At 60.2% G+C, this 56,092-nt stretch carries 58 protein-coding genes, 1 tRNA gene and 5 pseudogenes (2 of these 64 only partly in view); 9 read left to right on the plus strand and 55 right to left on the minus strand.

Going from position 1 to position 56,092, the window contains the following annotated elements:
• A protein-coding gene (rpiA, locus tag ACEUKI_RS02790) for a ribose-5-phosphate isomerase RpiA (protein WP_374156471.1) crosses the window boundary here: on the plus strand, positions 1-665 show its 3' portion. 34 nt of this gene lie to the left of the window's left edge; only the last 665 of its 699 coding nucleotides appear in the window; its start codon lies beyond the left edge, outside the window; its stop codon occupies positions 663-665.
• Between the two features lie 152 nt (positions 666-817).
• Here rpiA and ACEUKI_RS02795 read toward each other — a convergent pair whose 3' ends face one another.
• Entirely contained in the window at positions 818-907 is a 90-nt protein-coding gene (locus ACEUKI_RS02795; RefSeq protein ID WP_004268639.1) for a 30S ribosomal protein bS22, read from the minus strand.
• Between the two features lie 191 nt (positions 908-1,098).
• A complete protein-coding gene (locus ACEUKI_RS02800) occupies positions 1,099-1,731 on the minus strand; it encodes a hypothetical protein (RefSeq protein ID WP_181896281.1) in 633 nt (210 codons plus the stop codon).
• Positions 1,732-1,858: 127 nt separating this feature from the next.
• On the opposite strand from ACEUKI_RS02800, the gene ACEUKI_RS02805 reads away from it, so the two are divergent.
• Positions 1,859-3,397, plus strand: a complete 1,539-nt coding sequence (locus tag ACEUKI_RS02805) for a DNA repair protein RadA (protein WP_374156472.1) — start codon at positions 1,859-1,861, stop codon at positions 3,395-3,397.
• A 14-nt stretch (positions 3,398-3,411) separates the two neighbouring features.
• On the opposite strand, the gene ACEUKI_RS02810 is transcribed toward ACEUKI_RS02805, so the two are convergent.
• The 5 genes from ACEUKI_RS02810 to nusA form a co-directional block, all read right to left on the minus strand.
• The gene (locus ACEUKI_RS02810; protein ID WP_115770662.1) at positions 3,412-4,536 is read right to left on the minus strand and encodes a riboflavin kinase; all 1,125 of its coding nucleotides are present in this window, start codon (positions 4,534-4,536) and stop codon (positions 3,412-3,414) included.
• A 98-nt stretch (positions 4,537-4,634) separates the two neighbouring features.
• Positions 4,635-5,798, minus strand: coding sequence for a tRNA pseudouridine(55) synthase TruB (locus tag ACEUKI_RS02815; protein ID WP_115770663.1), 1,164 nt, complete (start codon positions 5,796-5,798; stop codon positions 4,635-4,637).
• Position 5,799: 1 nt separating this feature from the next.
• Entirely contained in the window at positions 5,800-6,276 is a 477-nt protein-coding gene (gene rbfA, locus ACEUKI_RS02820) for a 30S ribosome-binding factor RbfA (RefSeq protein WP_080785875.1), read from the minus strand.
• A gap of 150 nt (positions 6,277-6,426) precedes the next feature.
• Entirely contained in the window at positions 6,427-9,354 is a 2,928-nt protein-coding gene (gene infB / locus ACEUKI_RS02825; protein WP_374156473.1) for a translation initiation factor IF-2, read from the minus strand.
• Positions 9,355-9,623: 269 nt separating this feature from the next.
• A complete protein-coding gene (gene nusA, locus ACEUKI_RS02830) occupies positions 9,624-10,691 on the minus strand; it encodes a transcription termination factor NusA (RefSeq protein ID WP_007052305.1) in 1,068 nt (355 codons plus the stop codon).
• Between the two features lie 207 nt (positions 10,692-10,898).
• On the opposite strand from nusA, the gene ACEUKI_RS02835 reads away from it, so the two are divergent.
• Positions 10,899-11,627 (plus strand): hypothetical protein, encoded by a 729-nt coding sequence (locus ACEUKI_RS02835; protein ID WP_165506311.1) that lies wholly within the window; start codon positions 10,899-10,901, stop codon positions 11,625-11,627.
• A gap of 40 nt (positions 11,628-11,667) precedes the next feature.
• Here ACEUKI_RS02835 and ACEUKI_RS02840 read toward each other — a convergent pair.
• From ACEUKI_RS02840 to ACEUKI_RS02870, 7 genes and pseudogenes are all read right to left on the minus strand, one after another.
• A pseudogene (locus ACEUKI_RS02840) lies at positions 11,668-11,793 on the minus strand (LacI family transcriptional regulator); the annotation flags it as partial.
• Between the two features lie 129 nt (positions 11,794-11,922).
• Positions 11,923-13,287, minus strand: a complete 1,365-nt coding sequence (locus ACEUKI_RS02845) for a hypothetical protein (RefSeq protein WP_374156474.1) — start codon at positions 13,285-13,287, stop codon at positions 11,923-11,925.
• A gap of 15 nt (positions 13,288-13,302) precedes the next feature.
• Positions 13,303-14,304 (minus strand): ABC transporter permease, encoded by a 1,002-nt coding sequence (locus tag ACEUKI_RS02850; RefSeq protein WP_080785871.1) that lies wholly within the window; start codon positions 14,302-14,304, stop codon positions 13,303-13,305.
• A gap of 13 nt (positions 14,305-14,317) precedes the next feature.
• Positions 14,318-15,868 carry a sugar ABC transporter ATP-binding protein gene (locus ACEUKI_RS02855; RefSeq protein WP_131237397.1) on the minus strand — a complete coding sequence of 517 codons (1,551 nt, stop codon included), beginning with the start codon at positions 15,866-15,868 and terminating at the stop codon, positions 14,318-14,320.
• On the minus strand, positions 15,862-16,833 hold the full coding sequence (locus ACEUKI_RS02860; protein ID WP_080785869.1) for an ABC transporter substrate-binding protein: 972 nt from the start codon (positions 16,831-16,833) through the stop codon (positions 15,862-15,864). Before ACEUKI_RS02860 ends, ACEUKI_RS02855 begins: the two co-directional genes overlap by 7 nt.
• Positions 16,834-16,879: 46 nt before the next feature.
• Positions 16,880-17,959, minus strand: a complete 1,080-nt coding sequence (locus ACEUKI_RS02865) for a LacI family DNA-binding transcriptional regulator (protein ID WP_179133595.1) — start codon at positions 17,957-17,959, stop codon at positions 16,880-16,882.
• Between the two features lie 296 nt (positions 17,960-18,255).
• A pseudogene (locus ACEUKI_RS02870) lies at positions 18,256-18,591 on the minus strand (GTP-binding protein); the annotation flags it as partial.
• Between ACEUKI_RS02870 and ACEUKI_RS02875 the strand changes: the two are divergent.
• Positions 18,589-19,020: pseudogene (locus ACEUKI_RS02875) on the plus strand (IS256 family transposase); the annotation flags it as partial. The pseudogenes ACEUKI_RS02870 and ACEUKI_RS02875 sit on opposite strands and share 3 nt — an antisense overlap.
• A 94-nt stretch (positions 19,021-19,114) precedes the next feature.
• Here the strand turns inward: ACEUKI_RS02875 and ACEUKI_RS02880 are convergent.
• From ACEUKI_RS02880 to ACEUKI_RS02895, 4 genes are all read right to left on the minus strand, one after another.
• Positions 19,115-19,199: transfer RNA gene (locus ACEUKI_RS02880), tRNA-Ser, on the minus strand.
• A gap of 145 nt (positions 19,200-19,344) precedes the next feature.
• Complete coding sequence (locus ACEUKI_RS02885; RefSeq protein WP_080785867.1) at positions 19,345-20,655, minus strand: ATP-binding protein; 1,311 nt, start codon at positions 20,653-20,655, stop codon at positions 19,345-19,347.
• A gap of 367 nt (positions 20,656-21,022) precedes the next feature.
• Positions 21,023-21,823, minus strand: a complete 801-nt coding sequence (locus ACEUKI_RS02890) for a transglutaminase family protein (protein WP_080785866.1) — start codon at positions 21,821-21,823, stop codon at positions 21,023-21,025.
• A 203-nt stretch (positions 21,824-22,026) separates the two neighbouring features.
• The gene (locus ACEUKI_RS02895) at positions 22,027-24,207 is read right to left on the minus strand and encodes a circularly permuted type 2 ATP-grasp protein (protein WP_080785865.1); all 2,181 of its coding nucleotides are present in this window, start codon (positions 24,205-24,207) and stop codon (positions 22,027-22,029) included.
• A 239-nt stretch (positions 24,208-24,446) separates the two neighbouring features.
• On the opposite strand from ACEUKI_RS02895, the gene truA reads away from it, so the two are divergent.
• Positions 24,447-25,358, plus strand: a complete 912-nt coding sequence (gene truA / locus ACEUKI_RS02900) for a tRNA pseudouridine(38-40) synthase TruA (RefSeq protein ID WP_251848128.1) — start codon at positions 24,447-24,449, stop codon at positions 25,356-25,358.
• An 81-nt stretch (positions 25,359-25,439) separates the two neighbouring features.
• Here truA and rplQ read toward each other — a convergent pair whose 3' ends face one another.
• From rplQ to rpsJ, 29 genes are all read right to left on the minus strand, one after another.
• A complete protein-coding gene (gene rplQ / locus ACEUKI_RS02905) occupies positions 25,440-25,973 on the minus strand; it encodes a 50S ribosomal protein L17 (RefSeq protein WP_374156475.1) in 534 nt (177 codons plus the stop codon).
• Positions 25,974-26,072: 99 nt separating this feature from the next.
• Positions 26,073-27,068 (minus strand): DNA-directed RNA polymerase subunit alpha, encoded by a 996-nt coding sequence (locus ACEUKI_RS02910; protein WP_007053048.1) that lies wholly within the window; start codon positions 27,066-27,068, stop codon positions 26,073-26,075.
• Positions 27,069-27,148: 80 nt separating this feature from the next.
• On the minus strand, positions 27,149-27,547 hold the full coding sequence (rpsK, locus tag ACEUKI_RS02915) for a 30S ribosomal protein S11 (protein ID WP_003829907.1): 399 nt from the start codon (positions 27,545-27,547) through the stop codon (positions 27,149-27,151).
• A gap of 86 nt (positions 27,548-27,633) precedes the next feature.
• Complete coding sequence (rpsM, locus tag ACEUKI_RS02920; protein WP_007053047.1) at positions 27,634-28,011, minus strand: 30S ribosomal protein S13; 378 nt, start codon at positions 28,009-28,011, stop codon at positions 27,634-27,636.
• A gap of 148 nt (positions 28,012-28,159) precedes the next feature.
• Positions 28,160-28,273: a 50S ribosomal protein L36 gene (rpmJ, locus tag ACEUKI_RS02925; RefSeq protein WP_003808136.1), complete on the minus strand. Its 114-nt coding sequence runs from the start codon at positions 28,271-28,273 to the stop codon at positions 28,160-28,162.
• Positions 28,274-28,296: 23 nt separating this feature from the next.
• A complete protein-coding gene (gene infA, locus ACEUKI_RS02930; RefSeq protein WP_003808114.1) occupies positions 28,297-28,515 on the minus strand; it encodes a translation initiation factor IF-1 in 219 nt (72 codons plus the stop codon).
• A 176-nt stretch (positions 28,516-28,691) separates the two neighbouring features.
• The gene (locus tag ACEUKI_RS02935) at positions 28,692-29,252 is read right to left on the minus strand and encodes an adenylate kinase (protein ID WP_007053046.1); all 561 of its coding nucleotides are present in this window, start codon (positions 29,250-29,252) and stop codon (positions 28,692-28,694) included.
• 169 nt (positions 29,253-29,421) lie between these two features.
• The gene (gene secY, locus ACEUKI_RS02940; RefSeq protein WP_374156476.1) at positions 29,422-30,759 is read right to left on the minus strand and encodes a preprotein translocase subunit SecY; all 1,338 of its coding nucleotides are present in this window, start codon (positions 30,757-30,759) and stop codon (positions 29,422-29,424) included.
• A gap of 273 nt (positions 30,760-31,032) precedes the next feature.
• On the minus strand, positions 31,033-31,485 hold the full coding sequence (gene rplO / locus ACEUKI_RS02945) for a 50S ribosomal protein L15 (protein WP_008783622.1): 453 nt from the start codon (positions 31,483-31,485) through the stop codon (positions 31,033-31,035).
• Between the two features lie 2 nt (positions 31,486-31,487).
• Entirely contained in the window at positions 31,488-31,673 is a 186-nt protein-coding gene (gene rpmD, locus ACEUKI_RS02950; protein WP_007053043.1) for a 50S ribosomal protein L30, read from the minus strand.
• A 5-nt stretch (positions 31,674-31,678) separates the two neighbouring features.
• On the minus strand, positions 31,679-32,410 hold the full coding sequence (gene rpsE, locus ACEUKI_RS02955) for a 30S ribosomal protein S5 (protein ID WP_007053804.1): 732 nt from the start codon (positions 32,408-32,410) through the stop codon (positions 31,679-31,681).
• Positions 32,407-32,778 (minus strand): 50S ribosomal protein L18, encoded by a 372-nt coding sequence (rplR, locus tag ACEUKI_RS02960; protein ID WP_007053041.1) that lies wholly within the window; start codon positions 32,776-32,778, stop codon positions 32,407-32,409. Before rplR ends, rpsE begins: the two co-directional genes overlap by 4 nt.
• Before the next feature lies 1 nt (position 32,779).
• Entirely contained in the window at positions 32,780-33,319 is a 540-nt protein-coding gene (gene rplF, locus ACEUKI_RS02965) for a 50S ribosomal protein L6 (protein WP_007053040.1), read from the minus strand.
• A gap of 17 nt (positions 33,320-33,336) precedes the next feature.
• Positions 33,337-33,735 carry a 30S ribosomal protein S8 gene (gene rpsH / locus ACEUKI_RS02970; protein ID WP_003829896.1) on the minus strand — a complete coding sequence of 133 codons (399 nt, stop codon included), beginning with the start codon at positions 33,733-33,735 and terminating at the stop codon, positions 33,337-33,339.
• Between the two features lie 89 nt (positions 33,736-33,824).
• Positions 33,825-34,010 carry a type Z 30S ribosomal protein S14 gene (locus ACEUKI_RS02975; RefSeq protein WP_003814530.1) on the minus strand — a complete coding sequence of 62 codons (186 nt, stop codon included), beginning with the start codon at positions 34,008-34,010 and terminating at the stop codon, positions 33,825-33,827.
• A 1-nt stretch (position 34,011) separates the two neighbouring features.
• Positions 34,012-34,584, minus strand: coding sequence for a 50S ribosomal protein L5 (gene rplE / locus ACEUKI_RS02980; protein WP_007053039.1), 573 nt, complete (start codon positions 34,582-34,584; stop codon positions 34,012-34,014).
• On the minus strand, positions 34,581-34,916 hold the full coding sequence (rplX, locus tag ACEUKI_RS02985) for a 50S ribosomal protein L24 (RefSeq protein ID WP_007053803.1): 336 nt from the start codon (positions 34,914-34,916) through the stop codon (positions 34,581-34,583). The genes rplE and rplX overlap by 4 nt, the downstream gene beginning before the upstream one ends.
• 1 nt (position 34,917) lies before the next feature.
• Positions 34,918-35,286: a 50S ribosomal protein L14 gene (gene rplN, locus ACEUKI_RS02990; RefSeq protein ID WP_003829893.1), complete on the minus strand. Its 369-nt coding sequence runs from the start codon at positions 35,284-35,286 to the stop codon at positions 34,918-34,920.
• 94 nt (positions 35,287-35,380) lie between these two features.
• The gene (gene rpsQ, locus ACEUKI_RS02995; RefSeq protein ID WP_251848131.1) at positions 35,381-35,641 is read right to left on the minus strand and encodes a 30S ribosomal protein S17; all 261 of its coding nucleotides are present in this window, start codon (positions 35,639-35,641) and stop codon (positions 35,381-35,383) included.
• Positions 35,642-35,643: 2 nt separating this feature from the next.
• Complete coding sequence (gene rpmC, locus ACEUKI_RS03000; protein WP_003829891.1) at positions 35,644-35,895, minus strand: 50S ribosomal protein L29; 252 nt, start codon at positions 35,893-35,895, stop codon at positions 35,644-35,646.
• Positions 35,895-36,314 (minus strand): 50S ribosomal protein L16, encoded by a 420-nt coding sequence (gene rplP / locus ACEUKI_RS03005; RefSeq protein WP_012578470.1) that lies wholly within the window; start codon positions 36,312-36,314, stop codon positions 35,895-35,897. Before rplP ends, rpmC begins: the two co-directional genes overlap by 1 nt.
• A 6-nt stretch (positions 36,315-36,320) precedes the next feature.
• On the minus strand, positions 36,321-37,124 hold the full coding sequence (gene rpsC / locus ACEUKI_RS03010) for a 30S ribosomal protein S3 (RefSeq protein ID WP_007053036.1): 804 nt from the start codon (positions 37,122-37,124) through the stop codon (positions 36,321-36,323).
• Between the two features lie 2 nt (positions 37,125-37,126).
• On the minus strand, positions 37,127-37,486 hold the full coding sequence (gene rplV, locus ACEUKI_RS03015) for a 50S ribosomal protein L22 (protein WP_007053035.1): 360 nt from the start codon (positions 37,484-37,486) through the stop codon (positions 37,127-37,129).
• A 16-nt stretch (positions 37,487-37,502) separates the two neighbouring features.
• Positions 37,503-37,781: a 30S ribosomal protein S19 gene (gene rpsS, locus ACEUKI_RS03020; RefSeq protein WP_003814508.1), complete on the minus strand. Its 279-nt coding sequence runs from the start codon at positions 37,779-37,781 to the stop codon at positions 37,503-37,505.
• Positions 37,782-37,796: 15 nt separating this feature from the next.
• A complete protein-coding gene (gene rplB / locus ACEUKI_RS03025; protein WP_012578472.1) occupies positions 37,797-38,627 on the minus strand; it encodes a 50S ribosomal protein L2 in 831 nt (276 codons plus the stop codon).
• Between the two features lie 36 nt (positions 38,628-38,663).
• A complete protein-coding gene (gene rplW / locus ACEUKI_RS03030) occupies positions 38,664-38,960 on the minus strand; it encodes a 50S ribosomal protein L23 (protein ID WP_007053033.1) in 297 nt (98 codons plus the stop codon).
• Positions 38,961-38,965: 5 nt separating this feature from the next.
• Entirely contained in the window at positions 38,966-39,622 is a 657-nt protein-coding gene (gene rplD, locus ACEUKI_RS03035; RefSeq protein WP_115770011.1) for a 50S ribosomal protein L4, read from the minus strand.
• Between the two features lie 6 nt (positions 39,623-39,628).
• Positions 39,629-40,270: a 50S ribosomal protein L3 gene (gene rplC, locus ACEUKI_RS03040; protein WP_032745498.1), complete on the minus strand. Its 642-nt coding sequence runs from the start codon at positions 40,268-40,270 to the stop codon at positions 39,629-39,631.
• A 16-nt stretch (positions 40,271-40,286) separates the two neighbouring features.
• Positions 40,287-40,595, minus strand: a complete 309-nt coding sequence (rpsJ, locus tag ACEUKI_RS03045; RefSeq protein ID WP_003827292.1) for a 30S ribosomal protein S10 — start codon at positions 40,593-40,595, stop codon at positions 40,287-40,289.
• 380 nt (positions 40,596-40,975) lie between these two features.
• Between rpsJ and ACEUKI_RS03050 the strand changes: the two are divergent.
• Both ACEUKI_RS03050 and ACEUKI_RS03055 read left to right on the plus strand, forming a co-directional pair.
• A pseudogene (locus tag ACEUKI_RS03050) lies at positions 40,976-41,083 on the plus strand (acetolactate decarboxylase); the annotation flags it as partial.
• Positions 41,060-41,859 (plus strand): annotated as a pseudogene (locus tag ACEUKI_RS03055) (YwiC-like family protein). The pseudogenes ACEUKI_RS03050 and ACEUKI_RS03055, both read left to right, overlap by 24 nt.
• Positions 41,860-42,169: 310 nt before the next feature.
• On the opposite strand, the gene adhE reads toward ACEUKI_RS03055, so the two are convergent.
• A complete protein-coding gene (gene adhE, locus ACEUKI_RS03060) occupies positions 42,170-44,899 on the minus strand; it encodes a bifunctional acetaldehyde-CoA/alcohol dehydrogenase (protein ID WP_080785857.1) in 2,730 nt (909 codons plus the stop codon).
• Between the two features lie 513 nt (positions 44,900-45,412).
• Here adhE and ACEUKI_RS03065 point away from each other — a divergent pair.
• On the plus strand, positions 45,413-46,606 hold the full coding sequence (locus ACEUKI_RS03065) for an ROK family transcriptional regulator (RefSeq protein ID WP_374156477.1): 1,194 nt from the start codon (positions 45,413-45,415) through the stop codon (positions 46,604-46,606).
• Positions 46,603-49,143 (plus strand): glycogen debranching protein GlgX, encoded by a 2,541-nt coding sequence (glgX, locus tag ACEUKI_RS03070; protein ID WP_374156478.1) that lies wholly within the window; start codon positions 46,603-46,605, stop codon positions 49,141-49,143. Before ACEUKI_RS03065 ends, glgX begins: the two co-directional genes overlap by 4 nt.
• A gap of 92 nt (positions 49,144-49,235) precedes the next feature.
• On the opposite strand, the gene rpsI is transcribed toward glgX, so the two are convergent.
• From rpsI to ACEUKI_RS03105, 7 genes are all read right to left on the minus strand, one after another.
• Positions 49,236-49,727 (minus strand): 30S ribosomal protein S9, encoded by a 492-nt coding sequence (rpsI, locus tag ACEUKI_RS03075; protein WP_003829868.1) that lies wholly within the window; start codon positions 49,725-49,727, stop codon positions 49,236-49,238.
• Positions 49,728-49,749: 22 nt separating this feature from the next.
• On the minus strand, positions 49,750-50,199 hold the full coding sequence (rplM, locus tag ACEUKI_RS03080) for a 50S ribosomal protein L13 (protein ID WP_007053026.1): 450 nt from the start codon (positions 50,197-50,199) through the stop codon (positions 49,750-49,752).
• A 311-nt stretch (positions 50,200-50,510) separates the two neighbouring features.
• A complete protein-coding gene (gene malQ / locus ACEUKI_RS03085; RefSeq protein WP_374156479.1) occupies positions 50,511-52,676 on the minus strand; it encodes a 4-alpha-glucanotransferase in 2,166 nt (721 codons plus the stop codon).
• A 167-nt stretch (positions 52,677-52,843) separates the two neighbouring features.
• Complete coding sequence (locus tag ACEUKI_RS03090; protein WP_115770014.1) at positions 52,844-53,587, minus strand: AbrB family transcriptional regulator; 744 nt, start codon at positions 53,585-53,587, stop codon at positions 52,844-52,846.
• Positions 53,588-53,594: 7 nt separating this feature from the next.
• Positions 53,595-54,236 carry a YigZ family protein gene (locus ACEUKI_RS03095; RefSeq protein ID WP_014485321.1) on the minus strand — a complete coding sequence of 214 codons (642 nt, stop codon included), beginning with the start codon at positions 54,234-54,236 and terminating at the stop codon, positions 53,595-53,597.
• A gap of 61 nt (positions 54,237-54,297) precedes the next feature.
• Positions 54,298-55,314 (minus strand): D-2-hydroxyacid dehydrogenase family protein, encoded by a 1,017-nt coding sequence (locus tag ACEUKI_RS03100; RefSeq protein ID WP_115770015.1) that lies wholly within the window; start codon positions 55,312-55,314, stop codon positions 54,298-54,300.
• 73 nt (positions 55,315-55,387) lie between these two features.
• A protein-coding gene (locus ACEUKI_RS03105; RefSeq protein ID WP_080785850.1) for a CapA family protein crosses the window boundary here: on the minus strand, positions 55,388-56,092 show its 3' portion. The gene runs 639 nt beyond the window's last position; only the last 705 of its 1,344 coding nucleotides appear in the window; its start codon lies beyond the right edge, outside the window; it ends in the stop codon at positions 55,388-55,390.

Consider the following 56,092-nt stretch of genomic DNA (forward strand, 5'->3'; position numbering starts at 1 on the left):
CGGCCGGCATCGAAGCCGCCAAGCTCGTTGAAAACGGCATGATCGCAGGCCTCGGCACTGGTTCGACCGTGAAGTTCCTGGTGGACGAGCTCGGCCGCCGTCATCAGGAGGAAGGTCTTGAGTTCACTGGCGTGACCACGTCTCGCCGCACGCAGGCCCAGGCCGAGAGCTACGGCATCAAGATCGCGGACATCGACGACGTGGACCACATCGACGTGACCATTGACGGCGCCGACGAAGTCGACAAGAACTCCAACGGCATCAAGGGCGGCGGCGCTGCTCTGCTGTGGGAGAAGATCGTGGCCACCAACTCCAACCAGATCGTGTGGATCGTGGACGAGTCCAAGGTTGTGGACACCATCGGCAAGTTCCCGCTGCCGGTCGAGGTCATTCCGTTCGGTGCTGGCCATGTCATCAAGAAGTTCGAGGCCCGCGGCTACAAGCCGGTGCTTCGTCTTGACGCCGACGGCAAGGAAGTGCGCACCGACGAGAACAACTTCGTGGTGGACCTGCACCTGGAGCGCATCGATCACCCGCAGGAACTGGCCGAAGACCTCATCAACACGGTCGGCGTGGTGGAGCACGGCCTGTTCCTCAACATGGTCGACAAGGTCATCGTCGGCGATCCGAACGGCCCGCGCGTGATGACCAACGCCAACAAGTGATCGTCTCACATCACTAAGCTTTTCCAAGCCCGCATCTGCACATCGCAGGTGCGGGCTTTACTGTTGCCCGAACAAGGCAAAGAGCCAAGCAAAAGAGAAACCCTGCGACCATAACGATCACGGGGTTTCTAATGCCTTGATTGCAGGTAAGACTACTTACGCTGGTGGCGGGTCTTACGCAGCAGTTTGCGGTGCTTCTTCTTGCTCATCCGCTTGCGGCGCTTCTTGATGACAGAACCCATCTGAAGCCTCCATTCCGATTAATCGTAAAAGTTGCAACTCGCACTATAGTACACGTGTTGCCAGACAGAGGGAACCAGTATGTTGCCGATAGTCCGCATATGCCCTGAACGCAGTTGGGGCATCCACATCAGCAATGTGGATGCCCCAACGTTCATAAGTTTGTGCAGCAGCTGACAGCCGATACTAGATACTACATCGGGAACTTCTGGTAGAAGCGATCGACCGCTTCCTTGGTGCCGGTAGCTTGGAAGACCACGGTATCGTTCTGCCAGATGGCAACGGCGTTCTTGCTGTTGGAGGCATCGGCCTTCACCACGTACGCGCCCGTGACGTTGCCGGAAACCTTGACGTTGCCGGATGCCGACTCATCGCCGGTCTGCGCAGCGACCAACGCATCGTACTGGGTCTTGGCATTGTCCGCCGACGACCACTGCGCGGCGACCAGCGTGACATCCTTGGCGGCATCACCAGTGGAGTAGGTCAGAGTGTACTCCTCGAGCGGCGACGCGGGATTCCACGTCGTGGAGGCATCCGCCTTGGTACGCGCGTAATTCAGCACGCTGTCCGGCATGGCCTTCAACAGCTCACTGGCATCATCCGGCAAAGCTGTGGCGTCGATGGTCGGCTTGGTCGGCTCGGATGATTCGGTTTTCTGCTGGCTGTTTTGGGTGGTAGTGGAGGTGCCATCATTCTTCTGGATGGCCCAACCCGGCCACACAAAGGCCGAAAGCACTGCCAGGATAATCACAACAGCTGCGGCAACCACCACTGCAATCAACTTGCCATGGGATTGCGTGGTCGAGGAGTTCTCACTATTAGTCATGCCCCGATTCTCTCACAGCCGCGTGACGCTAGGCGGCCGTGATCTTAGTCGTTGTACGCAAGCCGCGTGAAACTCTTGTGAACGGTAAAAATTTACCGCCCGCTGGTGTTTGGGTTAGGGTGAGACCATGGCGAAATCAAGTGTGCAGTACGTATGTTCCGAATGCGGTTGGAACGGGCCGAAGTGGTACGGCCGTTGCCCCGAGTGTGGTCAGTGGGGCACGGTCGAGGAATTTCACGAGGCTCGGCCGGCGGCAGGCTCTCGCACGGCCGCTCCCGGCCGAACATCACGCACGCAGTCGGTTACGGTTGCCAACAACGCCAGATCTGCAGCCCGTCCGATTACCGAAGTGGGCACGGAAAGCGTCGAGCGGCTCGGTACCGGGTTTTCCGAATTCGACCGTGTGCTCGGCGGTGGCGTGGTGCCGGGTTCAGTGACGCTGATAGCGGGCGAACCGGGTATCGGCAAGTCGACATTGCTGTTGCAGACGGCCGGCAATATCGCGCGTGTTGTGGCGGGAGACAGTACGTTCCGAGGGGCAGGTCAGTGGTCTGCCCAACAGTCGGGCCGGGCGCAGGGCGGCACATCAAACACGGTGTCGACACAGGGCAACACAGCATCAACGCACGCCAACACCGTGCTGTACATTTCCGGCGAGGAATCACAGGCGCAGGTTCGTTTGCGCGCTTCCCGCATCAATGCGGTGGAGCCGAACTTGTTACTGGCCTCCACCACCGATCTGTCCACAGTATTGGGGCTGATCGAACAGAACAAGCCGGCCTTGGCCATTGTGGATTCGGCGCAAACCATCGTCTCGCAGGAGGTCGATGGCATTTCCGGCGGTTCGACTCAGGTGCGCGAAGTGGCAAGCGCGCTGATAGATACCGCTAAGACACTTGACATTCCCGTATTTCTGGTTGGTCATGTGACCAAGGACGGTTCGATTGCAGGCCCGCGCACATTGGAGCATCTGGTCGATGTGGTCTGCCAATTCGAAGGCGACAGCGAGACTGCGCTGAGAATGTTGCGAGTGGTGAAGAATCGTTTTGGTCCGACCGATGAAGTCGGCTGTTTCGACATGAGCGGTGAGGGCATCGAAGAGGTCACCGATCCCGCTGGATTGTTCCTGTCTGGAGACGGCCCTGATGCGGCCAACGCGGCACCCGTGGAAGGCACCTGCGTGACGTTCACATTGGATGGGCATCGCAGCCTGCCTATCGAAGTACAGGCTCTGGTCACCACGTCGGTGCTGCCCACACCCCGACGTGCGGTCAATGGCGTGGACCCCAGCCGTATCGCCATGCTGGTCGCGGTGCTCTACCGTCACAGCAAGCTCAACCTGCTGTCCAACGACCTGTATATCTCCACTATTGCCGGGGGCCAGGCCAAGGAGCCTGGTTCCGACTTGGCGATAGTGGCGGCACTGGCGAGCGCCGCCACGTCAAAACCCATTGCGCGAGCCACGTGCGCCATCGGGGAAATTTCCCTGACCGGTCAGGTGCGCCCGGTACCGCGTATGGAATATCGCCTTCGCGAGGCCGCGCGCCTTGGTTTTACGACGGCGGTCATTCCTCCTCTGCGCAAGCCGGTGCATGTCGAGGGACTTCGGCTGGTGGAGTCCAACACATTGTCCGACGCATTAGACGCCTTGGGAGTGCGTAAATAGCCCCGAGATATACCTCAGGCAGTAAGACGCTTGGTCTCTTCGACGTTGCGCTTGAGTTCGTCAACGAGTTGGTCGGGACCATCAAACTTGACCTGCGGGCGCAGGAAGCCGACGAATTCGACGCGAACCTTGTGGTCGTACAGGTCAATCCATTCGTCAGTGATGCAGTAGGCCTCCACCACGCGTTCGTTGAGTCCTGTTTTCTCGCTGAAGGTGGGTTTGGTGCCAATGGAGATGGCGGCAGGCCAACGGTTTTCACCATCTACCAGCCAACCGGCATAGACGCCGTCGACCGGAATGTAGCCTGCAATGTCGGAGCCAAGATTGGCGGTGGGGAATCCGATGGTGCGGCCGCGCTCCTCACCGTGCACCACTTCACCTTCGATGGTGTGCGGAGCGCCCAGAATGGCGTTGGCGTCCTGGATTCGGCCATGAGCCAGCAGGTAGCGCACATTGGTGGAGCTCCAGGCGCGCATTGCCTTGGCCTGGTTCTTCTTGCTCCATGCGCGGCGCTCGGCTTTGGTGGCATTGGCCAGCGGATCGACGGGCTCTCCCCATTCGCTTGGGGCTTCCGGCTTGAAATCACGCGGAATACGCACTTCGCCCGGGCCACGATCATCGACCACGTCAAGCTCGAATACACCGGTGGCGGCGGCAAGATTAGCGATATGCTTCACATCACCTTCTCGACCCTTGCCCATGGCGGCATCCTGCCCAAGGACCAACGTGCGCATACCCAGCTTGCCGGTGAGTCGGCCAAGGAAGAAAATGTATGACATGGCTGCGAAGGCCAGCGTGTAGTGCACCACCAGCACATGATCCACGCCGAACTGTTCCATGCGGTGCAGTCGATCATCCACACTGGTCAACGCTTCGGCATCCACATTCTGCGCCGCAGGTTCCTCACCATTGTGCGAGGCGGCCCAGCCGTGTACGAATGCGGGGCGCGGGTCAAACAGAATCACCACGGAAAAAGCATCATGCTGGTGCGCGAGTTCCACCACACGCTTGATCACCGCCTGATGACCCAAGTGCATGCCATCAAATGCGCCCAATGTCACCACGGCCTTCTTATCGTTACTGAACGAGGGCCATTCAATCGAACCTTCGGCGTCAGGGGTCAGGTGCGTGATATCCATCAGTGTGCTGTTCCTTTTATCCGTGCGATGTTATTCATGCAATATAGGCGTTGTTTGTGCGCGGCCTGTATCAAGCTGCACTTTTCACCGCGTCTACTTTACGCGAGGGGGAATACGGTGACCGGCTTGGCCTGATGAGCGTTTGCACGCTCGATAATCGCCGCCACATCATGCGTTTGCGGCACAATGGCGGCAGTGAGCTCGCTGATTGTACGCTCAATACGGCGGCCGAAGCGTAATTCGCTGGCCTCCTCAGGAGTGATGTCAAGCGCCGGCATCGCACCTCGAGCGGCCTGTTCCATGGTGAGGGCATGGTCAAGCAGCCAGTTGCGGCGCTCGTCACCGGCAAGACCTTCAGGAGTGTCCAATACGCACTTGTTGCGCGTGACGGTTTGTCCTTCCCGATTAGTGAACGTCTTCTGATCGGTATGTGCGGTGACGGTATGGGTTCGCGTGTCAAGCATCGCCTCAGAGGCGATAAGTCCGCTGGCATCGTCCGGCAACGCGAATCGGCCGACTCGCGTACGGCGCAAACGGGTCAGGTATCCGCCAACGCCAAGTTCGTTGCCGAGGTCGCGGGCGAGCGCGCGGATATAGGTGCCCGATGAACAGCTGATCCGCACGTCAACATCAAGTACAGGGACCACGCCCATGTTCGCGTCTTCCCGCAATGGTTCAGCGGCCTGCTCCCCTGCTACGAATCCGCTGCGGATATTCAGCACGGTGAATTCGCTGATGGTGACCGGGCGGGGTTTGAGTTCCACATCCTTGCCTTCGCGAGCCAAGTCGTAGGCACGCTGGCCGTTGATTTTGATGGCGGAAAACGTATTGGGGACTTGTTCGATATCGCCGGTGAAATTGGTGGCGATGGTGCGTATGAGCAGATCTTGCCATGAGGCAGTTGGTAGCGCCGTTGGTTCGCCGCTCTGGCCGCCCTCAGTCAGCTGCGCTGATAGCGTTTGCCAGCGGGAGCGGGCTTCATCATCAACAAGCACCTCACCTTCGGCATCGTCGGTAGTGGTACGCAGGCCGAGGCGTATGGTGGCCTCGTAGGTTTTGTCATGCGCCACGATGGCGTTGAGCAGTCGTGTGGCGTGGCCGAAGGCGATGACCAGCGTGCCAGTGGCCATGGGGTCAAGGGTGCCGGCGTGACCGACCTTCTTGATGTGCAACGCGCCGCGCACGGCGGCAACGGCGTCGAAACTGGTCACGCCTTGCGGCTTGTCGATGATGAGTAGGCCGCTGGGGGTTGTTTGAAGCACACTACTCCTCGTCGGACTCGAACTCATCGCCCTCGGCTTCGGACTCGTCGTCGTGCTTGTACGGATCGGCGTCGCCGGCGTACTGGGCGGTGGCGCGAGCACGGGCAAGTTCTTCGTCACGCTTCTTGGCCACGGCGAGAATGTCTTCGATCTCGTGAGCCTCGCCGGGCACTTCATCGAACACGAATTGGAGCTGCGGAGTCAGGCGCAGGCCAGCCTTGCGGCCCACCAGAGAACGCAGGTGGCCCTTGGCCTGATCGAGGGCCTGCTGGGCGCGCTTGCGTTCGCCTTCCTCATGGCCTTCGTGGCCGAGCTGGGTCCAGTAGACCTTGGCGATCTGCAAATCGTTGGTCACACGAACTTCGGTGACGGTGATGCTGGCGAGTCGCTTGTCATGCAGTTCGCGCTCAATGGAGGAGGCGACGACACGCTGAATCAAGGCCGCAATACGTGCGGCGCGCGGGTTGGTTCCTGCCAAAGGAATTTCCTTTTCTAGACTTGAGCCCCCTCTGACGAGGAGCTGCCGAACGCAGTGAGGCTAGGGGAGAGAAAATCATGGAACTACCATGTCTCTCCCCCAGTCAGCCTGCGGCTGACAGCCCCCTCGTCAGAGGGGGCTTAACAATGACTACTTGCGCTCGACTTCCTGCATCTCGAAGGTCTCGATGATGTCGCCGAGTTCAATGTCGTTGAAGGTGCCGAGGTTGATACCAGCCTCGTAGCCTTCCTTGACGGACTGAACGTCGTCCTTGAAACGACGCAGCGAGGAGATCTCGAGGTCGTTGACCGTGGCCACGCCGTTGCGCAGGATACGGCACTTCGTACCACGCTTGACCTCGCCGTCCTGCACCATAACGCCGGCGATGTTGCCGAACTTGGAGGAGCGGAAGATCTCGCGGATCTCGGAGTGAGAGGTGACGACCTCTTCGTATTCCGGCTTGAGCATGCCCTTGAGGGATGCCTCGATGTCTTCGATCGCACGGTAGATGACCGAGTAGTACTTGATCTCCACGCCCTCGCGCTCGGCGAGGTCCGCGACCTGACGGTTCGGGCGCACGTTGAAACCGATGATAACGGCCTTGTCGACCGTGGCCAGATTGACATCATTCTGGGTGATTGCACCGACGCCGCGGTGGATGACCTGGATGCCGACCTCGTCGGATACCTCGATCTTCATCAAGGAATCCTCGAGTGCCTCGACCGAACCGGACGAATCGCCCTTGATGACGATGTTGAGCATGTCGATCTCGGACTCGGCGAACTTCTTCTTGAAGTCCTCGAGGGAGACGACCTTGCGACGCTTGGCCAGCTGGGCGGCACGCTCGGTGGCCTGACGCTTCTCGGCAATCTGGCGAGCGGCACGATCATCGGAGGCGACCAGGAAGAGGTCACCGGCGGTGGGCACGGAGGTCAAGCCCAGCACCTGAACAGGTGTGGACGGACCGGCCGCTTCCATCGGCTGACCGTTCTCGTCGAGCATGGCACGCACGCGGCCGTACGAAGTGCCGGCCACGATGGCATCGCCCACGTGGAGCGTACCCTGCTGAACCAGCACGGTGGCCACGGCACCACGACCCTTGTCGAGTCGGGCTTCGACGGTGGCACCACGGGCGTCCATGTCGGGGTTGGCGCGAAGGTCCAGCTCAGCGTCAGCCGTGAGCAGCACGGCTTCGAGCAGCTTGTCGACGTGCAGGTTCTGCTTGGCGGAGATGTCGACGAACATGGTGTCGCCACCATACTCTTCAGGGACCAGGCCGAACTCGGTGAGCTGGCCGCGGACCTTCTCCGGGTTGGCACCGGGCACATCGATCTTGTTGACGGCCACGACGATCGGCACCTTGGCGGCCTGAGCGTGGTTGATGGCCTCAACGGTCTGGGGCATCACACCATCGTCGGCGGCGACCACGAGGATCGCGACGTCAGTGAGCTCGGCACCACGGGCACGCATGGCGGTGAACGCCTCGTGGCCAGGGGTATCGAGGAAGGTGATCTTGCGCGGTTCGCCTTCAAGGTTCACGGTGACCTGGTAGGCACCGATGCGCTGGGTAATGCCGCCGGCCTCACGTGCGATGACGTTGGTCTTGCGGATGGTATCCAGCAGTCGTGTCTTACCGTGGTCGACGTGGCCCATGACGGTGACGACCGGCGGGCGAGGCTTGAGATCCTCGTCATCCTGCAGTTCTTCCTCGTCAAGGTTGATGTCGAACTGCTGGAGCAGTTCCTTGTCTTCCTCCTCGGCGGAAACGAGCTGGATGTTCCAGCCGATCTCTTCGCCCAGAATCTGGAAGGTCTCCTCATCCAAGGACTGGGTGGCGGTAGCCATCTGACCCAAGTGGAAGAGCACGGTGACCAGCGCGGCCTGGTTGACGTTGATCTTCTCCGCCAGATCAGCCAAGGAAGCACCCTGACGCAGACGAATGGTCTGGCCGTTGCCGTTGGGGATGCGAACGCCACCGATGGTCGGTGCTTTCAGCTCCTCATACTCATGGCGCTTTGCCAGACGGTTCTTACGGGCCTTTGAGGACTTGCCGCCCTGACGTCCGAAAGCACCAGCGGTACCGCCGCGACCGCCGCGACCGCCGCCACGTGCGGGACCGTTGCTCGGGGCTCCGCCGCCCTGGAAGTTGCTGCCGCCGCCTTGGCCGCCACGGAAGCCGCCGCGTGCGCCGCCCTGACCGGCACCCTGGGAGCCGCCGCCCTGACCCGGACGGTTGTGGCCCCACTGGCCGGGACGCGGACCGCCCTGACCACCTTGGCCCGGACGACCGCCACGGAAGCCGCGGCCCTGCCCCTGGCCTTGGCCGGGACGGCCCGAACGACCGCCACGACCGCTATCAGCAGTCGGACGAGCCATCGGATGCGGACGCGGAATATCACCCGGCGTCGGGGTGTGCATACCCTGCTTGCGGGAGAACGGGTTGTTGCCCGGGCGCGGGCCCTGAGCGTGCGGGCGCGGAATCGCGTTTGAAGCGGCATTGCCGCCATTGGCACCGGCGCCGCCCTGAGCGTGCGGGCGCGGAGCCGAAGCATTGCCGCGGTTGTTCTGGTGCTGACCCGGCTGGCCATTGTTCAGACGGCCCTGGTTGTTACGACGATCGTTGTTACGGCGATCGTTCGGGCGACTCTGACGACCGTTCTCACGGCCTTCGCGATTATCGCGACCATTCTCACGGTTGTCATTCTGACCGTGGCGGCCGGGGGTCGGCATGCCGGGGCGTGCGCCGCCCTGCGGACGCGGTGTCGGTGCACCCGGAGTCGGAGCCTGCTGATGTGCCGAGGCAGGCGATGCCTGACGTGCGGGAGCGGCCGGAGTCGGTGCGGAAGATGAAGCGGAAGCCGGGGCCGAAGGTGCGGCCGGGCGGCGCTGCTGCACGGGCTTGGAATCGCCCTTGGCGTTGTCCTTGGCGAACTCTGCCTTCAGACGCCGGGCTACCGGCGGTTCAATCGTAGAAGAAGCGGACTTGACGAATTCTCCCATGTCCTTAAGCTTCTCAAGCACGGTTTTGCTATCGACATTCAAAACCTTAGCCAGTTCGTATACGCGTGGTTTCGCCACTAATTACTCCTATTCTGTGACCACGCGCGTGCATGGGCGTGGTCAGTTGGTGATGACGGCAAGCCTACCCTGTCTCATCGTGCGACCATGATCGTGTTACCTCGTCTCTGGTGTGGGCGATTTCGCGCACACTGCGCCAGCCCACATACGCCAATCAAGCATACTCATAGCGCTGGATAGCGTAGACGCAGCGAGCCGCGCCATTGCTGACGCGGCTCGTATCAGGAAATAATGCGCCCTGAAGATCATTCGCCTTCGAGCCCGGCGGCCTATTCGGCTTCCGGAGCAGCAGCCTCGGCCGCAGCCTGGGCGGCCTTTTCGGCGGCGACCTTCTTGGCATGGGCCTCGGCGGATTCGATGCCGATCTTCCAGCCGGTCAACTTGGCTGCCAGTCGTGCGTTCTGGCCTTCCTTGCCGATGGCCAGGGACAGCTGGTCGTCGTGGATGAAGGCGATGGCGGTCTTGTTCTTCTCACTGATCACCTGCACGCCGGTGGCCACAGCCGGGGACAGCGCGGCTGCCACGAACTTGGCCGGATCGTCGGAGTAGTCGACGATGTCGATCTTCTCCGGGCCAAGGTTCTCCATAACGGCACGCACGCGAGCGCCGCCAGGGCCGATCAGCGCGCCCTTCGGGTTCACGCCATCGGTGTTGGCCTTGACCGCGATCTTGGTGCGGGCGCCGGCCTCACGAGCGATGGCCATGATGGACACGGCACCGGAGACCAGTTCCGGCACTTCACGCTCGAACAGCTTGCGGACCAGCTCCGGGTGGGAGCGGGACACCACGATTTCCGGGCCCTTGATGCCACGGGCCACGTTCACCACGTACACGCGGATGCGTTCGCCGTGGCGGTAACGTTCGCCGGGCACCTGCTCACGGCGAGGCAGAATGGCTTCGACATCGCCCATCGCGACATGCACGTTGGAGGGGTCGGAAGCATCCTGCTGGATGATGCCGGTGATGAGCTTGCCCTTCTGACCGGAGAACGCGCCGAATACCTTCTCATCTTCGGCGCGGCGGAACAGCTGGGTGATGACCTGGCGTGCGGTGGCTGCGGCGAGACGGCCGAAGTCGCGCGGGGTATCATCGTATTCCTCGCCCAGCTTGGGAGCGGGGTAAGGGTTGTCTTCGGTGGGTTCGACCGGAATTTCGTCGGCGGCCCACACGGTGAAGTTGCCGGAACGTTCGTCAAGCTCCACGCGCGCGTGCTTGGCGGCGTGCGGGGTCTTGAGGTAGGCGAGGCGCAGGGCCTCTGCCAGCGCATCATCCAGGGTCTCGGGGTCGATTCCTTGCTCGGCGGCGAGCTTGTGTATTCCTGTCAGGTCCAGTTCCATCGATCCGTACCTCCTATGAAGTTATGTGGCGCATGGCCTATGAGTGGTCACAGTTAGCTATTAGTGTATGTTTCCATGCAGACACGTTTCTCTTCAGGACGGTTTACCCGGCGCTTGGCATCCGTACTATGCGCGAGCGCGATGCTGTGTTCGCTTTCGGCGTGTTCGATGCCGCGACTGGCCGGACGGGCCGAGGCGGAAGCTCAAATGAGCCCTTGCGAGAAAGCGATGACGTTGGCGGACTACGCCACCCATCCGGCTGAAGGCACGCCGTTATTAGAGCAGTATGCCACCGGTCTGGCCGCTCCCCTGGCTTGGATTGACGTTGCCGGGTATTGTTCGGGTCGTTTTGCCGAAGGAACGTTACGTGACGCGCAGACCAAGCAATGGCTGGCTTTTCTGGCCGATAAATTCGGGCAGTCCGCGCCTGAGGTGACGCCGGCGCGTCTTGATGGCGTCACGTCCGCCAACGTTGACCGATCAGTATTGGATGCGATGGCCGTGGCCGAGGATCGCGCCGGATTCGCTATCGAGGTCTTGGCCGCGCGAGGAGCGACCGCTGGGGCTACGTTGGCGTTGAGCGATATGCATAAGACCGCCGGGCAGCAGTTGGTTGCGCTGGCGAACGGCAATTTTGATGATTCCGGCGCACAATCCAGTTCTCCCGGCCAAAGCGACCCCCGCCAAAAGGTCTATGCCATCGACCAACTACTGGCCAACCCCACCACCATCGCCGACAAGGCAAGTGGCCAAACCGTACCGACCGCCGCCGCCATCGAAATGGACTGCGCCCGCGCGCAGATCAAGGCCGTGACCGAATCGAAATCTTCCACCGAGAGCGATATGCTGCCCATCCTCGCCGCACTGGCCGCCAAGCACGCCTACACCGCGTTCCAACTTGGCTACCCAGCGCCTGACGCCGCATTGTTCGAGTAGACACACACTCCTCACGAAGCCGATGCGAACTTGTTGGATGCTAGTGGGCAAGTCGAGTTGAGGCACGTTCCACCAATGTGAAACCGGTGGTGTACGTACGGGCCGGGCCTGAGTATCCTTCGATGCGGTCGATAAGCATGTCAACGGCATGCTTGGCATAATCGTCGTCGGTACATTGGATATCTTGCAGTCCGATGAGGAGCGGGAATCAGGAGCCGAATAATGACGATGCCGGTGGCCCCGACGGGAAAGAGGAGGAAACCGTCGGAACCACCGGCATACGGGTGCTCAGAGCCTATCGTTCAACGTTCACGACACCGAATCGGGACTCATCGGCGCGATCACGCCACCCGTTCCCATACGGGCCATAAATCGTCCTGATGTTGACGCCGACAGGCAATGCCGGGCATTCGTTTTCGCCGTTCGTACCCCAGTTGACCCAGCCGGATTGAGGCCTCTGCACGATCTGGAACGCTGAGGACGCCTCCGAGGTGATCCAGATCATGCACCGGTTGGTATTGGTGTCGTATTCGGCGCTGCAGGCAGACGGCCCGGGGAAGATGGTCTCCTCCTCCTGTGCCGACACATCGACCGCCCCCTCGGGGAACTGCCAAGGACGGGAGGTCTCATCAGCTGCGCGGTGGGCAAGCGCCCGCACATGCCCGAGCCTCTCATCGAGCCCCTTGGGGGTAAGGGCATTTTCCCATCGCGAGAACAAACGCCAGTAGAGATCCCAGTGAGCGTTCTCCAGATCCCTGTCAAGCAGAGTGGAGAAATAGGCGAACCTTGATGTCGTCTCCGTCCGCTCCGATAGCACGTTCCACACTTCATCCTTGAGGAAGCCGGCGTAGGGGTCCCCTCCGCGGAAAGGAACAGGCTGGTAGGTGTCGAATCGGTTGAAGACAAGGTTTCCTTCGCCGCTTTCGAACTCGTCACCGACCGTGATACGGTTCACGACGCTTCTGCCATCGACCTCCGTCACAAACGAATCCACATGGTAGACACGATCGAAGAAATCGACGTTCCAGTAGAACGTGAACTCGATGGAGAAGGTCTTGCCCTGCAGTTCAGGTCGAAGACCGTCAGGGATGCGCCCCTCAAGCAGGTAACGGCGCATGACGGGGCCGAACTCGATAAGACGGACATCGGCGATGGCATGTTCGGGCGGGTTGATCAGACCGTTTTCCGGAGTGAAGAAAGGGCCGTAGAACCCGCCAATGGCGTTGTCCCCGCTCTTGAGCAGGTCGAATCCCTCGTCCTTGGTGCGGAAATGGCGGATGCCCCATTTGGAGGCGCCCTCGCCCTTGCCGGTGCCACGACATAGTTCAATGTCGAAATATCCCGTATCAAGGTGGCAGACCGAATCGCTTTCGAGCGTGTTGTCGTCAGCGACGATGCCTCCTTCAAACGTCTCCCCCGGGTCCGGGTCATGTAGGGACAGGACCTCTCCGTCATGCGGCACCAGAATGCCGATGAACGTCGTCGAGGAACCGTCGGAATCCCCCAGCACCTTCTGGAACGGCGAAGACTGTCCCAAATCGGTGGTACCGAGAATCAGATCGGCCTCAACTTTTTCCGGCACGGTCACCGTGACCGGCTGTGGCTTTGTGGGATGGTGGTGGCTATTGGTGATGGTGAATCGTGGATATTCGTGCGTCATTGTCGTTCTCCTGTTTCAGTTCGCAGCCTTGGCTTGTGTGGCACCTATGCCTTTGAGGAACCCGAACGAGAACGAGTTCTCCTTGAGACCATCGATGAGCACGGCGATGATGATGACGATGCCCTTGACAAGCTGCTGGGTGAAGAACGGGACATTCATGAGCACGAGGCCGGTGGTGAGCACGCCGAAGATGATGGCACCGATCAGAGTGCCCGGGATCTTGCCCTTGCCACCCATCAGGGAGGTACCGCCCAGGACGGCCGCTGCGATGGCATCCATCTCATAACCGTCGCCGGCAGTCGGCTGCGCGGAGACCACACGCGCCGCGAAGATGCAGCCGGCGAGACCGGCGCACAGTCCTGCAATCACATAGACGGATAGCAGTACGCCCTTGACATTGATGCCGGCAAGCCTTGCGGCTTCGGCATTGCCGCCCACAGCGTAGACATGCGAGCCGTACTTGGTTTTGTCGAGAACGATCCACATGACTACATAAACGATTATCATCACGATGAACGGAATCGGCACATGGAACAGGTATCCGTTGCCGAGGGCACGGAAGTTCAAACCGTTGTCTACGATCGGCAGACCGCCGGTGATGGTGTATGCCAATCCTCGCATGAAGGTCATGGTGCCGAGGGTGACGATGAACGCGGCGAGATTGCAGTAGGCGATCAGGAATCCGTTGATCAAGCCGATGAGCGCACCGATCACCATGCCGAGAAGGATGGCGAGCAGGGGGTTGAGCCCCTGCTGGGCGGCCAGAACGGCGATGCAACCGCTGACGGCGATGGTCGAGCCAACGGACAGATCGATGCCGGTGGTGATGATGACGAATGTCATGCCCGCGGCAAGAATCGCGCTGATGGAGATGGACCTCGCCACGTTGAACAGGTTGCTCACCGTGCCGAAGTTCGGGGCCTTGATCAGCATGAATACGACCAGCACCAGCAATACAAACGGCATGCCGACCTTCTCCCAGGTCGCCGCCAGATTCATCTTTTTCTTTTCTTTCATTGGAAGCTCCTCTTTATCGTTGCGCTCCGTCGCGCGTTTCGGAATCCTCGGATTGCGCCTTCAGCACGCCCGTTGCGTACCCCATGACTTTCTCCTCGGTAGCTTCATCCTCGGGGATACAGGCAGCGATGGCCCCCTGCCTGACAACGAGGATTCTGTCGCTGATGCCCAGCACCTCGGGCAGATCGGAGGAGATTACGAGAATCGCCTTGCCTTGCGCTGCCTGAGAACTGATCAGCTCGTAGATCTCCTGCTTCGCGCCAACGTCGACGCCACGGGTCGGCTCGTCAAGAATCAGCACGTCGGAGTTTTTCATCATCCATCGGGCGAACACGGCCTTCTGTTGGTTGCCGCCGGACAGGTTGATGATGGAAGTGGTCAACAGACGCTGCGCGATGTTAACCAGTTTCATCGATTCCTGCACATCCTTGCGGATGCGGTGCTTCTGAAGCAGACCCAGCCTCTCGTATTCGCCCAGCGAAGAGATGGAGATGTTGTCTTCGACGCTTCTGACAGGGAAGATGCTCTGCGTTTTCCTGCTTTCGGGAAGATACGCGACCCCATGACCGATGGCGGCCTTCGGGGATTTGAACGACACCGCCTTGCCATGGAGCCGGATCTCACCGGAATCATGCTTGTCTGCTCCGATGATCGCCCTGGCGATTTCGGTTCTGCCGGCGCCCACCAGTCCGGACATGCCCAGCACCTCGCCCGCATGCACGGTGAAGGATACCGGCAGAGAGTCCGGCGAAAGCCTGAGATTCTTGATCTCGAGCACACCCTCTCCCGGATGACGCTTGCCATGGTCGTAAAGTTTCTCGACTTTGCGTCCCACCATCTTGGCAACGATGTCATTCTGGTCGGCATGCTCGATGTCGGTGGTCATCACCGTGTGCCCGTCCCTGAGCACGGTGATTCTGTCGGCGAGCCGCCACACCTCCTCCATGCGGTGGGAGATGTAAATCAGGCCCGTGCCCTTCTCCCGCAGCATGTTCACCAGCGTGAAGAGGTGCTCCGATTCGGCTCGGGACAGCGATGCCGTGGGTTCGTCGAGGATGAGGATCCTCGCGTCCTGCGCGATGGCCTTGGCGATTTCGACCATCTGCTGCTCACCGGTGCCCAGATCACCGAGGAATGCGTCCGGGTCGATGTCCGCCTTGATGACATCGAGTTTACGTACGGCGTCCTCCCGCATGCGCTTCTTGTCCAGCAGCCCCGACTTCTGCAACGGTTCGTTGCCGAGTGCGAGGTTCTGCGCCACCGTCATGGTGGGCACCACATTGAGTTCCTGATGGATGATGGCGATGCCGAGGTCGTCGGCCTGCTTCGGCGTGGAGACGTCCACCTCCTTGCCATCAATGAGAATGCGTCCGGAGTCCCTTTTCAGATTGCCCGAAAGGATGTTCATCATCGTCGATTTTCCGGCACCGTTCTCACCCATGAGGGCAAGCACCTCATGTTCATAAAGGTTTAGGTTAATGTTGTCGAGTACGACCACTCCGGAAAAGCTCTTGACAATGTTCTCGAGCTGCAATAGGGGCAGCAACTGAGGCATGCTCACCATCCCTTGTAATCGTTGACGTTCTCACGAGTGACCATGACACTCGGAATGAGAATCGTGGACTTCTTGGGGGTATCGCCCTTGGCGACCTTCTGGGCGTAGGCGACGGCCTGCTTGACCATTTCGCCGGGGTTCTGCGTGGAGGTCCCCACGAACGGGGAGCCGGCGCGCTTCAGCTCGTCGACGCCTTCGGGACTTCCGTCGATGCCGGTCACGATGATTTCATCGGTCCTGCCGGCCTGCTCGACGGCGAGCGCGGCGCCCAGAGCGGACGGATCGTTCATACCGAAGATGCCCTGCACGTCCTTATTGGCGGTGAGCATGTCGGTGGTCACGGACAGGCCGGTGGCACGATCGTTCTTGGAGGATTGCTGTCCGACGACCTTGATGCCGGGATAGTTCTTCTCCAGGGCCGCCTTGCAACCCTTGATACGGTCGGTGATGGTCTGGATCGGGGTTCCGTCCACGATAAGGATGTTGCCCTTGCCGCCGAGCTGCTCGGCCAGGTAAGAGCACGACAGTTCACCCGCCTGCACGCCATCGGTCGTTACGACCGCATCAGCGCCCTTCGCAGGAGTGTCCACGGCGACCACGATGATGCCGGCGGCCTTGGCACGCTCGATTGCGGGCTTCAAACCACTCTCATCGACGGCGGAGACGATGATCAGATCGACCTTCTGCTGAATGAACGAGGAGATCTGGTTGTCCTGGGTGGCCAAATCGAGCTGGGCGTCCTGGACATTGAGCGTTGCACCGATCTTCTTGGCCTGAACCTTGGCTTCTTTGTCCATGGCGGTGAAGAACGGGTTGGACATATCCTGCACCATCAGGCCGATGCTCTTGATTTCCGTGGGCTTGGAGACCTCGGCGGCATCGTTGTCGCCATTACTCACCGCACTGCAGCCGGACAGCAGCAGCGACGCTGCGAGCAGGGCGGAAGCGGCGGAAGCGATCTTCTTGATGTTCATGGTTGTTTCCTCCATTGGAAATAGCTGTTTTGTGTTCGGATGCGGCCTATTGCCCACCGCATCCGCATGACTCCCTGATCTTCAGGGATGTCTCGATCATGTCGTGGATGGGATTCGGCCTCATCGTCGCCCCATCCGGGTTTTTATTCACCTCCTCCTTTCCTTCCATCTGTCCAAGCAGGTAGTTCGCCGCCTTGGCGCCGATGAATCGGCTGTCTTCGGCGACAAGTGTTATCTTCGGTGATACCAGGTCCGACCAAGCGAAGTCATCGAACGCGACCAGCGCCATATCCCCGGGAATGTCGACGGATTTCCGATTAAGAGCCGACATGACGCCCAACAGGATGGGATTGTTGCCGGCGATGATCACATCCGGATAATAATCGTTCTGGTCAAGAAAACGGATGACTTCGGTGCACGCTTCCACATCGTTGTTACCGCATTCCAGCACGCGAATCTCCGCCCCACACTCCTCGGCGGCGGCCCTCAGGCCGCTCTCGCGAGCGAACCTGCTGTTCCAGGTGTCCGGATAGATGGCAAGCAGCCAACGACGAAAATGATGGAGTTTCAGATGACGCCCAAGCTTGGCGGCGGCATCCACGTTGTCGGTGGCCACATACGAGAAACCATCTTTTATTTCCTCATCATCACCGTATCCGGGAGTGGAATCGACGAATACGACGGGAATGTTCCAGTTCTTCAGCTGGTTCCTGCTGTATTCGCTGAGTCCCAAGGTGGAGATGATGCCGCCAGGACGGTTCTCCACGACCTGACGCAACAGATACGCCTCGTTCTCCTTGCTGTACCGGCCGTTGACGGCCATATCGGCAATGAACAGGCTCTCCTTCTTGTCCTGCAGGACGCTCTCGATGCCGTCGATCAGATCGAGATAATAGGAGTTCGACATTCCCGCGGTGAGCAGGGTGATGAACCGGTGCGTGCCCGTGCGCAGGTCACGCGCATTGACGTTGGGGATGTAGCCCACCTCGTTGGCTGTTTCGCGCACCGATGCACGGGTGCTCTCGGATACACCGCTGAGACCGTTAAGAGCGCGAGAAACCGTATAAACGGACAGTCCCATCCGCTTTGCGATATCGGTGATCGTAACGTCGTGTCGTTTCATCATTGAAGTCCTAAACGTTTATGTTCTGATGTATTCAGAGTACACACGCACCAAGGCGTTGTCAACACAGGACATGCAGACGGACTCAAAACGAGTTTATTCCAATGGTTCACAATGAACTCGGACGGATATCCCGAATCCGTCACTTGCCTCATTCTGTCTCATTCCGATGAGGCACGAGGTATCAGGCGTCCCTGGACACTTCGTACCCCATCGGGATGAGGTGTCGATTACAATCGACATCCACCGGCACGGTCCCGATATGCCAGACGCATATCCGCGACAGTCAGATGGCCCCCTCACGCCGTCGCGTACTCCACGTGCGCGAATTCGGGCACTTTGTACCACTTGACCGGGTAGCCGGCGCCGTGGACGCAAAACACGGAATCGGGCGTGTTCTCCAGATCGACTTCCGGGTCGTACGCGGCCTCCTCGATCACGCGCCGTTCGTCGTGGCAGGGCCGGTAGCCGCCGAACGAAGCGGAGAAGCGCCCACGGCCGTGCGTATACGCGTTCACGTCCATCGCGTAGTCGCGCATCTCGCTCACCGGTGCCCCGCCTGCGATGACGGCGTATTCGCCGTCGTCCGTAGGCGGGTCGAACGTGCCGGACATGCGTTGCACGTCGGCCATGGCGTGAACGACATGCGCCAAAGGCTCGTCAAGGCGCGGCGCATGATCCGCAGGCGCATCCGCGAGGGCCGGCCGTTCACGTTCCTCGACGAGGGGCTCGCGTCCGTCGGCCCGGTGCCGTCCGCCAACAACCTCGTCGAATCATGGAACGCGCGCCTGCGCGACATGCCGCGCCGCCACCGCGGACTGCGGCTGGTCAGACGGCTGAAGGCGATCTGCCGGTGGTGCCATCAGCACACGGAACGGCCCGAGACCGACGCGTGGCTCGCGGCCAACGCGATGACCGACGAACGGCTCGAGCGCCTCTACCGGCGGGCATGGAAGAGAAGCCCGCAAGGCATGCACGAGACGTTCGGCATTCCCATGAGATACGGCACCGGCATCGACCGGAACGAGTTCCACACACGGGTCGAATGGCAGTCGAACGACTAGACCGCCGGACACACATTTTGGTCTATAACCCCGAATACGGACGTTCGTATCAAAAAACAAAAAGGGTTCCGGGACAAACCGGGAACCCTAAAGGCGGATAAGGCGAGATTCGAACTCGCGGAGGCTTTTACCTCACACGCTTTCGAGGCGTGCTCCTTAGACCGCTCGGACACTTATCCATGCTGCCAAAATGGCAACTTGTTCATTATGCCACATTCTGCCGACCTGGCAAATCGGAGTTTCGCTGAGCAAGTCTCAAGTGTATGCCGCTTGAGACATGTCAGATCACAATCCCGGAATTCGCCCGAAGCGCTGGCATTGCGTTTACGCGCCAAGCACTCCGACAGGAATTACATACACTCCATCATCGCGTTGATACGCGAACTCGCCGACCCCCACCAACACCGCCAAGAACTCCGGTTCACGGGTTCGCGCACTCGGATTTCTCAGCAGTTTATCTTTCAGTCTGCATAGATTTGCCGCCGCCTCAGGGACTTTATCCTCACTGGACTTAATTTCGATGCCGCCCCACCGTCCATCGGACAATTCAATAATGGCATCACACTCCAGACCGGAATCGTCATGATAATACCGAACCGGTTCTATCCCAATATCGAGGAGAGATCTCGCATACACCAACAGATCGCGGATGCATAGATTCTCAAACAGAAACCCAAAAGTCTGCCAATCGCCGATAAGAGCAGCAGGACTCATGCCCAACATTGCGGCCGCAATGGAAGGATCGGCAAAATACCGACGCGCCTTGGTCTGGAGTCGCTTTGGATCCCGTGCCGGCGGAACCCAGCCCTTTATCGGATCGATGACGAACATGTTCTCGAACATGGCCGTATACCCGGATATTGTTCTCTCCGAAATGAAATCGTCAAGGTTTTCTTCAGTACCGTACATATCCTTACGTAAGGTTTTGAATGTCACAGCTTGACTGATATTGCGCGCAAGCGAATCCAGCAGACGACGAGCCACATCAGGATCCTTGCCTTGCCTGGGCACACTCTCAGTCAGCGTGAGTCGCATGTATTCCCGAATCAGAATCTGTGCGTCAGATACAGGCAGAGCCACCGCCTCCGGCCATCCACCTCGGCATACGGTATCCAACAACATTTGTGTACTTATCTCTGATTTTGCAGCGGCGAACTTATGTTCAAACAGTCCACTGAGACTTACCGCACCTGTCGAGAGTCCGGACTCATGTAAAGTCAGAGGATTCATACGGATACGTCCGATTCGTCCCGCACCACTATGGTTCGGCCGATTCTCATTGAGAGGAGTGGATGAACCGGTCAGAATCCACTGACCTTTATTCGCGGAATCATCGTCGACGTGATGACGGACTTCATCCCATATAGCTGGGGCGAGTTGCCACTCATCCACGATATGAGGTCTATCTCCCAACAGCATCAATGACGGATCCGCCTTAGCCGCAGCCAAATTGTTATTGCGATCCACATAGGTAATGCTGGCTGCATGGGCCCGCGCAGACCAAGTTTTCCCGCACCACTTGGTGCCGGTAATCTCCACCGCGCCAAAGATGCGCATATATCGTTCGATCTGTGTATCCACGATACGAGGGCGATAGGCTTTCGGCTTGATGTCGCCCGCCAGAGAATCGGCCATTCCGCGCACCTCCCGTTATTTCACGTCCGCCATCGCAATAATCCGAATTTCTCAACTACCAAAATCCGAATGTTGCAACGACGAAAATCCGAACTTTCTAACTACAATAATCCGAATTTCTCAACTACCAAAATCCGAATGTTGCAACGACGAAAATCCGAATATTGGTGGTGGTAGAAGCGGTGACGGGGCCACTCTGCATTGAGTGGTCTCTCCCTCAGTCAGCCTTACGGCTGACAGCTCGAACGCAATTAAGGACAGCTTTCCAGCTGCCATTTTATTTGCTCACTGTCGTTCGCCTTCGCCTAAAAACGCCTCCGGCGTTTTCTTCACGGCTCAGCTCATCAGAGGGGGCTTGGAATTTTGTTTACGCCACCTGTTCGTGGACGGAGGCATTGACCCATTGGGTCTGCTGGACGTTGTAGCCGGAGAAGATGCCGATGTCGAGCATGCAGTCGCGGTAATCGCGGCCGTGGGCGATGGTGATGTAGCTGTCGTCCACCAATCGGTTATGCGTGGGATCCAGTCCGACCCATCGGCCATCCTGATACACCTCGACCCAAGCGTGGGTCGCGCCCTCTCCCCCAAGCAAACCGGCAATGTAGCGCGCGGTCAATCCCACATGCCGGCACACGGACAGCATCACGTGCGCATAATCCTGGCATACGCCCTTGCGCTGGGCCAAGGCCTGTTCGGCGGTGGTGCGAATCGTGGTGGAACCGGGCGTATACACAAACGCCTTGTAGACCTCATCCATCACTTCGGCGGCCTGCTGCACCGGAGTGGCGTCGGAAGGCAGCGCAGCCAAGCGTTCGCGGCATACGGCAATCATCGCCTCCACGTTCGGGCCGGGAATGGTGAGCGCTGAATTGAACCGGTACAGCGGTTTATAGGCTTCCTTATGGATATGTGCATTGTCCACGAAGGCGATGCCGGTCACCGAGTAGCTGAATATGTCGTGCGGCTCAGGGATGAATCCGGTCATCACCATGGAGTCAAAGGAGTCGATGGTGGTTTCGAGTTCGGTTTCGGGCTGAATCTTCACTTCCACGTCAATCACCTGTTGGCGAGGGCCAGTGGCGGGAATACAGCGAAGCTGGAACCTGTGATCGGTGACCGGTGCGCTGAAGGACAGCCTCATCTCATAGTCGAACACGAGTTTTTTCACAACGTCTCCTGCACTTACACACGAGCCGGCAACCGGCATATTCTCGGGATAACAACACTACAGCCATGGCTGAGGTATGGTCCGCGCGCTCACAGCCCACGCATATATTCCGGCAATTCGCCGATACGCATCGGCCGGCACTCGGGCGCACGGTTTTTCGCCATACCACCATAGCATTTGAACCCGTCAGGGCGAACGTCGGGTTAGGGGCGCTTGGCATCCATGTTCATGGAGCTCAGTGAGCCCATGTCTTTGATGGCCAGGGCGCTGACACGGCCGGAATAATCGTCAAGGTACTTCTTCAGCAGGTCGGCGACTTCCTGATACCCGCGAGACGGCAGCTGACCGACCAGCCAGCTCAGTCCGTCGGCGAAGCAGCTGGGCAGCGGCATGCCGTCCAAGGTCATCGAATAGGCGGCGAGCTTCTTGAGCGGCGCTTCCAGTTCCTCCATCGTCAGGCCGAAGCGCGTGTACAGGTCGATGCGTTCCAGATATTTGCCGATGAAGATGAACGCCTTCAGCGTGGGGTCGACCGGCGAATTCTCGATGCCGCCCCAGAAGGCGAGCATGTCATCGGTAATATCGCGCTGCTTGTAGATGTCCTCGGCATCGGCCGCGTATTTGGCGGCATCGGTGATATTGGTCATCGCCAACTCCACGTACTGCAGCAGACGCGAGCTCAATTCCGGGCGCAGAATCACGGCGTTGTTGAATGCGGAGGTTACGGCTGACCGCACCGAATCAGGATTGGACCCGTCGTACAGGAAGCTGTTCACGAACCCGTCGAAGTCCTCGAAATCTTCGGGCAGGTCGAGTGCGTGAGCGAACGGACGGAAGGCGTCCACATCGGTGTCCATCACACGATCGTAGAACGGGAAGAACTGGTTCAGCGTGGTGAAGGCGCGCTCGGTGTACCGACCCAGCCAATACAGGTTGTCTGCCTCGGAAGCGGTGACCAGAGACAACGAGTGGCGGCGGGACTGGTTCAGCAGGTTCACCACCTGCGTTTCGGCACCGTATTCATGCTCCATGCCGGATTCGGGTGCCAGCACCCACGTATCCTTGAATCCGCCACCCTGCGACGAGTTGACAATCATCTGGCCAGGCACCGACGAGTATCGAGTCAAGCCCGAATACCACACGTGCGTATTCTTGCCGGTGACCACGAAGGCACGCAAATCGCACTTGCGCGGCGACATCTCACCGGTCTTCGGGTCCACCACATCGATATCACGGAACTGAATCACCTCTTGGGCAATGAATCGACGCGGCTCCTCCTTGATCCGGTTGGCGAGCTCCTCACGTGCGGCGGCATCCAGCGACGAACCAAACACCACGCCGTAACCGCCGGCTTCGGCCACATCCTTGATGACCAGCTCGCCCATACGATTCAGGACTTCCTTACGGTCGGCCTCGAACATCGGCATATACGTGGGCGCGTTGTTGAGAATCGGTTCCTCGCCGAGATAGTACTTGATCATCTGTGGCACGAAGTAGTAGATGGCCTTGTCATCGGCCGCGCCGTTGCCCGGCGCGTTGACGATGGCCACGTTGCCCGCGCGGTAGGCGGACAGGATACCGGGCACGCCGATCATCGAATCAGGATTGAAGGCGAACGGGTCGAGGAATTCGTCGGACAGGCGGCGGTAGACCACGCCCACACGGTGGCGTTTGCCGGCGTAGTCGAGGAAGTAGACCTTGTTGTCCACCACTTCCAGATCCTCGGGGAAGGCCAACGCCGCACCGGTTTTCTCCGCCAGATAGGCGTGTTCGAAGAACGCGGAATTGTAGCGGCCGGGGGTCAGTACCACGGCGATGCCCTCAGTGGACACAAAGTCCATGACCTTGCGCAGCAGGCGCGGGTATTCGCGATTGTCACGGATGTGCACGTCGCGGAACAGGCGCGGAGAGATGCGGCGCTCAATATCGCGCACGAACAGCGGGTAGCTGGCACCCGAGGGGATGCGCAGGTTGTCTTCCAGCACCCACCAGCGGCCGTCCTCGCCTTGGACCAGGTCTTCGCCGGCGATGTGCGCGAAAATGCCGCCGGGAGGGGTCACGCCGTTGACCTGCGGGAAGTAGCCGGCCGAGGTGTATACGTATTCTTCCGGCACGACGCCATCATGAATAATGCGCTTATCGGAATAAATGTCCTTCAGATAGGCGTTCAGGGCGTTGACGCGCTGCTTCAGGCCCTTCTCCAATTCGTCGTATTCGTCGGATTCGATAATGCGCGGCACAGGGTCGTACGGGAACAGCCGGTCATGGTATTCGCCGTTCTTGTAGATGCCGAAACGCACACCGTTGCGGGACAGCTCTCGATTGATCGCCTCGCGACGGTTTACCAGTTCATGGGCCAGTCTGCGTGCTGCGGATTCGATCATCGTGCCTGCTCCTTGCTGTGGCGGCTTCTGTGGCTTCAAGCGGTTAGGCGTTTTGAGCGCACGCTGACGCCGCAAGCCGTAACCGGGTTTGATGGTTACAACCTAAGGCGGGCCCGTTTCAACAAACGCGCGAGAATGTTACAGGCAGGTCACTTCGCCGACCGCGCGCATCTTGCAGACCGCACGCATCTCGCCGACCGCACTCGTCTCGCCGACCGCACTCGTTACAATGAATGGCTATGACACGACTGCGCATTGACTTGGCCTACGACGGCGGCGGATTCTATGGCTGGGCCAAACAGCTCAATCTGCGTACGGTGCAAGGCACCATTGAAGATGCGCTGCACAAGGTGCTGCGGGTGCCGGCCGATGATGCGGCCGAACCGTTGCGTCTGACGGTGGCTGGGCGCACCGACACCGGTGTGCACGCCTCCCACCAAGTGGCGCATCTGGATGTATCCGATGAGGTGCTGAATCGCTGCGTAGGTCACATGACCATTCCGGTCACCGAGGCGCTGACTCGCAGACTCAAGGCTGTGCTGCCTTCGGACATCGTCATTCATGGCATTGCCGTAGCTCCGGTCGGCTTCGATGCCAGGTTCTCCGCATTGGAGCGCACTTATGTGTATCGGGTCGCCGATCGTTCGTCTGAGGTCGACCCGCGCCTGCGTGGATGCGTGCTTACCGTGGATGAAGCGCTGGATCTGGAGCTTATGAACCGCGCAGCCTCATTGACCATCGGCCTGCACGATTTTGGTTCCTTCGCCACTCCGAATCCGGGAGGCACTACGATCCGTGAAGTCAAGACCGCCTATTGGCGGCGGGTGCCGATCACTCCCCTAGTACCGGATGAGATGGCATCGCATGAAGCATATCGGACTCCGTCGCTGGAGTCCGGCCTGGTAGTGTTCACGATTGTGGCGGACGCCTTTGCCCGCAATATGGTGCGCTCCCTGGTCGGCTCATGCATCAAAGTTGGTTCGGGACGCAAATCACTGGAGTGGTTTGCCGGCAAAATGGCCGAGCCAGTGCGTGAAGGCTCAAGCGGGCCGATTGCGCCGCAGGGCCTGACTTTGGAGCATATCGCATATCCCGCCGATGATCAGCTGGCCGCAAGAGCCGAGGCCATTCGGGCCGTACGTACGTTGTAGATTCTATGAAAACAACGCAAAAGGGCTGGAACCCAAACGGATTCCAGCCCTTTCAGCTAGCTTAGCGAAACGCTATTCAGCTCACTCGGCCTTCTCGGCGTCAGCGGCTTCCTCAGCGGGAGCCTCAGCCTCAACGGCGGCGGTCTCCTCGACCGGAGCCTCAGCAGCCTCAGTGGCCTCAGCCTCAACGGCCGGAGCTTCTTCTTCGGCAACCTTGGCGGCGGCTTCAGCTTCCTTCACAACAGCCTTCTCGGCAACCGGCTCGGTGACGAGCTCGATCACAGCGGCCGGAGCGGCATCGCCAACGCGCGGAGCGATCTTGACGATACGGGTGTAGCCACCTTCACGCTGCTCCATCTGCTCGGCAATCTGGGTGAACAGGATGTGCACCACGGACTTGTTGCGGATGACGCGCATCACGCGACGGCGGGAGTGCAGATCACCGCGCTTGGCGAAGGTGATCAGGCGCTCTGCCAGCGGACGAAGGCGCTTGGCCTTCGGCAGCGTGGTGGTGATGCGGCCGTTCTGGAACAGGCTGGTCGCCATGTTTGCCAGCATGAGGCGCTCGTGTGCGGGGCTGGAAGCCAGACGCGGGCCCTTCTTAGGTGTAGGCATTGGGTTTACTCCTTATATGTCCGTTCTTCAGGCAAGCAGGTGGGCATATGCCCGAACATCTGCTTGCCTAGTGAACGAACGATTGGTCAAAGAGGCAGATCACTCGTCTTCCGGCGAGAAGAACGTGCCACCTTCGAGATTATTGGTATCGAAGGCCATCGGCGAGGACTTGAGGCTCAGGCCCAAGGTCTGCAGCTTCTCCTTGACCTCATCGATTGACTTCATACCGAAATTGCGGATGTCGAGCAGGTCCTGCTCGGTGTGGGAGACAAGCTCACCGATGGTGTGGATGCCCTCGCGCTTGAGGCAGTTGTAAGAACGCTGCGTCAGGTTGAGGTCCTCGATCGGAACGGCCATCTCGGGGTTGGTCTCCTCGGCCACCGGGGCCGGACCGACCTCGACGCCTTCAGCCTGGGCGTTGAGCTCACGGCACAGGCCGAAGAGCTCCACCAAGGTGGAACCGGCGGAAGCCACCGCGTCACGCGGGGAGATGGCGGGCTTGGTCTCCACGTCCAGAATGAGCTTGTCGAAGTCCGTGCGCTGTTCCACACGGGTGGCCTCGACCTTGTAGCTCACCTTGAGCACCGGGGAGTAGATGGAATCAACCGGAATACGGCCGATCTCATCGTTGTCCTGCTTGTTCATCTGGGCAGGAACATAGCCACGGCCACGCTCGACAGTGAACTCGATCTCGAGTTCGCCATCGTCGGCGAGGGTAGCGATGTGCTGCTCCGGGTTGGCAATGGTGACGCCGGCCGGCGGGGTGATGTCCCCAGCCACGGCTTCGCCCTTTCCGCTCTTGCGCAGATACATGACCACAGGCTCGTCGTATTCGCTGGTGAGCACGATGCCCTTGATGTTCAGCAGGATCTCGGTGACGTCTTCCTGGACACCCGGCAGAGTGGTGAACTCATGCAGGGCACCGGAAATACGCACGGAGGTCACGGCAGCACCCGGGATGGAGCTCAGCAGCGTGCGACGCAGCGAGTTGCCGAGCGTGTAGCCGAAGCCAGGCTCGAGCGGCTCGATGGTGAAGCGGGAGCGCTGCGGATTCAGAGATTCCTCGGTAAGAGTCGGACGCTGTGCAATAAGCACTGTGGTTATCCTTTCAGCTTGAACTCGGTGGTGCACTCACCGGTCAGGCGGTTTTGGATGGATTTGGTATTGCTGAGTGCTCAGACGCGACGACGCTTCGGAGGACGAACGCCGTTGTGGGCTTGCGGGGTGACGTCGGTGATGGAACCAACCTCGAGGCCCGCAGACTGCAGGGAACGGATGGCGGTTTCACGACCGGAACCCGGGCCCTTGACGAACACGTCGACCTTCTTGACGCCGTGTTCCATCGCCTTGCGGGCGGCGGACTCGGCAGCCATACCAGCGGCGTACGGCGTGGACTTACGGGAGCCCTTGAAGCCGACATCGCCACCGGACGCCCAGGACACCACGGCGCCGGACGGATCGGTGATCGAAATGATCGTGTTGTTGAAAGTGGACTTGATGTGAGCCTGGCCGACCGGGACCGACTTGCGGTCGCGACGACGGGGCTTACGAGCGGCTTGCTTAGGCGCTGCCATTGACCCTCGTTTCCTAGTAACGAACTTTGCTGTTGACGTTCGGGCGATGGGATAAAATCATCTCGTGGCCCGAATCATGCCACCGACTACTTGGTGGCCTTCTTCTTTCCGGCGACCGTGCGCTTCGGGCCCTTGCGGGTACGAGCATTGGTCTTGGTGCGCTGACCGCGCACAGGAAGTCCCTTACGGTGACGCTGGCCTTGGTAGCAGTTGATCTGAATCTTGCGACGAATATCTGCATCGACTTCACGACGCAGGTCACCCTCGATCTTGTAGTTGGCTTCGAGGTAGTCACGCAGCGTAATCAGCTGCTCGTCGGTGAGATCCTTGACGCGGATGTCCGGGCTAATACCGGTCGCGGCAAGCGTTTCCTTGGCACGAGTGCGACCCACACCGAAAATGTAGGTGAGGGCGATCTCGATGCGCTTCTCATTGGGGATGTCGACTCCGGCAAGACGTGCCATTGCGATTCCTTCTTGTTGCCGTAGGTCTTGCACCCGCTCGCCCGATTACCCGGCACGGGCCTACGTACCCGTGGTTCAGTGTCGTTCCCTTGCGGGAAGCACTGTGAGAGAGTGCCTTATTTACTTAGTGCCGCTGGAGAATCTGCTCTCAGCCCTGACGCTGCTTGTGGCGCGGGTTGACGCAGATCACCATGACGCGGCCGTGACGGCGGATCACGCGGCAGTTTTCGCAGATCCTCTTCACGCTAGGGCTGACCTTCATGGTTATCCTTTTCTTGTGTACCTTTACTTGTAACGGTACGTAATGCGTCCGCGGTTCAGGTCGTAAGGGCTCATTTCGAGCACGACACGATCCTGCGGCAGAATACGAATGTAGTTCTTACGCATTTTGCCGGAAATCGTGGCGAGCACGATGTGCTTGTTTTCGAGTTCAACGCGGAACATCGCGTTAGGCAGTGCTTCCACGACCTGTCCTTCGACTTCAATCACACCGTCTTTTGCCATGTGCCTCTAGTCCTATTCCGTTGGATGATTACTATGGCATATCCGAAGACACACCAACTGTCAACTATATACGCACATACCCCTGTACGAACACTCGGCGTGTCGCACAGGGGTATGGAAACGTTGATGTGGTATTTCGGCATCACTCCGGCTTGTTGCCCGGGCTGCCGAACCTACTACTCGAGGTGGCTGATGATACGGCCGCTGATCTCGTCGATGTCGCCGACGCCGTTGACCACGACGAGCAGGCCACGGGCCTCGTAGATGTCGAGCAACGGAGCGGTTTCCTTCTCGTAGGTCTCCAGGCGCTTGGCGATGGCCTCCGGAGTGTCGTCAGCGCGGCCCTGCTCGGCGGCGCGCTTCTTCATACGCTCCAGCAGCACGTCGCGGGCGGCTTCGAGGGCCACCACGTGGTCGAGCGGAGTGTCGAGGTCGGCGAGCATCTCGTCGAGAGCGGTGACCTGGGCGGCGTTACGCGGGTAGCCGTCGAGGATCCAGCCGTTCTTGCAGTCTTCCTTGGCCAGACGATCCTTGACGATCTTGTTGGTCAGGGAGTCCGGAACCAGCTCGCCCTTGTCGGTGTAGCTCATCGCCTCAAGGCCGAGTTCGGTCTTGTTCTTGATGTTGTAGCGGAAGATGTCGCCGGTGGAGATGGTGGGGATGTTGAAGTGCTCGGCGAGCAGAGCAGCCTGGGTGCCCTTGCCCACGCCCTGGGGGCCCATGATGAGCAGACGCATGGTGGTCTCCTTTTATGTCGATTATTAATACGGTTTTGGCTCCCTTGGTTAAGGGAGCCATTGAGTTATATGCGGAAGATAGATTGCTCCGTCGTGGAACAGTCCACTGGACTGTTCCACTCCTCGCGCGGCCGCCTGCCCATTGCGGGCGGCCGCTGCCAAGCGGGCGTCAGCCTTCTTTGTGGTCCACGTTTTCGAACAGAAAGCCGGTGTACTGGAACTGTTCGGTCTGGGCCTTGGCCTGGCGCAGGGTGTCGAGGCCCACGCCCGCGATGATCAGGATCGTGGTGCCTCCGAACGGCAGCTTGGCGTTGAGGCCGAGGGCCATGATCAGCACGGTCGGGATCAGGGCCACGAACAGCAGGTAGACGGCGCCGACGGTGTTGAGTCGGTTCATCACGTAGGTCAGGTAGCGGCTGGTGGCGTTGCCGGCGCGGATGCCGGGGATGAAGCCGCCGTACTGCTTCATGTTGTCCGCGGTCTCGTCCGGGTTGAACGTGATCGAGGTGTAGAAGAAGCAGAAGAACACGATCATCAGCGCGTACAGGGCGATGTACCACACGCTGGTGGTGTTCGCCAGGTTGGCGTTGATCCACTTGACCCACGACTGGTCGGACTTGCCGAACTGGGCGATCAGGGTCGGGATGGCGAGGATCGAGGAGGCGAAGATCGGCGGGATGACGCCGGACATGTTGATCTTCAGCGGCAGGTAGGTGGAGGAGCCGCCGTACATCTTACGGCCGATCATGCGGCGCGTGTACTGGACCGGCACGCGGCGCTGGCACAGTTCGACGAAGTCGACGAATATGAGGATGACCACGAGCACGCCCACGACGATGCCGAACTTCAGCCAGTCGCCGTCGGTGCCGTTGGTGCCGTAGCCGATCTCCCACAGCTGCGGCAGGAAGCCGGAGCAGATGGACATGAAGATCAAGATGGACATGCCCTGGCCGATGCCCTTGTCGGTCACGAGCTCGGCCATCCACATGATCAGGCCGGTGCCGCCGGTCATGATGAGGACCATGACCACGAGGTTGAACACGGAGACGTCCGGGATGACCTGGTCGCACTGGTCGTGGAACAGGGCGCCGGAGCGGGCGGTGACCAGGATGGTGGTGGACTGGAGCACGGCCAGGCCGATGGTCAGGTAACGGGTGTACTGGGTGAGCTTGGCCTCGCCGGACTGGCCCTCCTTATGCAGGGCCTCGAAGCGGGGGATGACCACGCGCAGCAGCTGCACCACGATGGATGCGGTGATGTACGGCATGACGCCCAGCGCGAAGATAGACAGCTGGAGCATGGCGCCACCGGAGAAGAGGTTCACCAGTCCGATGAAGTTCTCCTGAGAGGCGCCGCCGATGGTGGCCATGCACTTGTTCACCACGTTGTAGTCCACGCCAGGGGTCGGAATGAACGAACCGATGCGGTAGACGATGATGATGAACAGGACGAAGAGAATCTTCTTCCTCAACTCTTTGGTTTTCAGGGCCTGGATTAGTGTCCTCACCTAGATTTCCTCCCAATAGCGCGCCAATCACGCGAAATACACAGACTAACGAACGAGCATAGTCTAAAGTGCCTACTTCGGCCACTTCATGTCTCGCGAATGTTACCTGAATTATGCTCCATCGTACTGGACGGGGGAAGCATACTCAAAACGATCATTGTGTTGAGACTGCTTCTCTGCGCTCGGAACAACAATTATTTTAGAAAAGGGAACCCCCGTCCACCTATTGGCGGGCGGGGGTTGTACAGCCTATTGCGCTCCCCGTAGGACTAATCAGTCCTCGGAAACGGAACCGCCGGCGGCCTCGATCTTGGACTTGGCGGAAGCCGAAGCCTTAACACCCTTGAGGGTGAAAGCCACGGTGGTCTCGCCGTCGCCCAGAACCTTCACCGGAGCGTTGTCACGAACAGCGCCCTTGGCGATCAGGTCGGCCACAGCAACCTCGCCGCCCTCGGGGAAGAGCTCCACGAGACGAGCGATGTTGATGACCTGGAACTCGACCTTGAACGGGTTCTTGAAGCCACGGAGCTTCGGCAGGCGCATGTACAGCGGCAGCTGGCCGCCTTCAAAGCCCGGACGCACGTGGTTACGCTTCGTCTGGCCCTTGGCGCCACGACCGGAGGTCTTACCCTTGGAGCCTTCACCGCGGCCCACACGGGTGCGGTCCTTCTTGGCACCCGGGGCGGGCTTCAGGTCGTGCATCTGCAGGATTTCGTTATCTGCCATAATCAGTCAACCTCCTCAACGGTGACCAAGTGACGCACGGCGTTCACCAGACCACGGTTGGCCGGGGTGTCCTCGCGGACAACGGTCTTACCGATCTTGTTGAGGCCGAGGGTCTTGACGGTGGCGCGCTGAGCCGGGGTACGGTTCACGATGCCGTGGTGCAGGGTAATCTTCAGGTTCTTAGCCATGAGTATCACTCACCATCCTTCTCTTCGGCGGCCTTAGCGGCAGCAGCCTCTTCGCGAGCCTTGCGAGCCTCGGCAATGCCGGCGGCGCGGGCGCGCAGCAGAGCATCGGGAGCAACCTCGTCGAGCGCTAGGCCACGACGGGCGGCGATCTCCTCGGGCTCTTCGAGCTGCTTGAGGGCGTCGACGGTAGCGCGCACCACGTTAACGGCGGTGGCGGAGCCCATCGACTTGGTCAGGACGTCGGTGATGCCTGCGCATTCCATGACGGCGCGCACGGAGCCACCGGCGATTACACCGGTACCCGGGGCGGCCGGACGCAGCAGGACGGTGCCAGCAGCGTCATGACCCTGAACCGGGTGGGTGATGGTGCCGCGGACGCGAGGCACAGAGAACATGTGCTTCTTGGCGTCCAGCTGGCCCTTGGCGATGGCGGCCGGGACTTCACGGGACTTGCCGTAGCCGACACCCACGGTGCCGTTGCCGTCGCCGACCACAACCAGTGCGGCGAAGCTGAAAGTACGGCCACCCTTGTGGGTCTTGGACACACGGTTGATGGTCACCACGCGATCGAGCAGCTCGTCGCCGTGGTTTTCTTCACGACGGTTACGACGCTCGCCGCGACGGCCTTCACCGCGCTGGCCACGACGACCCTTGCGGTCCTCGTTGTTGGATTCGGTCGCCACAGTGTTCTGAGTTTCTTCAGCCACTTGGGTTTCCTTCGTTTCGTTGTCGCTCACAGTGCAAGACCTCCCTCGCGGGCGCCATCAGCAACGGCTGCGACGCGACCGGTGTACTTGTTGCCACCGCGGTCGAACACGACTGCGGTGATGCCGGCAGCCTTGGCCTTCTCAGCGATCAGCTCGCCGACCTTCTTGGCGGCCTCAGTCTTGGTGCCTTCGAAGCCGGCGAAGTCGGCCTGAAGAGTGGAGGCGGACACCAGGGTAATGCCCTTGGTATCGTCGACCACCTGAGCAACCATGTGACGGTTGGAGCGGGTGACCACCAGGCGCGGACGCTCGGGGGTACCGGAGATGCGCTTGCGGATACGCGCGTGACGGCGCTTGAGAGCTACCTTCTTGCCTTTTCCGAGAATAGCAACGCTCATATCACTTACCAGCCTTTCCAGCCTTGCGCAGGATGCGTTCATCGGAATACTTGATGCCCTTGCCCTTGTAGGGTTCCGGAGCGCGCAGCTTGCGGATGTTGGCGGCAACCTGGCCCACGACCTGCTTGTCGGTGCCTTCGACAACCACGTGGTTGGCGTCGGTCACCTTCAGGGTGATGCCTTCGGGCGGGTTGACGGTGATGGTGTGGGAGTAGCCGAGGAAGAACTCGATGCCCTGGCCCTTGGCGACGGCGCGGTAACCGGTGCCGACGATCTCAAGAGTCTTGGAGTAGCCATCGTGAACACCCTTGACCATGCCGGCCATGATGGAGCGAGCCAGACCGTGCTTGGCACGGGTCGGACGCAGGTCATCAGCGGCGGTCAGGACAATCTCGTTGCCTTCAACGGCAGCGGTGATGCCTTCCGGAACCACGTAGGAGTCAGAACCCTTAGCGCCCTTGGCGGAGAAGTTCTGGCCTTCAATCTTGACTTCAACGCCAGCAGGGATGGCGATGGGGAGCTTACCAATATGCGATGCCATGTTTCAGCTCTCCTTTCTCACCACACGAAGGCGACAATTTCGCCGCCAATGCCTCGGTCGAGGCATTCCTTCTGAGTCAGCAGTCCCGAAGAAGTCGAGATGATGGCGATACCCAGGCCACCGAGCGGCATCGGCAGGGAGTCGGACTTCGCGTAACGACGAAGGCCCGGCTTGGAGATGCGCTTGATACCCTGAATGGAACGCTCACCGTTCGGACCGTACTTGAGGGTGACCTCAAGAGTCTGGCCGACCTTGGCTTCCTTAGCGGTGAAGTCCTTGATGTAGCCTTCGCGCTTCAGGATCTCGGCGATGTTCGCCTTGAACTTGGAGTACGGCATATCCACGGTTTCGTGCTTGGCCGCGCTCGCATTACGCAGACGCGTAAGCATGTCTGCGATCGGATCTGTCATTGTCATTTGGGCTTGTTGCCCTTTCTCGCTATGGTTTCCGCCGCCCTCACGCTTCTTCTAGAAGCGTTCGGGCCGCGGACCTTCAGCGTCGATGTTTACCAACTGGACTTCGTAACGCCGGGCAGTTCACCGCGGTGAGCCTTCTCACGAAGGCAGATGCGGCACAGGCCGAACTTGCGGTAGACGGAGTGGGGACGACCGCAGACCTGGCAGCGCGTGTAAGCGCGGACCTTGAACTTCGGCTTGCCGGCCGCCTTGTTCTTAAGAGCGGTTTTTGCCATATCAGTTCTCCTTGAAGGGGAAGCCGAGGTGCTTCAGCAGCGCGTAAGCTTCCTTGTCGTCCTTGGTGGAGGTCACCACAGTGATGTCCATACCGCGCACGTGATCGATCGAATCAGGATCGATCTCGTGGAACATGGACTGCTCGGTGAGACCAAAGTTGTAGTTGCCCTGGCCATCGAACTGGTGGCCGTTGATGCCGCGGAAGTCGCGGATACGGGGCAGCGCGAGGGTCAGCAGACGGTCCAGGAACTCCCACATGCGGTCGCCACGCAGGGTGACGTACGCACCGATGGCCTGGCCTTCACGCAGGTGGAACTGCGCGACGGACTTCTTGGCCTTGGTGATCTTCGGCTTCTGGCCGGTGATCAGAGTGAGGTCCTTGACGGCACCTTCGATGAGCTTGGAGTCGCGGGCAGCGGCACCAACACCCATGGAGACGACGACCTTCTGGACACGGGCAACCTGCATCGGGTTGGAGTACTTAAACTCTTTCTCGAGCTCAGGAATGATCTGCTCGTTGTACTTGACCTTCAAGCGCGGGGTGGCCGGCGCTTCGACAGTAGTATCGGTCATGCCAGCTCCTTTCCGGACTTCTTGGCGACGCGCACGCGCACGGTCTTCACCTTGCCGTCACGCGCCTCTTCCTTAACGGTGATGCCAACGCGGGTCGGCTGCTTGGTCTCCGGGTCGATGACCATCACGTTGGAGCGATGGATCGGAGCCTCAGTGGAGACGATGCCAGCCTGCTGGCCCTGCTGCGTTGCACGCACGTGCTTCTTGACGATCTGCACGCCTTCGACGATCAGTCGATCGTTGGAGAGCACCTGCTTGACGGTGCCTTCCTTGCCGCGGTCCTTGCCGCGGATGACCTTGACCAGGTCGCCGCTCTTGATCTTGGCTGCCATGTCAGATCACCTCCGGGGCGAGGGACACGATCTTCATGAACTTGTGCTCGCGCAGTTCACGACCGACCGGTCCGAAGATACGAGTGCCCTTCGGTTCACGGCCGGAACCGAGAATGACGGCGGCGTTCTCGTCGAACTTGATGTAGGAACCATCCGCACGGCGGGATTCCTTGACGGTACGGACGACAACGGCCTTAACCACGTCGCCCTTCTTGACCGACCCGCCAGGAATGGCGTCCTTGACGGAGGCGACGATCACGTCGCCGATGCCGGCATAGCGTCGCTTCGATCCGCCGAGCACGCGGATGGCGAGGAGTTCCTTCGCACCCGTGTTGTCGGCGACATGAAGCCGCGTTTCCTGCTGAATCATTGATTCTCCTTAGCCGAGCTGGTTCTCCCCATTTACCGGGGCATCGTGGTTGCACATAATGCCCCGGTAAATGGCGAGCCTTGCCGAACTTTACTTACTTGGCGCGCTCGATAATGGATTCGAGACGCCAGCGCTTGGTCTTGCTCAGAGGCCGAGTTTCCATAATACTCACGAGGTCGCCAATGTGGGCGTCGTTGTGTTCATCATGGGCCTTGACCTTGCTGGTGGAACGAACGACCTTGCCGTACAGCGGGTGGGTCGAACGCTGCTCGAGCTCGACGGTAATCGTCTTGTCCATCCTGTCGGACACGACGTAGCCGCGGCGAACCTTACGGAAGTTACGCTCTTCAGCCATAATCACTTCTCCTTGGATTCGGTAGCGGCCGGCTCCTGGCTGATGCCAAGCTCACGCTCGCGAAGCACGGTGTACATGCGGGCGATGTCGCTCTTGACAGCCTTGAGACGGGCGGTGTTCTCGAGCTGACCGGTGGCGTGCTGGAAGCGCAGGTTGAACAGCTCTTCCTTGGACTTCTTCAAGAAGCCTTCGATTTCCGCGTTGGTCTTCTCGTTGAGATTCTTGATGGAGTAATCAGCGGTACCGACTGCCATCAGATATCACCACCTTCACGTGCGATAATGCGGCACTTCATCGGAAGCTTGTCGATAGCGCGGCGGAGGGCTTCCTTAGCGACGTCCTCGGACACACCACCGATTTCGAACATCACGCGACCAGGGCGCACGTTCGCAATCCAGAACTCCGGGGCACCCTTACCGGAACCCATTCGGGCACCGAGCGGGTGCTTGGTCAGCGGACGATCCGGGAAGATCGTGATCCACACGCGGCCACCACGCTTGATGTAGCGGGTCATGGCGATACGCGCGGCTTCGATCTGACGGTTGGTCACGTAGGCCGGGGCGAGGGACTGGATGCCGAAATCACCGAAGTTGATCTCGTTGCCGCCCTTGGACATGCCAGAACGCACAGGGCGGTGCTGCTTGCGGTACTTAGTCCTCTTGGGGATAAGCATTCTTGCTCACTCCTTTGTTTCTGCAGCCGGAGCGGCCTCGGCGGGAGCCTCAGCCTTGGGGGCTTCGGCGGCCTGCGGGGCGGCGGAACGGTTGCCACGGCGCGGGCGGCGATCGCCACCACGACGGCCCGGACGGTTGTTCTGCTGAGCCTGCTGCTCTTCGAACTCGGATTCGGTCATGTCGCCCTTGTAGATCCAGACCTTGACGCCGATACGGCCGTACGTGGTCTTGGCCTCGAAGAAGCCGTAATCGATGAGGGCGCGGAGGGTCTGTAGAGGAACGCGGCCCTCACGGTAGAACTCGGAACGGCTCATTTCCGCACCGCCGAGGCGGCCGGAGAGCTTGATGCGGATACCCTTGGCACCGGCGCGCATGGCGTCCTGCTGGGCCTTGCGCATGGCACGACGGAAGGTGACGCGGTTGGTCAGCTGCTCAGCGATGCCCTGAGCGACGAGCTGGGCGTCCAGCGCGGCGTTCTTGACTTCGAAGATGTTGAGCTGGACCTGCTTGCCGGTCAGCTTCTCGAGCTTGGCACGGACGCGCTCAGCCTCGGCGCCACGACGACCGATCACGATGCCCGGACGGGCGGTGTGAATGTCGACGCGAACGCGGTCGCGGGTGCGCTCGATGACGATGCGGGACACGCCAGCGCGCTCGAGGTCCTTGCTCATCTCCTTGCGGATCTGATCATCCTCAAGCACGAAGTCGCGGTAGCGTTCGCCGGCCTTGTTGGAGTCGGAGAACCACTTGGAGCGGTGGTTCTCAGTGATGCCCAGACGGTAGCCAAACGGATTGATCTTCTGACCCATCTTTAGCGGGCTCCTTCCTTGTTAGCCACGACGACCGTGATGTGGGAGGTGCGCTTGTTGATACGAGCGGCGCGGCCTTGGGCACGAGCGCGGAAGCGCTTGAGGGTCACACCTTCGTCAACGTAGGTCTCCTTGATGTACAGGTCGTTCTCGCGGAACGGCTCGCCGGCCTTGTCGGCCTTAACGCGAGCGTTGGCGATGGCGCTCTCCAGGGTCTTGCGGACCGGCAGGGCCGCAGCCTGAGGGGCGAACTTCAAAATGGTGACGGCTTCGGTCGCCTTCTTGCCGCGGATGAGGTCGACCATGCGGCGAGCCTTGCGCGGCGTCACGCGGACGTGACGAGCGATTGCTTTAGCTTCCATGTTCTATTCCTTATCCTTAGCGACGGGCCTTCTTGTCGTCCTTCACGTGACCCTTGAAGGTCTTCGTGGGGGCGAACTCACCCAGCTTGTGACCAACCATGGCCTCGGTGACGAACACCGGGACATGCTTGCGACCATCATGAACGGCGAAGGTGTGTCCGATAAAATCAGGGGTGATCATCGAACGACGGGACCACGTCTTGATGACGTTCTTGGTGCCCTTCTCGTTCTGCTCGTCGACTTTCTTCTGCAAGTGGGCGTCGACGAAGGGGCCCTTCTTGATGCTACGAGTCATCTTCTCGATACTCCCTTACTTGCGGTTCTTGCCGGACGGACGGCGACGAACAATCATCTTGTTCGAAGCCTTCTTCGGACGACGAGTACGAACCTCGCCCTTGCCCCACGGGGAGACCGGTGGCTTACCACCGCGGGTACGACCGCCGTGCGGGTGGTCGACCGGGTTCATGGACTCACCACGGGTGATCGGACGGTGGCCGATCCAGCGGGCGCGGCCAGCCTTGCCGAGCTGAATGTTGGCGTGGTCCTCGTTGCCGACCTCGCCGACGGTAGCGCGGCAGCGCGCGTCGACGTTGCGGATTTCGCCGGACGGCATACGCAGCTGAGCGTAGGCGCCATCCTTGGCGACGAGCTGAACGGCAGCACCAGCGGAACGAGCGATCTTGGCGCCACCCAGCGGGCGGAGCTCGATGGCATGAACCACGGTACCGGTCGGGATGTTCTTCAGCGGCAGGTTGTTGCCCGGCTTGATATCAGCCTGAGCACCGGTCTCGATGACGTCGCCCTGCTTGATGCCCTTCGGCGCGATGATGTAGCGCTTCTCGCCATCTGCGAAGTGCAGGAGGGCGATACGGGCGGAGCGGTTCGGATCGTACTCGATCTCGGCAACCTTGGCGGGCACGCCGTCCTTGTCCCAACGCTTGAAATCGATGAGACGGTACTGACGCTTGTGGCCGCCGCCGCGATGACGGGAGGTGATACGGCCGTAAGAGTTACGACCGCCGGTCTTGGACTTCTTGCGAACCAGCGACTTCTCAGGCGTAGAACGAGTCAGCTCGGAGAAATCCGAGACGGACGCGTTGCGGCGGCCTGCGGTCGTCGGCTTATAAACGCGGATAGCCATAATGTAGTTCTTCCTTTAACTTTTCTCGGCTAACCTTCAGTTACCAAAGATGTCGATCGTCTGGCCCTCGGCGACGGTCACGATCGCACGCTTCTGGGAAGCACGCTGGCCGAAACCGGTGCGAGTGCGCTGCTTCTTGCCAGCGCGGTTGAGGGTGTTGACGTTCGTCACCTTGACCTTGAAGATCTCTTCGATTGCCTGCTTGATCTGCACCTTGTTCGCATCCGGAGCCACCACGAAGGTGTACTGGCCACGGTCGGAAGCGGCGTAGCTCTTCTCGGAGACGACGGGCTTAAGAATCACGTCGTGAGCGGGCTTGTGAATAGCGACCATCTAAATCAGGCCTCCTTCGGCTCGGTCTTGGCAGCCACGAAAGCCTCGAAGGCTTCCTTGGTGAAGACCACGTACTGCGAGGTAATCACGTCGTACGTGTTGAGCTGATCGACGAAAATCGGGTGAACGGTCGGGATGTTGCGCACGGAGAGCCACTCGCTGATGTTGTCGCGAGTGAAGACGACCGTGGTGAACTTGTCCGCGGTGATCGGGGCCAGGGCGGCGACAGCGGCCTTGGTGGACGGCTCGGTGATACCGAACTCCACCACGGCAACGCGACCGGCGTTGGCGCGATCGGACAGGGCGTAGCGCAGAGCTGCGGCCTTCATCTTCTTGGGGGTGCGCTGAGAGTAGTCACGCGGCTGCGGGCCGAACACGGTGCCGCCGTGGTACCACTGCGGTGCACGGATGGAGCCCTGACGAGCACGACCGGTGCCCTTCTGCTTCCACGGCTTTTTGCCGCCGCCGGAAACCATGCCACGAGTCTTGGTGGCGTGGGTGCCCTGACGAGCAGCAGCGAGCTGAGCGGTGACAACCTGGTGGATCAGCGGGATGTGAGCCTGGACATCCTCGGCAGAAACGCCGAAGAGAGCCTCAGGAGCTTCAACGGTGCCGGTGGCCTGGCCCTTGGCGTCGGTGACGTCCAGAGTAACGTTTGCCATGGTTTATCAGGCTCCCTTCACGGCCGAGCGGACGAGAACGATGCCGCCCTTGGGGCCGGGAATGGCGCCCTTGATGGCGAGGATGCCGTTCTCGACATCAGCGGAGACGATGGTCAGGTTCTGGGTAGTGGCGGTCACATGACCCATGCGGCCGGCCATACGCTTGCCCTTGAGAATACGGCTCGGAGTGGCGCATGCGCCCACAGAACCGGGACGGCGCTCGTTCTTGTGAGAACCGTGAGTACGGCGGTAGGACTTGAAGCCCCAACGCTTGATGGTACCGGCGAAGCCCTTACCCTTGGTGGTGCCGGTCACGTCGACCTCGGCACCCTCTTCGAACAGGTCAGCGGCCAGTTCCTGGCCAGCCTCGAACTGATCGACGTCGTCGGTGCGCACCTCGACGAGGTGGCGACGCGGGGTGACACCGGCCTTGGCAAAGTGGCCAGCCAGCGGCTTGGTCACCTTGGTGGGGTCGATGGCGCCGTAGCCGAGCTGGACAGCCTTGTAGCCGTCAGATTCCTCGGTCTTCACGGCGGTCACCACGTTGGTGGACACGTCGACAAGAGTGACGGGCACGAAGAAGCCGTTCTCGTCCCACACCTGGGACATGCCGAGCTTCTTGCCCAGCAGAGCCTTGCGATTAGACATAATGCTTCCTCCTCCCTTACAGCTTGATTTCGATGTTGACGTCCGCAGGCAAATCGATGTGCATCAGGGAGTCCACGGCCTTGGGGGTCGGGTCCACGATGTCGATGAGGCGCTTGTGAGTGCGCATCTCGAAGTGCTCGCGAGAATCCTTGTACTTGTGAGGAGAACGGATAACACAGAAGACGTTCTTCTCGGTCGGCAGCGGAACGGGGCCAACAACAGTTGCGCCCGCGTTCGTCACCGTTTCGACGATCTTCTTCGCCGATTGGTCGATGACCTCGTGGTCATAGGACTTAAGCCTGATGCGGATTTTCTGTCCCGCCATTGCCGTCCGCCCTTTCTAGCGATGTTCGTTGTACTGTTTACCAACCTGCTTCTAGGGCACCGGCGCGCATGGCCTCCCTTGGACATACGTCCTCTGGCGGTCATCCGACATCAGTGCGTGGTTTCCGGCTGTCACTTCACTTGAAGTGGCTCCCGGCCCGCGCTCGCTTTTTTTAATTCCAATTTGCGAGCCCAAATCAGGCAACTTGTTCATTCAAGCACTGAGGTGGGACAGTGCGGAGGAATTCGCGCGTGTCGCGCTCATGCCGTTCGTATTACCTCGCGGCATAGCCGCTCGGCGTCGCCTACCGGGAGCCCACCGGGCTCCCGCCTTCACGGCTCCGCGTGTCGCCTACCAACATCCTTCTGAGACTTACCTATATCAAGCAGCAGGCACCCTACCCCACGCTGGTAGAGGTGGCCGACCGGCAGGCCGTGTTCCTGCGCCACGACGTCAAGGGCACCATGCTCGGGTACTTCTCCCCCGTGAAACACAGGCTTCTCGCACTTCCCATGTTCGATTGTCGCAATGCAGGTCTCACATCTTTCTTATTGAGAACCATTCGCTGCGATACCATGACAGATATGACTTCCCGCCGCAAGACTCTTAAACGCGATTGGTTCGACAACCAACCTGGCGCATGGGTAATGGTTATGCTGCCCGCTGTGGCTGGCTTCTTTATCGGCGGGCCTAATCTTGATACGCTTTGGCTATTGGCGACGTGGGCCGTGTGCTATTGCGTGCAGTTCAGCGCCGCGCACTGGTTCAAAGCACACTTTTCACGCCGTTATCTGCCGCCGATGCTCACTTATGCCGTAGCGCTCATCGTCATCGGCTTGCCATTCCTGATTACGCATACCGGCATACTGCGTTGGGCTCCCTTATATATAGTGCTGGTTGCGCTGTCGATGCTGTCCTCGTGGCTGAGGAAGGAGCGCTCGCTGTGGGGCAATGCCGTGTCGGTGATTGCCGCGTCGGCCATGGCCACGGTGATCGCGTCGTTTGGCAGCACTGTTGAGACGGCATGTGTTATGCCCATCAACGCAGCACATGCCTCGTGCGCAGCCGCTGATGTCACCGCCGCACGCGCCGCGATTCGGAATATGCCAGATTTGAGCCAGATATTCGACCTTCACGCCTGGTGGCCCGCGCCGTTGCGTTGCCGGTGGTTACACGGCGCACAACCTTGAAGCCCGTGGTGACCGGCATTACCGAGGTGTTTGCCAGCTTTATTGCTTTTGGCTGCATTATTGCGGCGATTTAGCGACGCTTCAGCGATTCCATGGGGCGGTAACCCACTCATGGGGCGGTAATTGCCCCATGGGGCGGACGGTAAAATTTTACCTTCCGCAGAATAGAGCCGTTTTCGTACACCGCCCCATGGGGTTTTCACCGCCCCATGAGTGGGTTACCGCCCCATGGAAGTACCTGCCGGCTGAGGGAGCACCACATATGCAAAGGAGCCCGGCCCCTGTAATGGGGTCGGGCTCCTTGTGTCGCGCTATGCAGCCACTAAGCTGCAACACCGCGGTTGGTGGCTACTGATGGTGCCAGCAACCACCAACCGCCTGCAATCAGCGCTCGGAGGCTTCCTCAGTGGCGGCCTCACCCTCGCGCTCGATGCGCAGCTTGTGGCCTTCCGCCTGGGAGACACCGTAGTAAGCACCGACGGCGATGTCCTTCATGTCGTTGATCAGCGGGATGCGCGGGTTGGCCGGGGTGCACTGGTCCTCGTAGGCGCGCATGCCGATTTGATCGAGCACGGACCAGAAGTAGTCCTCGTCCACACCGCAATCCTGGAAGCTCTTGTTCATGCCGAGCTTGTTGTCGCGGTAGTCCTCGACGGCCTTCGCCAGGTTCTCCACGGCTTCGGCCGGGGTCTTGCCGGTATCGATGCCGAGGTTGCGGGCGATGTCCTGGTAACGCTCCGGGGCGATGTACTTGTTGTACTTCGGCCAAGAGGTGGGCTCCTCAGGAATCTGGCCGTTGTAGCGAATCACGTACGGCAGCAGGATGGAGTTGGTACGGCCGTGGGCGATGTGGCACAGGGCACCGATGGTGTGGGCCATGCTGTGGCACATGCCGAGGAACGCGGAGCCGAATGCCATGCCGGCCATGGTGGCGGCGTTGTGCATCTTCTCCTGAGCGTTGGTCTTGGCCAGGCCGGGCTCGCCATTGACGGACTCAGCCAGGTTATCCCAGATGAGCTTGGCCGCGTGCAGGGCCATGCCGTCGGTGAAGTCGTTCGCGTACACGGACACATAGGCTTCCATCGAGTGGGTCAGGGCGTCGAAGCCGGCATCGGAGGCCAGCTTGCGCGGCTGGGTGCGAGCCAGCACCGGGTCCACGATGGCCACGGACGGGGTCAGCGCGTAGTCGGTGATCGGGTACTTGTAACCGGTCTTGTGATCGGTGATCACGGCGAACGGGGTGACCTCGGAACCGGTGCCGGAGGAGGTCGGGATGCACACCAGCTTGGCCTTCTTGCCCAGCGGCGGGATCTTGAAGGCGCGCTTACGGATATCGAAGAACTTCTCGCGCACGTCGGAGAAGGCGATTTCCGGGTGCTCGTAGAGCAGCCACATAATCTTGGAGGCATCCATCGGGGAGCCGCCGCCAACCGCGATGATCGTGTCCGGCTCGAACTCCTCGCGCATCATCTCAGCGCCCTTTTCGACGGTCTCGACGGAGGGCTCCGGCTCGACGTAGTCGATGATGCGGAAGGTCACACGGTTGGAGCGGGCGCGCAGCTGGTCGATGACCTTGTCGACAATGCCGAGCTGCTCCATGACCTTATCGCACACGATGACGGCCTTCTCGATGCCGTACATGTCGCGCAGGTACTTGATGGCGTTCGGCTCGAAGTAGGTCTTAGCCGGGATCTTGAACCACTGCATGTTGTTGTTCCTCCGAGCAATGCGCTTGATATTAACGAGATTCACGGCCTGCACGTTGCCGGACACCGAGTTGCCGCCGTAGGAACCGCAGCCCAGGGTCAGCGACGGGGCGATGGAGTTGTAGATGTCGCCGATGCCGCCAAGGGAGGAAGGCTGGTTCCAGATGATGCGGCAGGCGTGCATACGGACGCCGTACTCACGCACGAGCTCCTGGTTGTTGGTGTGGATGGCGGCGGTGTGGCCGGCACCCAGCTTGAGCATCTTCTCGCACATCTCGAAGGCCTGCTCCTTGTTGTCGGCCTTGAGCACGGCCTGCACCGGAGCGAGCTTCTCGTGGGTCAGCGGCTCGTCGTCGGAGACTTCCTTGCACTCGGCGGCCAGAATGGTGGCGTCGGCCGGAATCTCGAAGCCAGCAGCCTTGGCGATGAACTGCGGGGACTTGCCCGGCACCGCGGAGTTCAGCACGGGCTTGACGCCGGAACCGGCAGTGCAGCCGAACATGTACTGTTCCAGCTTGGCCTTCTCTTCGGCGTTGACGAAGTAGGCCTTACGGACCTTGAGCTCCTTGATGAGCTGGTCGTAGACGTCCTTGTGGGCGATGATGGCCTGCTCGGTGGCGCAGATCATGCCGTAATCGAAGTGCTTGGAGAGCACCAGATCGTTGGCGGCACGCACGATGTCCACATCGGAATCAACATAGGCCGGGGCGTTGCCGGCACCCACGCCGAGGGCGGGCTTGCCGGAGGAGTAAGCGGCCTTGACCATGCCCGGACCACCGGTGGCGAGGATCGTGGCCACGCCCGGGTGCTGCATCAGCGCGCCGGTGGCCTGGATGGACGGGTGCTCGATCCACTGGATACAGTTCTCGGGAGCACCGGCCTCGATGGCGGCGTCGCGCACAATCTTGGCGGCCTCGACGGAGCACTTCTGAGCGCCGGGGTGGAAGCCGAAGACGATCGGGCAGCGTGTCTTCAGGGCGATGAGGGACTTGAAGATGGCGGTGGAGGTCGGGTTGGTAACCGGGGTGACACCGGCGACCACGCCGACAGGCTCGGCGACCTCATCGATGCCCATCACGTCGTCTTCACGGATGATGCCGGCGGTCTTCTGGCCGGCCAAGTAGTTGGTGACGTGCTCACAGGCGAAGATGTTCTTGGTAGCCTTGTCCTCCACGAGACCACGGCCGGTCTCGTCGACAGCAATCTTGGCGAGAACGAGGTGCTTGTTCAGAGCGGCGATGGAGGCCTTGGCGACGATACGATCAACTTGCTTCTGGTCGAGGTTCTCGAATTCGACGAGAGCCTTCTTGGCGCGGGCAACCAGCGCGTCAACTTCGGCCTCAGCTGCGGCCTGCTTCTCTTCTGGAGTCGGCTTGGTAGCTTCGACCTTCTTCTTTGCTTCTGCCACTTGGGGTCCTCCTCGATCTTCTTGGGGTATATGGCAAAGTTCTGGGCCACCGCCTCGTCACCTCAGTTGCACCAGCGGGATACCGCCTCAGTAACCGAAAATGACCGGTGATGCGTTGTCACATTGCATATGTGACCTGAGGCACAATATACTGAACGGTCTAGCGCGATGCATACGCACAAAATCGACGGCGTTTCACGTGCGATATTGAATAGTTTTTGTTAAGAGTTGTGCGAAATATCAAACAAATCCTCACTCTATTCGGCGATTTGATACTTTTTGTTCACTTTTACCGAAAATCACATGCCTGCAAACAACACGATCCGAGAACTTTTTTAAAGTAAGTTTTCAAAAGCAATCATTTTCTCCACATTTCTAGAAAATTGGTTTAAAAAAGTACCCAAAATCGCCTACAAATATACGATTGTTGCCTCATAACCTTCGCGTCGAGGCACATGAAAGCCACTTTCATAAAGTATACTTGCATATATCTCATCGCACAAAGGGGTAAATATGAGGGCAATGCCATCGACCGCAGTGAAAGCGCACAACCGCAGTGCCATGACCCAGTATCTGTATGGCCATAGCCATGTCACCAAGCAGGAACTGGAACGCGAACTCGGCCTCAGCCTGCCCACCATCACCCAAAATCTGCGCGCCCTAGAAGATGACGGACTCATCCGCAAAGGCGAACTGCAGGATTCCACTGGCGGGCGCAAGGCGCAAAATTATGAGTTCAATCCCGATCATCGCACTGCCATCGGGGTAGTGATGCGGTCCAACGAACTGCGCCTGTGCGCGATTAACCTGTACGGCAACGTCATCGAAAAACGCAACGATGCCCTGCCTTACCGCAACACCAACGTTTACTACCAGCGTATCGGCGGCATCATCAACAACTTCGCCGCCGACGTCGAAAAGAAGCACGGCAAGGTGCTCGGCGTCTCGTTCGCCATCCAAGGCATCCTCTCCCCCGACGCCACCACCATCACCTTCGGCACCATTATGGGCAACACTGGGCTCACGCTCGAAACCATCAGCCAATCGGTCCATTACCCGTGCATGATGATCCACGATTCCGATGCCTCAGCCATGGCCGAACTCTGGTTCGACTCCACGCTCACCGATGCGGTGTGCGTCTATCTGGAGCGACGCCCGGGCGGCGCGGTGATCGCGGGGGGCAAGCTGTATCAAGGCCCGAACCAGTGCAACGGCACCATCGAACACATGATGCTGGTGCCGGGCGGCCGCGAATGCTACTGCGGCCAGCGCGGTTGCATGGACACCTACTGCTCGCCGGAGACCTTGCCCGAGGATTACGAAAGCATTCCCGGCTTCTTCAGCGTGCTTGAGCAGGGCGAACGGCATCATCACGAGCGCATGGATGAGTGGCTGGATTACGTGGCGCAGGCCATCGTCAACGCGCGATCCATCATCGCGGGCGACGTGATTGTCGGCGGTGAAGCAGCCCAGCATCTTGAAGACAGCGACATCGAGGATCTGAAGGCGCGCGTCATCAATCGTAGCCCGTTCGGCACCGACCATTTCAATCTGCGCAAAAGCTACGGCGCCGAAGATCAGAACATCATCGGTGCCGCGTTGCGGTTCGCCGAGAATTATCTCGACGATATCTGTGGTGCTGCGGAACGCGGCAGAAAATCAAGGGCTTCCACCAAAAGTGACAACACGTCTACAATGGAGTTATGAGAAATCCACCGTTGCATCGTTACGCCACTCGCCCAGGGCTGTACTTCACTGACGACGGTGGGGCTGACGCCGTTGTTCGTTCCGAAACCGCCGACCAGGTTTGGCTATGCGTACTGGAGCCCATTGATGAGCCCAGCGCTTTCTTCCAAGACGCCATCCGCCTGTTCGAGGACCCGAATATCTCCTTTATCCAGCAGATTCATGAGTTCCCGGTATGCACGCGCATTATCGAACATCTGTATCTGCGCGAGACCCTGTTCCGCATGACCGGGCCGAACTACGGCCTGTGGTACGTGCACCTGCCCAAAGCATGGGACGGCATGCGTTATGGCTACCGCGTGGACGGCGCATGGGACCCGAAACACGGCGTGCGCTTCAATCCATACAAATTCCTGCTTGACCCGTATGGCAAGGGCATCGACGGCTCCATGGAGCTCACCCCCACCGCCTTCTCCTATGAATGCGATGTCGTGGACCGCAAGGTAATCGGCTCGGCATACGGTGCCATGAGCACCGTAGACTCGCTCGGCCATATGCCGGTGTCCGTGGCCATCGACGATCGCGATACCCATAAGCATGAGGGCGACCCGCAGCACCCGCATGTGCCGTGGCGCAAAACCGTCATCTATGAGATGCACGTCAAAGGCTTCACCGCCAACGCACCGTGGCTGCCCGAATCATTGCGCGGCACGTACGCCGGACTCGCACACCCCACCACGCTCGCCTATCTGCAGGGTCTAGGCATCACATCCATCGAACTGCTGCCGATTATGGCCAAGCAGGACGAGCTCTTCTTGCAAGAACACGGCCGCAAGAACTACTGGGGCTACTCCACTCTCAGCTACTTCGCCCCCGAACCCTCCTACGCCACTAAAGCCGCCCAGGAGAAGGGCGCGGCCGCCGTGCGCCAAGAAGTCATAGACATGGTGCGCGCACTGCACGAGGCCGGCTTCGAAGTCATCATGGACGTGGTCTACAACCACACATGCGAAGGCGGCGTCGAAGGCCCGACGGTCTGCTGGCGCGGCCTCGACGACCTGGCCTACTATCGCCATCAAAAATCCAATACCGGTCGACTCGAAGACACCACCGGTTGCGGCAATACGCTGGACTTCACCAACACGCATGTGGTCACCTTTGCCATCGACTCATTACGATACTGGGCCAAGCGTATCGGCATAGACGGTTTCCGCTTCGACCTTGGCGTCACGCTGGCCCGCCTGGAAGGCGAATTCACCCATCATCACCCGTTCCTCTACGCCCTGCGTTCCGACCTGCTGCTCGGCAACCTGAAGCTCATTATGGAGCCGTGGGATCTGGGCAACCTCGGCTGGCGCACCGGCCAATTCTCCGTGCCGTTCGCCGAATGGAATGACCGCTTCCGCGACACGGCTCGCACCTTCTGGCTTGAGGATGTGGACGGCGGCTCCGATTTCGGGCGTATCAGTTTGCAGGAGATGTCCACGCGACTCTGCGGCTCGGCCGATCTGTTCGCCACCGAACCAGGGCGTGGCGCTCCGGCCTCCATCAATTTCGTGTCCTGCCACGACGGTTTCACGCTGACGGACCTCACCAGATACCGCTCCAAGCACAATGAAGCCAACGACGAAAACAATAATGATGGATCGTCGGTGAACCATTCCGCCAATTTCGGCGTCGAAGGCGTCACCGATGATCCAGACGTCATCACGGCACGCGAACAGGCGGCCATGAACATGATCGGCATGCTGCTGCTCTCGCTGGGTACGCCGATGATGCTCGCCGGCGACGAATTCCGCAACACGCAGGACGGCAACAACAATGCCTACTGCCAAGACAACGACATCACGTGGCTGAAGTGGGATTGGATGTATTCCACCAACAAGACACGCGAAATGCGCCGCTTGGAAACCGTGTCTCGACTGGTGGCGCTGCGTAAATCACTGGACCTGTATCACCACGAGGATTTCTTCACCCGACTGACCCAGCTCGGCCTACTCAAGCCCTCAAGCCGCGTGCAGTGGTTCCTGCCCGACGGCACCACGCCGATGGAGCGTGACTGGTTCGATCTGGGCATACGTAGCTTCACCATGCGATTGCTGTCCAACAGTGAGGTGGACGTGTGCATTGTGGTCAACGGCACCGCTGACGACCGCACATTCCGTCTGCCGCCAGACACTCACTGGACGCCTAAATGGTGCTCGGCCGAAATCAACGGCCGCCGAGCCGGGCATGGCACTCAGGTCGAGGAATGCGATTTGAACGGTGACACCACCATCTGGACGCAGCATGTACCGGACGCCAGCGAGACAGTACTCAAGATGGTCGAAGAAGTGGCCATGCAGCGTACGGAATCCTCGACTGAGAATGAAGCGGATACCATCAAATTCGCGATGCCAGTAACAGATCACGCCGCAAACGGTACCTCGTCCGCGCCTCGGGATGAGGTATCAGCTGATATGCCCGATGCCCCTGTGGATGATACACCGGACACTCCCGTCGACGACAATGTCTGGACCATGCCGGCGCTGAGCATCACGCTGATGAAGCAGGTGTGAGTCACACTCAAGACAGCGCGACACAAACACAAAGGCTCTCCCCGCGGAATTCCGCGGAGAGCCTTTGTATGCTCGGTACAGGACAAGCGAAATTAACGCTTGGAGAACTGCGGGGCGCGACGTGCCTTGTGCAGACCAGCCTTCTTGCGCTCCACGACGCGAGCGTCGCGGGTCAGGAAGCCAGCCTTCTTCAGGGCGGCGCGGTTGGCATCACGATCGATGGCGTTCAGAGCGCGGGCAACGCCGAGGCGGATGGCGCCGGCCTGGCCGGTGGTGCCGCCGCCGTCAACGAGGACGATAGCGTCGAACTTGCCTTCGAGCTTGAGCAGAACGATCGGGGAGTTGACCTCACGCTGCAGCAGCTTGGAGGGGAAGTACTCCTCCAGAGTGCGGCCGTTGATGGTCCACTTGCCGTCACCCGGAACCAGACGGACACGGGCGACAGCCTCCTTGCGGCGACCGGTGCCGTAGCCCGGCTCAATCGCGGAGGTGCCGGTGCCAGCGCCAGCGTTGGTCTCGGTGGTGTAGTTGGTGAGCTCCTCTTCGGTCTCGACAACCTGGGAGTCGTTGGTGTTTTCAGCCATGATTCTTATCTCCTCTCAGGTTTCACTTGGCCTGCTGCGAGACCTGGGCGATCTCGAAGACCTGGGGCTTCTGCGGGGTGTGCGGGTGCTCGGCGCCACGGAAGATACGCAGGCGGTCGAGCTGCACCTTGGCCAGACGATTCTTCGGCAGCATGCCCTTGACAGCGTTCTTGATGATGCGCTCGGGGTTCTTCTCGAGCAGCTCGGCGTAGGAGTCACGACGCAGACCACCAGGACGGCCGGAGTGCGAGTAGAGTTCCTTGCCCATCTTGTTGCCAGTCAGAGCAATCTTGTCGGCATTGATGATGATCACGTGGTTGCCGGAATCGGCGTGCGGAGCGTAGGTCGGCTTGTTCTTGCCGCGCAGCAGGATTGCAGCCTGGGTGGCGAGACGGCCGAGCACCACGTCGGTGGCGTCGATGACGTACCAGTCATGAGTCAGATCAGCTGGCTTCGGAGTGAAAGTTTTCACTGGATTACCTTTTCTATATTGTGTTCCGGGTCTCAGCTGCTTGGCGTGGCTTGGTCAGGGCCGCATCCAAGAGGCGTCGAACCTCATTATCCGTGGGCTCCCTGAAAGTCCTCGATGGCGAGTGGGATAGCGCTTTGAAGGACCCCTTAGGGAAACACAACAATCCACTAGTATATCGCCGGGCTTGACATAGGGCAACTGGGGACACTCCCGCTTTTTATGTCGCCTCTTCCCTTTTCCCGCCTCGCGGGTCTCTCCCTCCGTCTCGGCTTCGCCGAGACACCTCCCTCTGACGAGGGAGGTAAAGCGGGTCAGGAATTGAAGATTTGGGCGAAGCGTTGGGCGCCGGGGGTGTCGAAGAGGGTTTCGAGCGGTACCACGTTGCCCTTGGCGTCGACCAGCGGGATGCGCCAGTTCGGGTATTCGTTGTTGGTACCCGGCTGGTTCTGCGCACGCTTCTCCCCCACCGCGTCGGTGATCGAGGCGGCGAGCAGCTTGCACGGCGAACCCTTCAGTGCGCGGTACAGCGCGTCGACGATATCCGCCTCGTGATCCTCACGATGTTCGGCGAAGTCGGCATCAAGATAGCCCTGCTCGACCAGCATGGCCAGCATCGCATCCTGCTCGGCCTTGGCGGAGGCTTCGAATTCCTCGGCCGGGCCGGTCAGCAGACCCAGACGCTCACGAATCTTGACGTGCTCGTATTCCAGATAACCGGCGGCCGGCGGCAAATCGTGCGTATCCACGGAGGCCAATGCGTACGGACGCCACTGGGAGGGGGCACGGAACACGCCATCGCACTGCTCGAACCATTCAACGGCGCAACCGAGAATACCGTGGCTCGACAGGGAATCGGCCACATGGTCCGGCACCACGCCGAGGTCCTCACCTACGACCACGCCGCCGGCGCGAGAGGCCTCGATGGCCAGAACGCCCAGCATGATGTCTGAGTCGTAGTACACGTAAGCGCCATCCATAGCCGAACGGTTCTCGGGAATCCACCACAGGCGGAACAGGCCAAGGATGTGGTCGATGCGCACCGCACCGGCACGGGCGAACATGCCATGCACCATATTGCGGTAGGCCTCGTAGCCGGTGGCCTCCAGATTGATCGGGCTCAGCGGCGGCTGGCTCCAGTTCTGGCCTTGCTGGTTGAACATGTCCGGCGGTGCGCCGACCGTGGCTCCCTTGGCGAAGCGCTCGGGATTCCACCACACGTCAGCGCCGGAGGGGTGCACGCCGACGGCCATATCGGACATGATGCCGATATGCATGCCGGCGTCCTTGGCTGCCTGTTGGGCGGAGGACAGCTGCTCGGCGGCAATCCATTCCAGCCAGCGGTAGAAGTCCAAAGTGTCCGGGTACTGCTTGCGCAGATTGGCGATTTCCGGGGAGTTGCGATTGAACTTGCGTTCCCAGTTGCTCTCCTCGCCGTTGGGCGCCCCCCACTTGTCGTAGCACAGGCACCACGTGGCATACGCCTCCAAGTCGGAACCGCAGTCCGCCTTGAATTGGTCGAATACGCTTTGGCGTTCGGCGGTACGGCCGGCCTTGAAGATAATCCACAGGGCGTGCATCTTGCTGCGCCACATGGCGTCACGGTCGATGAGCTGGGAATCACCGTTCAGCGGTTCGGTGTCGGCATGCAGTCCGTCGACAGCATTCTTGTCGCCCTCGCTGAGCGTGGCATATTCGGCGATCACCTCGGGGCGGATGTACGTGAAGTTGATCAGGCGACGGCTTACCGGCAGATACGGCGACGGGGTGAGCGGGGACACCGGCTCGGCGGCATGCACCGGATTGATGAGCACGAAGTCGGCACCGGTCTTCTGCTTGGCATCCACCAGCATGGTCTTCAGATCCTCGTAATCGCCCACGCCCCAGGAGTCGGATGAGCGAATCGAGTACAGCTGGGCCATCCAGCCCCACAGACTGCCGCCCTTCATCGGGTCAAGCAGATCGACGCGATCAGGTGCACTGATCAAAGTGGCGTCTTGCACACGGTCGGCGACCTTGACATGCAGCGTATGGTAACCAATCGGCAGATCGGCGGGAATGACCACAGCCGCATTCGAAATGAACGTACCATCCAAGTCGTAGGCCTGGGATCCATCTCCAGGACCAACTTCAATGGTGCCTTGATATGGCTCGCCATTCTCCAGCGTGATGCTCGCCGAAGGCACGTCCAGAATACCGGTGTTCACCAGCACCCGGTCCTCACTACCGGCGATATGCAGCACGGTGGGTGCCACCAATCGGGCGTAACGCTCGTTCAGAATGCGTCGGATGGCGATGAGTTGGGCGCTCTCGCTGGAGGCGTCGATGCCCAGCGCTGCCAGCACCTCGATCAGGACGTCATCGTCTATCTCGTGGTAGTCATGGCTCATGCCCAAATAACTCGTGCCGACACCGACCAACTTGGCCAGTCGAATCAACGGACGGGCCAGACGCTCTTCACTCTCGGTAATCTCACTCATAGCCCTAGTCTAACGCCGTTTGATTGCGCCACACCGTAAGAAAAATGTCATGATTCCGCCAAATTATGTACTTTTTACCCTCACATAGTGAGATGTGAGCGCTCACAATGGTGGATAGGGGGTGATTGCCGGCCAAATCTGCACGGCAAAACACAGCAAAAGTGTGCCTAGCGGCGGCTTTCCACAGCGTGCCGCACCTCGGCCGAGGGGTCGTTGGCCAATTTGGCAAGCATCGCTTCGGACGCATTGGGGTTCAGCGCCACGGCACGGCGGACCATCGAGGAAAGCACCGCCGGCGCGCCTTCCTCGGATTCGGTGCCAAGTACGCCCAAGAAATCCAATGTCTCCGCATCCGCAGTGGGGTCCTGCGCACCCTCAAGCCGCATCTTCCAGCTGGTGCGTTTGTTTTTCAACGCCGTATCCCGGACCGCAGGCACCGGGTCCTTGGTCAGACGGCCGACCAGCCAATTCTTGTCATCCCCGTTGGCGGCCACGGCTCGACGCACGGACGGTTCGGGGTCTTCGGAGAGTTTGACCAATACGTTCGGGAACGGCATGGTGTCGGCGAGGAACACGCGATCGGCCACCGGGGTGTGCGGGTTGCCGGCCACAGCCTCCAAAAGTGCGGTGGCGCGGGAGAACGCCGCTTGATCGGCACGGTCAGGCAACGGCCGACGGGCGAATTCGGACAGTTCGGCCGGGTCGGTGGAATGGCGCAGACGCTCGTATGTAGCGGTCAGCGGTTCGAAATCCACCGGAGCGGCGGACTCGGCTGCGGACTGCGCGCCTTGGTCCTGCTGCTGGGCGTCCGTGTCGGTTGCAGTCTCGGCCGCGGCCCCGGTTGCGGCCTCGGTGGGCTGGGTCTGCTGGCTGGTGGTGTTCTCGTCGGTCATGATGCCCAGCTTAGTCATACAGGCGTCACGCGAGCGGAACCGGAATGTTGACCATGTCAATCGGGTCCGGCACCACCGCGGCATTGAACGCTTCCCGCACACGCTCCTCGAATCGCGCGCAATCATCCTGCGGCACCACCGCGGTCAACTCGACGTTCACCGCATACGATTCATCCTCCTGACTGCCACCGAGCTGCGCCAGAATCTGCTGGAATCGGGCCAACTGCGGGTATTCGAGGCGAACCCGGTATCGCTTGGCGGTCATGATGCGGGCGGCGCGGGCGGCTTTCATCGCCAATGACGCGGCGGATGAGTACGCGCGGACCAGCCCACCGGAGCCCAGCAGAATACCACCGAAATATCTGGTGACGGCAACCACGCAATCGGTGGTGCCGGACTGCTTGAGTACGTCAAGAATCGGCTTGCCGGCGGTACCGGACGGCTCGCCGTCATCGCTCATGCGTTCGGATAGTCGCCCATCCGCGCCTCCGCACACGGCGGCATACGCCACGTGTCGGGCTTTCGGATGCTGCTCACGGATCGCGGCCACGAACGCGAGCGCCTCGTCGAGCGTATCGACATGGGCGGCGTCGCCGATGAATTCGGACTTTTTTTCGACGAGCGAATCGTGGGCGGGATCGTCGGGCGTGTTGAGAATCGTCTGCATGAGCGTGTTCCGGTGGTCGACTGGCTGGGTGTTCGATTGAGCGCGAGGCTAGGCAGGGCTATCAGCGTTCGGAGACGACGACGTTATAGTCCTCGCCGGCGAAGTAGGCGGTCAGGCAGGCGATCATCTGGCGGGTGAGCTCCTTGAACGCGCCGTCGGCACGCCAGCCGACGTGCGGGGTCAGGACGATGCCGGACACATGGCAGATGGCGTCGTCGGCGGTCAGCGGCTCGTGGTCGAACACGTCGAGTGCGGCGGGAACATCGCCCTTTTGCAGTCGGGCAAGCAGCGCACCGGATTCGATGACTTCGGAGCGGGCGGTGTTGATGAACAGGGTGCCGGGCTTCACATGCGCAAGGTTCTCGGCGGTGACAATGCCGCGCGTGGCGTTGTTCAGCGGCAGATGGACGGAGATGACGTCGCTGGTTTCGATGAGCTTGTTGAGATCGTCGACCGGAGTGGCACCGGAGCGTTCGAAATGCTCGGGCGGCACATGCGAATTCCATGCGGCGACCTCCATGCCGAAGGCGCGGGCGATGCCGGCCACGGTGGCGCCGATGCCGCCCAGTCCGATGATGCCCATGCGACGGCCGGCGAGTTGCAGTCCATCGCCGCCCGCCCACGCCCAGTTGCCGGCCTTGACATTCTTATCGAGTTGGCCAACGCGGCGGATGAGCTCGAACAGGAGGGCGAAGGTGTGCTCGGCCACGGCGTGATCGCCATAATGTTCGGCGTTGCAGACGCGGATCTTCAGCTCGCGCGCCTTATCGAGATTGATGTAGCTGGCGACGCCGGTACCGCAGAACACGATGCACTTGACGTGCCCCTGCTCGCTGATGGCGTGCAGCAGATCATCCGAAACGTGGTAGCCGCCCACCAGCAGGGCGTCGGCATCCTTCAGACGCTCGGCTATGGTCACCTCGTCGGACGTGAATTCCTCGAACATACGCACGCGGGCAACGTCGTGGAGCGCGGGGAACTGGGCCTTGATGGGCTCGATCATCGCGTCGAGCACGGACGGCATCACGACGAGGGGCAGATCGGTGCGTCCGCTCTGGGTTTCGTAAATCTCGGTCATGGGCTCCACATTAGGAGGCCGGCGGGAAAAGCGTCACCTTGCGGTTTCCCCTCCTTGAGACCAAGCCGAGCAACTATTGCTTTGCCGCCTGCTCCTGCGTGATGTTCCATTCCTTGACGACGTTCTGGTCCGCGCCCATCGAATAGATGACATCCCAGATGCGTTGGCGTATCTGAGCGTCGTAGGCTTCGTCCCAACATGTGCCTATGGGATGGTCGCTGGATATCGGGCACCATTGGTAGTTGCCTTGATGCACGTTGGCGGTGGGCACCCAGTCGATGCGGTTGACGCGCCACGACCCCTTGACGCCCTTCTTGCCGACGAACTGGATGCGTGCGGTCACGCCCTGATTGTTGACCAAGGTTTCCGGCGTGTTCGCCGACTCGGTGACGGCGTTGCCCAGACCGTAGATAATCCACGTGCCGTTATAGTTCTCGATGGGCTGCGCACAATGGCACCCGGCACCGTAAATAACGTCGAAGGCACCAGTGTCGGCAAGCTCATGGGCTTCCGAAATCTGCCAGGAATCGGCGTAATCAAGGTATTCCTGCACCGAGTGCATGGCGATGGCCACCACATCGGCACCTTGCTCGCGGGCCTTGTTGGCCTTGTCTACCGCGCGCTGGATGTCGCTGTCGTGATTTGGGTCGCCGTCTTCGCGCAGACGATCCACCTGCCAGTCCTCGTCGGCGGTCATGCCGTTGAGGGAGACCGTGCCGGTGACCAGACCCAGCTTGCCGCCGCCGGTCGGGGAATCGATGACCAACGGTTTGGTGGA

The sequence above is a fragment of the Bifidobacterium sp. 2450 genome, from assembly GCF_041900695.1.
Taxonomy (GTDB): Bacteria; Actinomycetota; Actinomycetes; order Actinomycetales; family Bifidobacteriaceae; genus Bifidobacterium; species Bifidobacterium longum.

Bases quoted from the DNA above. Each gene is read 5' to 3' on its own strand.
- ACEUKI_RS02795 (WP_004268639.1), bottom strand. From the start codon at position 907: ATGGGTTCTGTCATCAAGAAGCGCCGCAAGCGGATGAGCAAGAAGAAG.
- ACEUKI_RS02800 (WP_181896281.1), bottom strand. From the start codon at position 1,731: ATGACTAATAGTGAGAACTCCTCGACCACGCAATCCCATGGCAAGTTG.
- ACEUKI_RS02805 (WP_374156472.1), top strand. From the start codon at position 1,859: ATGGCGAAATCAAGTGTGCAGTACGTATGTTCCGAATGCGGTTGGAAC.
- ACEUKI_RS02810 (WP_115770662.1), bottom strand. From the start codon at position 4,536: ATGGATATCACGCACCTGACCCCTGACGCCGAAGGTTCGATTGAATGG.
- nusA (WP_007052305.1), bottom strand. From the start codon at position 10,691: ATGGAACTGGACCTGACAGGAATACACAAGCTCGCCGCCGAGCAAGGA.
- ACEUKI_RS02835 (WP_165506311.1), top strand. From the start codon at position 10,899: ATGAGCCCTTGCGAGAAAGCGATGACGTTGGCGGACTACGCCACCCAT.
- ACEUKI_RS02845 (WP_374156474.1), bottom strand. From the start codon at position 13,287: ATGACGCACGAATATCCACGATTCACCATCACCAATAGCCACCACCAT.
- ACEUKI_RS02850 (WP_080785871.1), bottom strand. From the start codon at position 14,304: ATGAAAGAAAAGAAAAAGATGAATCTGGCGGCGACCTGGGAGAAGGTC.
- ACEUKI_RS02855 (WP_131237397.1), bottom strand. From the start codon at position 15,868: ATGGTGAGCATGCCTCAGTTGCTGCCCCTATTGCAGCTCGAGAACATT.
- ACEUKI_RS02860 (WP_080785869.1), bottom strand. From the start codon at position 16,833: ATGAACATCAAGAAGATCGCTTCCGCCGCTTCCGCCCTGCTCGCAGCG.
- ACEUKI_RS02865 (WP_179133595.1), bottom strand. From the start codon at position 17,959: ATGATGAAACGACACGACGTTACGATCACCGATATCGCAAAGCGGATG.
- ACEUKI_RS02885 (WP_080785867.1), bottom strand. From the start codon at position 20,655: ATGGCCGATTCTCTGGCGGGCGACATCAAGCCGAAAGCCTATCGCCCT.
- ACEUKI_RS02895 (WP_080785865.1), bottom strand. From the start codon at position 24,207: ATGATCGAATCCGCAGCACGCAGACTGGCCCATGAACTGGTAAACCGT.
- truA (WP_251848128.1), top strand. From the start codon at position 24,447: ATGACACGACTGCGCATTGACTTGGCCTACGACGGCGGCGGATTCTAT.
- rplQ (WP_374156475.1), bottom strand. From the start codon at position 25,973: ATGCCTACACCTAAGAAGGGCCCGCGTCTGGCTTCCAGCCCCGCACAC.
- rpsK (WP_003829907.1), bottom strand. From the start codon at position 27,547: ATGGCAGCGCCTAAGCAAGCCGCTCGTAAGCCCCGTCGTCGCGACCGC.
- rpsM (WP_007053047.1), bottom strand. From the start codon at position 28,011: ATGGCACGTCTTGCCGGAGTCGACATCCCCAATGAGAAGCGCATCGAG.
- rpmJ (WP_003808136.1), bottom strand. From the start codon at position 28,273: ATGAAGGTCAGCCCTAGCGTGAAGAGGATCTGCGAAAACTGCCGCGTG.
- infA (WP_003808114.1), bottom strand. From the start codon at position 28,515: ATGGCAAAAGACGGTGTGATTGAAGTCGAAGGACAGGTCGTGGAAGCA.
- ACEUKI_RS02935 (WP_007053046.1), bottom strand. From the start codon at position 29,252: ATGCGTCTGCTCATCATGGGCCCCCAGGGCGTGGGCAAGGGCACCCAG.
- rplO (WP_008783622.1), bottom strand. From the start codon at position 31,485: ATGGCAGATAACGAAATCCTGCAGATGCACGACCTGAAGCCCGCCCCG.
- rpmD (WP_007053043.1), bottom strand. From the start codon at position 31,673: ATGGCTAAGAACCTGAAGATTACCCTGCACCACGGCATCGTGAACCGT.
- rplR (WP_007053041.1), bottom strand. From the start codon at position 32,778: ATGAGCGTTGCTATTCTCGGAAAAGGCAAGAAGGTAGCTCTCAAGCGC.
- rplF (WP_007053040.1), bottom strand. From the start codon at position 33,319: ATGGCATCGCATATTGGTAAGCTCCCCATCGCCATCCCTGCTGGCGTT.
- rpsH (WP_003829896.1), bottom strand. From the start codon at position 33,735: ATGACAATGACAGATCCGATCGCAGACATGCTTACGCGTCTGCGTAAT.
- ACEUKI_RS02975 (WP_003814530.1), bottom strand. From the start codon at position 34,010: ATGGCAAAAACCGCTCTTAAGAACAAGGCGGCCGGCAAGCCGAAGTTC.
- rplE (WP_007053039.1), bottom strand. From the start codon at position 34,584: ATGACCGATACTACTGTCGAAGCGCCGGCCACCCCGCGCTTGAAGGTC.
- rplX (WP_007053803.1), bottom strand. From the start codon at position 34,916: ATGGCAGCCAAGATCAAGAGCGGCGACCTGGTCAAGGTCATCCGCGGC.
- rplN (WP_003829893.1), bottom strand. From the start codon at position 35,286: ATGATTCAGCAGGAAACGCGGCTTCATGTCGCCGACAACACGGGTGCG.
- rpsQ (WP_251848131.1), bottom strand. From the start codon at position 35,641: ATGGCTGAAGAGCGTAACTTCCGTAAGGTTCGCCGCGGCTACGTCGTG.
- rpmC (WP_003829891.1), bottom strand. From the start codon at position 35,895: ATGGCAGTCGGTACCGCTGATTACTCCATCAAGAATCTCAACGAGAAG.
- rplP (WP_012578470.1), bottom strand. From the start codon at position 36,314: ATGCTTATCCCCAAGAGGACTAAGTACCGCAAGCAGCACCGCCCTGTG.
- rpsC (WP_007053036.1), bottom strand. From the start codon at position 37,124: ATGGGTCAGAAGATCAATCCGTTTGGCTACCGTCTGGGCATCACTGAG.
- rplV (WP_007053035.1), bottom strand. From the start codon at position 37,486: ATGGAAGCTAAAGCAATCGCTCGTCACGTCCGCGTGACGCCGCGCAAG.
- rpsS (WP_003814508.1), bottom strand. From the start codon at position 37,781: ATGACTCGTAGCATCAAGAAGGGCCCCTTCGTCGACGCCCACTTGCAG.
- rplB (WP_012578472.1), bottom strand. From the start codon at position 38,627: ATGGCTATCCGCGTTTATAAGCCGACGACCGCAGGCCGCCGCAACGCG.
- rplW (WP_007053033.1), bottom strand. From the start codon at position 38,960: ATGGTCGCTATTCACAAGCCCGCTCACGACGTGATTCTTAAGCCCGTC.
- rplD (WP_115770011.1), bottom strand. From the start codon at position 39,622: ATGGCAAACGTTACTCTGGACGTCACCGACGCCAAGGGCCAGGCCACC.
- rplC (WP_032745498.1), bottom strand. From the start codon at position 40,270: ATGTCTAATCGCAAGGCTCTGCTGGGCAAGAAGCTCGGCATGTCCCAG.
- rpsJ (WP_003827292.1), bottom strand. From the start codon at position 40,595: ATGGCGGGACAGAAAATCCGCATCAGGCTTAAGTCCTATGACCACGAG.
- ACEUKI_RS03065 (WP_374156477.1), top strand. From the start codon at position 45,413: ATGAGGGCAATGCCATCGACCGCAGTGAAAGCGCACAACCGCAGTGCC.
- glgX (WP_374156478.1), top strand. From the start codon at position 46,603: ATGAGAAATCCACCGTTGCATCGTTACGCCACTCGCCCAGGGCTGTAC.
- rpsI (WP_003829868.1), bottom strand. From the start codon at position 49,727: ATGGCTGAAAACACCAACGACTCCCAGGTTGTCGAGACCGAAGAGGAG.
- malQ (WP_374156479.1), bottom strand. From the start codon at position 52,676: ATGAGTGAGATTACCGAGAGTGAAGAGCGTCTGGCCCGTCCGTTGATT.
- ACEUKI_RS03090 (WP_115770014.1), bottom strand. From the start codon at position 53,587: ATGACTAAGCTGGGCATCATGACCGACGAGAACACCACCAGCCAGCAG.
- ACEUKI_RS03095 (WP_014485321.1), bottom strand. From the start codon at position 54,236: ATGCAGACGATTCTCAACACGCCCGACGATCCCGCCCACGATTCGCTC.
- ACEUKI_RS03100 (WP_115770015.1), bottom strand. From the start codon at position 55,314: ATGACCGAGATTTACGAAACCCAGAGCGGACGCACCGATCTGCCCCTC.